Annotated in this window: 46 protein-coding genes, 1 tRNA gene and 1 pseudogene (1 of these 48 only partly in view); 34 read left to right on the top strand and 14 right to left on the bottom strand. The window is 39.8% G+C overall.

Translation table 11 applies throughout. The annotated features are described in order from the left end of the window. Positions 1–276 precede the first annotated feature (276 nt). The 13 genes from V6W77_RS05570 to V6W77_RS05510 all read left to right on the top strand — a co-directional run bounded on the left by V6W77_RS05570 (position 277) and on the right by V6W77_RS05510 (position 13,675). The gene (locus V6W77_RS05570) at positions 277–630 is read left to right on the top strand and encodes a DUF2513 domain-containing protein (RefSeq protein ID WP_334229166.1); all 354 of its coding nucleotides are present in this window, start codon (positions 277–279) and stop codon (positions 628–630) included. A 91-nt stretch (positions 631–721) separates the two neighbouring features. Continuing rightward, entirely contained in the window at positions 722–1,219 is a 498-nt protein-coding gene (locus V6W77_RS05565; RefSeq protein WP_334254038.1) for a hypothetical protein, read from the top strand. A 317-nt stretch (positions 1,220–1,536) separates the two neighbouring features. Further along, positions 1,537–2,205, top strand: a complete 669-nt coding sequence (locus V6W77_RS05560; RefSeq protein ID WP_334254037.1) for a P22AR C-terminal domain-containing protein — start codon at positions 1,537–1,539, stop codon at positions 2,203–2,205. A 254-nt stretch (positions 2,206–2,459) separates the two neighbouring features. Beyond that, a complete protein-coding gene (locus V6W77_RS05555; RefSeq protein ID WP_334254036.1) occupies positions 2,460–2,642 on the top strand; it encodes a helix-turn-helix transcriptional regulator in 183 nt (60 codons plus the stop codon). An 8-nt stretch (positions 2,643–2,650) separates the two neighbouring features. Continuing rightward, positions 2,651–3,868 (top strand): tyrosine-type recombinase/integrase, encoded by a 1,218-nt coding sequence (locus tag V6W77_RS05550; RefSeq protein ID WP_334254035.1) that lies wholly within the window; start codon positions 2,651–2,653, stop codon positions 3,866–3,868. Between the two features lie 232 nt (positions 3,869–4,100). Then, complete coding sequence (locus V6W77_RS05545) at positions 4,101–6,257, top strand: transglycosylase SLT domain-containing protein (RefSeq protein WP_334254034.1); 2,157 nt, start codon at positions 4,101–4,103, stop codon at positions 6,255–6,257. A 48-nt stretch (positions 6,258–6,305) separates the two neighbouring features. Then, positions 6,306–6,382, top strand: a tRNA-Met gene (locus tag V6W77_RS05540). 229 nt (positions 6,383–6,611) lie between these two features. Continuing rightward, entirely contained in the window at positions 6,612–7,073 is a 462-nt protein-coding gene (gene rimP, locus V6W77_RS05535; RefSeq protein ID WP_025236139.1) for a ribosome maturation factor RimP, read from the top strand. Positions 7,074–7,093: 20 nt separating this feature from the next. Further along, entirely contained in the window at positions 7,094–8,590 is a 1,497-nt protein-coding gene (gene nusA / locus V6W77_RS05530) for a transcription termination factor NusA (protein ID WP_025236138.1), read from the top strand. A gap of 23 nt (positions 8,591–8,613) precedes the next feature. Next, positions 8,614–11,160, top strand: coding sequence for a translation initiation factor IF-2 (gene infB / locus V6W77_RS05525; protein WP_334254033.1), 2,547 nt, complete (start codon positions 8,614–8,616; stop codon positions 11,158–11,160). 110 nt (positions 11,161–11,270) lie between these two features. Next, positions 11,271–11,651: a 30S ribosome-binding factor RbfA gene (gene rbfA, locus V6W77_RS05520; protein ID WP_025247616.1), complete on the top strand. Its 381-nt coding sequence runs from the start codon at positions 11,271–11,273 to the stop codon at positions 11,649–11,651. Positions 11,652–11,653: 2 nt separating this feature from the next. Continuing rightward, positions 11,654–12,577 (top strand): tRNA pseudouridine(55) synthase TruB, encoded by a 924-nt coding sequence (truB, locus tag V6W77_RS05515; RefSeq protein ID WP_334247831.1) that lies wholly within the window; start codon positions 11,654–11,656, stop codon positions 12,575–12,577. A gap of 3 nt (positions 12,578–12,580) precedes the next feature. Next, complete coding sequence (locus V6W77_RS05510) at positions 12,581–13,675, top strand: lytic murein transglycosylase (protein WP_334254032.1); 1,095 nt, start codon at positions 12,581–12,583, stop codon at positions 13,673–13,675. 39 nt (positions 13,676–13,714) lie between these two features. Here V6W77_RS05510 and tadA read toward each other — a convergent pair whose 3' ends face one another. From tadA to pnp, 4 genes are all read right to left on the bottom strand, one after another. Then, the gene (tadA, locus tag V6W77_RS05505; protein ID WP_051411627.1) at positions 13,715–14,233 is read right to left on the bottom strand and encodes a tRNA adenosine(34) deaminase TadA; all 519 of its coding nucleotides are present in this window, start codon (positions 14,231–14,233) and stop codon (positions 13,715–13,717) included. An 83-nt stretch (positions 14,234–14,316) separates the two neighbouring features. Then, entirely contained in the window at positions 14,317–16,131 is a 1,815-nt protein-coding gene (locus V6W77_RS05500) for a DEAD/DEAH box helicase (RefSeq protein ID WP_025236133.1), read from the bottom strand. Positions 16,132–16,329: 198 nt separating this feature from the next. After that, a complete protein-coding gene (gene nlpI / locus V6W77_RS05495) occupies positions 16,330–17,247 on the bottom strand; it encodes a lipoprotein NlpI (RefSeq protein ID WP_334247828.1) in 918 nt (305 codons plus the stop codon). 82 nt (positions 17,248–17,329) lie between these two features. Beyond that, on the bottom strand, positions 17,330–19,480 hold the full coding sequence (gene pnp / locus V6W77_RS05490; RefSeq protein ID WP_176671279.1) for a polyribonucleotide nucleotidyltransferase: 2,151 nt from the start codon (positions 19,478–19,480) through the stop codon (positions 17,330–17,332). Between the two features lie 303 nt (positions 19,481–19,783). Here pnp and parC point away from each other — a divergent pair, with 303 nt between their 5' ends. Then, complete coding sequence (parC, locus tag V6W77_RS05485; protein WP_334254031.1) at positions 19,784–22,030, top strand: DNA topoisomerase IV subunit A; 2,247 nt, start codon at positions 19,784–19,786, stop codon at positions 22,028–22,030. Positions 22,031–22,131: 101 nt separating this feature from the next. Here parC and V6W77_RS05480 read toward each other — a convergent pair whose 3' ends face one another. The 6 genes from V6W77_RS05480 to araC form a co-directional block, all read right to left on the bottom strand. Beyond that, complete coding sequence (locus tag V6W77_RS05480) at positions 22,132–23,727, bottom strand: FGGY-family carbohydrate kinase (RefSeq protein ID WP_334254030.1); 1,596 nt, start codon at positions 23,725–23,727, stop codon at positions 22,132–22,134. A 12-nt stretch (positions 23,728–23,739) separates the two neighbouring features. Then, positions 23,740–24,573 (bottom strand): ABC transporter permease, encoded by an 834-nt coding sequence (locus V6W77_RS05475; protein ID WP_346433284.1) that lies wholly within the window; start codon positions 24,571–24,573, stop codon positions 23,740–23,742. A gap of 119 nt (positions 24,574–24,692) precedes the next feature. Next, positions 24,693–25,652 carry an ABC transporter permease gene (locus tag V6W77_RS05470; RefSeq protein WP_025236127.1) on the bottom strand — a complete coding sequence of 320 codons (960 nt, stop codon included), beginning with the start codon at positions 25,650–25,652 and terminating at the stop codon, positions 24,693–24,695. After that, positions 25,639–27,126, bottom strand: a complete 1,488-nt coding sequence (locus tag V6W77_RS05465) for a sugar ABC transporter ATP-binding protein (protein WP_334254028.1) — start codon at positions 27,124–27,126, stop codon at positions 25,639–25,641. The genes V6W77_RS05470 and V6W77_RS05465 overlap by 14 nt, the downstream gene beginning before the upstream one ends. Positions 27,127–27,178: 52 nt before the next feature. After that, entirely contained in the window at positions 27,179–28,153 is a 975-nt protein-coding gene (locus V6W77_RS05460; RefSeq protein ID WP_334254027.1) for a substrate-binding domain-containing protein, read from the bottom strand. Between the two features lie 188 nt (positions 28,154–28,341). Further along, entirely contained in the window at positions 28,342–29,199 is an 858-nt protein-coding gene (araC, locus tag V6W77_RS05455; protein ID WP_334254026.1) for an arabinose operon transcriptional regulator AraC, read from the bottom strand. Between the two features lie 235 nt (positions 29,200–29,434). On the opposite strand from araC, the gene mukF reads away from it, so the two are divergent. From mukF to V6W77_RS05435, 4 genes are all read left to right on the top strand, one after another. Next, entirely contained in the window at positions 29,435–30,778 is a 1,344-nt protein-coding gene (mukF, locus tag V6W77_RS05450; RefSeq protein ID WP_334254025.1) for a chromosome partition protein MukF, read from the top strand. A 60-nt stretch (positions 30,779–30,838) separates the two neighbouring features. Beyond that, positions 30,839–31,561, top strand: coding sequence for a chromosome partition protein MukE (gene mukE, locus V6W77_RS05445; RefSeq protein ID WP_334237606.1), 723 nt, complete (start codon positions 30,839–30,841; stop codon positions 31,559–31,561). A 39-nt stretch (positions 31,562–31,600) separates the two neighbouring features. Beyond that, on the top strand, positions 31,601–36,046 hold the full coding sequence (mukB, locus tag V6W77_RS05440) for a chromosome partition protein MukB (RefSeq protein ID WP_334254160.1): 4,446 nt from the start codon (positions 31,601–31,603) through the stop codon (positions 36,044–36,046). Positions 36,047–36,126: 80 nt separating this feature from the next. After that, entirely contained in the window at positions 36,127–37,305 is a 1,179-nt protein-coding gene (locus V6W77_RS05435; RefSeq protein WP_334254024.1) for a sugar transporter, read from the top strand. A 71-nt stretch (positions 37,306–37,376) separates the two neighbouring features. On the opposite strand, the gene V6W77_RS05430 is transcribed toward V6W77_RS05435, so the two are convergent. Next, positions 37,377–39,113 carry a DUF3413 domain-containing protein gene (locus V6W77_RS05430; RefSeq protein ID WP_025236118.1) on the bottom strand — a complete coding sequence of 579 codons (1,737 nt, stop codon included), beginning with the start codon at positions 39,111–39,113 and terminating at the stop codon, positions 37,377–37,379. Between the two features lie 5 nt (positions 39,114–39,118). Beyond that, positions 39,119–39,340, bottom strand: a complete 222-nt coding sequence (locus V6W77_RS05425) for a YejL family protein (RefSeq protein WP_025236117.1) — start codon at positions 39,338–39,340, stop codon at positions 39,119–39,121. Positions 39,341–39,578: 238 nt separating this feature from the next. On the opposite strand from V6W77_RS05425, the gene V6W77_RS05420 reads away from it, so the two are divergent. The 9 genes and pseudogenes from V6W77_RS05420 (at position 39,579) to V6W77_RS05380 (ending at position 49,540) form a co-directional block, all read left to right on the top strand. After that, entirely contained in the window at positions 39,579–40,151 is a 573-nt protein-coding gene (locus V6W77_RS05420; RefSeq protein ID WP_334254023.1) for a TetR/AcrR family transcriptional regulator, read from the top strand. Positions 40,152–40,181: 30 nt separating this feature from the next. Next, a complete protein-coding gene (locus V6W77_RS05415) occupies positions 40,182–41,387 on the top strand; it encodes an efflux RND transporter periplasmic adaptor subunit (protein ID WP_025236115.1) in 1,206 nt (401 codons plus the stop codon). Positions 41,388–41,398: 11 nt separating this feature from the next. Next, positions 41,399–44,567 (top strand): annotated as a pseudogene (locus tag V6W77_RS05410) (efflux RND transporter permease subunit). 230 nt (positions 44,568–44,797) lie between these two features. Continuing rightward, the gene (gene guaB / locus V6W77_RS05405; RefSeq protein ID WP_283385800.1) at positions 44,798–46,261 is read left to right on the top strand and encodes an IMP dehydrogenase; all 1,464 of its coding nucleotides are present in this window, start codon (positions 44,798–44,800) and stop codon (positions 46,259–46,261) included. A 79-nt stretch (positions 46,262–46,340) separates the two neighbouring features. Next, positions 46,341–47,000, top strand: a complete 660-nt coding sequence (locus V6W77_RS05400; protein WP_334254022.1) for an HAD family hydrolase — start codon at positions 46,341–46,343, stop codon at positions 46,998–47,000. A 39-nt stretch (positions 47,001–47,039) separates the two neighbouring features. After that, complete coding sequence (locus V6W77_RS05395) at positions 47,040–47,219, top strand: hypothetical protein (RefSeq protein WP_025342666.1); 180 nt, start codon at positions 47,040–47,042, stop codon at positions 47,217–47,219. A gap of 90 nt (positions 47,220–47,309) precedes the next feature. After that, complete coding sequence (gene guaA / locus V6W77_RS05390) at positions 47,310–48,881, top strand: glutamine-hydrolyzing GMP synthase (RefSeq protein ID WP_334254021.1); 1,572 nt, start codon at positions 47,310–47,312, stop codon at positions 48,879–48,881. A gap of 120 nt (positions 48,882–49,001) precedes the next feature. Further along, positions 49,002–49,256, top strand: coding sequence for a type II toxin-antitoxin system Phd/YefM family antitoxin (locus V6W77_RS05385; protein WP_283385804.1), 255 nt, complete (start codon positions 49,002–49,004; stop codon positions 49,254–49,256). Next, entirely contained in the window at positions 49,253–49,540 is a 288-nt protein-coding gene (locus tag V6W77_RS05380) for a type II toxin-antitoxin system RelE family toxin (RefSeq protein WP_283385805.1), read from the top strand. Before V6W77_RS05385 ends, V6W77_RS05380 begins: the two co-directional genes overlap by 4 nt. A 36-nt stretch (positions 49,541–49,576) precedes the next feature. Here the strand turns inward: V6W77_RS05380 and V6W77_RS05375 are convergent, their stop codons facing one another. Then, complete coding sequence (locus tag V6W77_RS05375) at positions 49,577–49,810, bottom strand: helix-turn-helix domain-containing protein (RefSeq protein WP_283385806.1); 234 nt, start codon at positions 49,808–49,810, stop codon at positions 49,577–49,579. 110 nt (positions 49,811–49,920) lie between these two features. Here V6W77_RS05375 and V6W77_RS05370 point away from each other — a divergent pair, with 110 nt between their 5' ends. Both V6W77_RS05370 and V6W77_RS05365 read left to right on the top strand, forming a co-directional pair. Then, positions 49,921–50,208: a hypothetical protein gene (locus V6W77_RS05370; protein WP_334254020.1), complete on the top strand. Its 288-nt coding sequence runs from the start codon at positions 49,921–49,923 to the stop codon at positions 50,206–50,208. 13 nt (positions 50,209–50,221) lie between these two features. Beyond that, complete coding sequence (locus V6W77_RS05365; RefSeq protein ID WP_334254019.1) at positions 50,222–50,443, top strand: hypothetical protein; 222 nt, start codon at positions 50,222–50,224, stop codon at positions 50,441–50,443. 63 nt (positions 50,444–50,506) lie between these two features. On the opposite strand, the gene glmU is transcribed toward V6W77_RS05365, so the two are convergent. Further along, positions 50,507–51,871, bottom strand: a complete 1,365-nt coding sequence (gene glmU, locus V6W77_RS05360) for a bifunctional UDP-N-acetylglucosamine diphosphorylase/glucosamine-1-phosphate N-acetyltransferase GlmU (protein WP_334254018.1) — start codon at positions 51,869–51,871, stop codon at positions 50,507–50,509. A 278-nt stretch (positions 51,872–52,149) separates the two neighbouring features. Here glmU and V6W77_RS05355 point away from each other — a divergent pair, with 278 nt between their 5' ends. The 5 genes from V6W77_RS05355 to aroA all read left to right on the top strand — a co-directional run. Next, the gene (locus tag V6W77_RS05355; RefSeq protein WP_283385809.1) at positions 52,150–53,238 is read left to right on the top strand and encodes a calcium:cation antiporter; all 1,089 of its coding nucleotides are present in this window, start codon (positions 52,150–52,152) and stop codon (positions 53,236–53,238) included. Positions 53,239–53,351: 113 nt separating this feature from the next. Further along, positions 53,352–53,978 (top strand): 23S rRNA (uridine(2552)-2'-O)-methyltransferase RlmE, encoded by a 627-nt coding sequence (gene rlmE / locus V6W77_RS05350; RefSeq protein ID WP_025236107.1) that lies wholly within the window; start codon positions 53,352–53,354, stop codon positions 53,976–53,978. 119 nt (positions 53,979–54,097) lie between these two features. After that, entirely contained in the window at positions 54,098–56,041 is a 1,944-nt protein-coding gene (gene ftsH, locus V6W77_RS05345; RefSeq protein ID WP_334254017.1) for an ATP-dependent zinc metalloprotease FtsH, read from the top strand. Between the two features lie 200 nt (positions 56,042–56,241). Beyond that, on the top strand, positions 56,242–57,336 hold the full coding sequence (gene hisC, locus V6W77_RS05340; RefSeq protein ID WP_334254016.1) for a histidinol-phosphate transaminase: 1,095 nt from the start codon (positions 56,242–56,244) through the stop codon (positions 57,334–57,336). Positions 57,337–57,380: 44 nt separating this feature from the next. Then, positions 57,381–57,671, top strand: partial view of a 3-phosphoshikimate 1-carboxyvinyltransferase gene (aroA, locus tag V6W77_RS05335; protein ID WP_334254015.1) — the start only. Its footprint extends 1,008 nt past the window's final position; 291 of the gene's 1,299 nt are visible here — the first part of the coding sequence; it begins with the start codon at positions 57,381–57,383; the stop codon falls past the right edge of the window.

Raw genomic sequence — 57,671 nt, 5'->3', positions numbered from 1 at the left:
TCTCTGATTAATATTGATTTAGATAGATATTAGGGTAGCTCAAGTCCTAGGGGAAACTCAATCAATTTTCTCATTAATAAATAGTTTTGTTGTAATAACAACCCTTTTTCAAATATTCAAAGATGTTTTTGTTTATACATGTCGTTTATTTAAGGAGGTGTCTATGAAGAATGTGTTAAATTTATTGATTATGACGATTGGGCTACCCTAATATCTATTATCACAATATGCCACTTATCGAGTGGCTTTTTTTATATCTAAAATTTGGAGAGTAAGATGAAACGCAACTGGGATTTAATCCGCAAAATACTACTCAAACTGGAAGAAAAAGCAGACAGCACCAGTTGGCTAGAATCTACTGATATTAAGGGCTATGATGCAAAAACGGTTGCCTATCATTATAAATTACTAAGTAATGCTGGGCTGATTGAGGCAATAGATGTTTCTTCTTTGGAAGAGGAAGATTTTTCTGCAACTAGCCTGACTTGGCAAGGACACGAATTTTTAGACAAAATCCGCAATGACAGCGTATGGAATAAAGTAAAATCCACTGTCCAAAGTAAAAGCCTTGATTTGAGCTTTGATGTAATCAAAACGGTTGCAACAAAAATTATTGCGGCAATGATTTGACAACCGCCACTAAATTCATTTAGACTAAATCCACTTTCAAGCCGTCCATAAACGGCTTTTTTTGTATGTAAAATTCAAATAGGAGAACGAAATGACAACTCTTACCTATCAAGATTTATGTAAACAGTATTCCCAATATACGAATAAACTTTCTCAACGTAGAGCTCTAGTACGGGAACAAATTCGCCAACTTCAAATTGCACTTGCTACAGATCTTGGTCTGCTTGAAAAGCTTTATCGGAAACAGTTAAATCAAGAACCGACAGAGCCATATGTAAGATTACTTGATGAAAATAATGTACCTATCGAATTCCATCAACTAAAAGCCCAATTTAGCACCCTAGGCGAACCTAATATCACATTCAAATTGGCTCTTGCTCTGGAAGAAAACGAAAACAGCTATCCTAAAACACTTACAAGTCTTGTCATTACTGCTTACTACATAAGCGATACATTGATTAATTTTGTTTTCCAAGATGTAAAAGAAAATTTTGCATTTCCAACAAATTTGGAAGATGAAAAGCCATTTGCACCGCTTATTCAAGCCTATAAAGAATTGGTGTTAAAAACATACGAATTGAAAAATTAATTGACATTCCAACCGCTCTTTCGATAAGATAACCGCACTTTCAACAGAAAGTCGGGAATTGGCGTTCCTGAATGAGTGGTGCGGAAATAATGATAGTCGCACAAAGCGGCTTTTTTTATAGCCGAAATCAGAAAATCAAACCTTTCAAAGGTAGGTTCAAATTGAACCACCCTTTAAAGTTGTCAATGATGGACTGGTTGAGGGATCGAAAGATCGCCGTGACACCGCTCTACGGTACGCCAACCTTGATCAGTTCATCACCAGTAATTGGCGTTGCTTGTGATGAGTTTTATAAACTTATTTGAGCGGAGTCTTAAATGACAACTTTAACTTTTCAAAATACTGCTATCGCAGTAATCAATCGTAACAACAAAACTTTCTTTTCAGCAACTGATTTAGGCTTAGCATTATCCTATACAGATCCTGTTCGTGCAGTTAAACAAATCTACGACCGCAACGCAGACGAATTTACCCCCGAAATGACCGCCCTGATCGAAATGCAGACCAACGGCGGCAAACAACAAGTGCGGATTTTCTCACTGCGTGGTGCTCACCTTATCGCAATGTTCGCAAGAACCAAAGTCGCCAAAGAGTTCCGCAAATGGGTGCTGGATATTCTCGATAAAGAGGTTTTGCAAAATTCAACGGAAATTAGACCGCTTGCATCACCAAAACCCGTCGAGAAAATCTTTAATCACAACATCATCAACCACGAAGCAGTCGATTTAGCGTGGTTATGGTTCGAGGCTAATCATATGGCTGGTTTCATTAAAGAGATTACGCCGGCATTAGAAGCTCTAGGCAGTTCATACGCTCCAAAAGCTCATTCCATCGCCTACGAATACGGCAGACACCTACACGACATCGGCAAGTTGGTTTATCGCCTCAGTGCTGAAGCAGACTTCGGGCATAACCCAAGACCAATGCGTGAACTCGAAAGCCATTTTGCTAAACCGACAAAATCAGTGCGTATAGCTAAATTCTAATTAGTAAAACATTCACAAAACCGACCGCTTGTGAAACATCAAGCGGCGGGTTTCCACATCCAAATTTTGAGGATTAGACGATGAAATACGCAAAAATTATTCTATTTTTAACTGCTTTTGCAGTTGCCGCAGACTATTTAGATCTGCAAAATGACTGCGATGGCAAAATTTGTATGGCTCAACGCTAACAGTAAATTTTTAAACAAAATCGACCGCTTGTAACCAAGCGGTTTTTTATTATCTGGGAGAAAACAATGGAAACCGAATATATCAGAAGAATAGATCTTGCTAAGAAAATTGGAGTTCACCCAATAAGTTTGGATAGATGGGGTAATCCTAAAAGTAAGCAGTATGATCCCAATTTTCCTGCACCAATCAAAATTGGAGGAAGGGTATTTTATAACATTTCCAAAGTCGAGAAATATTTAGGTAATTAGAGGTTATTATGGCTATTATTATCAAACCGCTTACGATGCAGCAGATCAAAATCGCAACCGAAAATGATAGCCCTCTACGTGATGGCGATGGGCTTTATATGAAAATTACCGCCAATAATAAAATTTGGCGGTTAGATTATAAAAAGCCGTTTACCGGTAAGCGAACAAGTGTCAGATTAGGCATATATCCCCAATTATCCTTAGTTGAGGCGAGAAAAAAACGTGCTGAGTATCGAGCTTTGCTCGAACAAAACATTGATCCGATAGCGTATTTAGCCGAACAAAAACGGCAACAAGAGGATATTCAAGCAAATACCTTTAAGAACATTGCAGAACGATGGAAACAATCGTTTAAGTCTAAAATCGTAATGGAAAATACAATGCTTGAGGATTGGCGGCGATTGGAGAACCATATATTCCCTATTTTAGGGGATGTGCCGGTAAGTGAAATTAATTCTAAACGCCTGATCTCCGTTGTGCAGCCTATGTATGACAGAGGTCATTCTAATGCCCTTGCCAAAACGTTACGATTGGTGGTTGAAATAATGGATTTTGCGGAGAATACCGGCATTATTGAATTTCACAACTGCCATAAAGCTCACAAAGCATTTCACTTTGCTGCTGCAAAAAATAATCCGACTATTCCACCAAAACAAGTGCCAAAATTGATTCAAGATATTTATGAGTCTAAAACTCATATTAAAACAAAATTACTGATTTTCTGGAGCTTATTAACAGCGGTAAGACCGGCAGAGGTCGTAAGTGCGGAGTGGAGTGAAATTGACTGGCAAAATAAGACGTGGACAATTCCAAAAGAAAAAATGAAAGGTCGCCGGGCAGAAAAACGGACGCATATTGTGCCGTTATCATCACAGGCTATAGCAGTGTTGAATAGAATAAGGCAATTCACAGGGGACTGCCGATTTGTCTTTCCTCATTTCAAAACAAATGGGAAGCCAATGTCGAGCGAAACGGTAAATATGGCATTAAAAAGAAATGGATACAAAGGGATCTTGACATCTCACGGTATTCGCTCGATTATACGCACATACTTAGCGGATCAAGGAATAGAGAAGAATACTGCCGAAACGGTACTTGCTCACAAGATAAAAGATGAGCTAGAGCAAACCTACAACCGCCACGACTACCTCAACCAAAGAACGCCTGTAATGCAATTATGGGGTGATTACCTTTCCCAATGTGGATTTGACATCACAAAATTGTGATAAAAACGCCAGTAAAACCACCATTTCAAAATGGTAGTTGAAATGGTAGTTACTAGGCGAAGTTTAAAATTCACTCCTTTCAAAATCAATTAGTTAAGCACTAAAAACGGAGGCGGGACACGCCTCCATTAAAACTCATCATTTTTACTTTAATTCAATATTTTCTTAGAATAATCCAGTTGAACTTTATTGCCCTTTTTCTGCCAAAAGCTAACGACTAAGGAGAAAAACTATGTGGAAGAAAACATTGCTTGCTGTATTTTTAGCAAGCCAATATACATTTGCGGCAGGAGCCGAGAAAGAGCCATTAAAAAGTTACACTGAAACAGAATTAAAACAATTAAAAAATGATTGGTTGGCTATTTACCAGAAAGAGTTACAGCACGCAGAAAATTTACGTTTAAAGCAGAGAGAAAATTTCCAGCAAATTAATTATTTGGTCGATGTGGCAGTCAGCCAAAAGAATTTATCAGTCGCAACAGTACAGGTTATTCAGCGTTTATTAGCAACTTTATCGGGCTATCCGTTAGAAATGGACGCAGAATGGAAGTTGTTAAATGCTAAAATGACTTTGAAACAAGCCACAGTAAGCGAAGTTAAAGCATTTATTTTAAAATATCCGGATTCTTTGTATCAAAAACAGTTGCAGAACTTTATGTTTGAACAGCTCTATCGTGAGCAAAAATTTAAAGAATTAGTAGAGTATGCAATAGTTGTGAAGCCAACACAGTTAGCGGATCAATGCCGTCTGTTTTCAGCACGTTATGAAATAGCCGCAACTAACGCTCAGATTAATCCTGCGGTAGAACAAAAAGTGGAAAATGCAGAATTATCGGCACTAGTGAAAGAGTTTGAGGCTTTTTGGCTTGCTAATTCTAAATTAACCTCTGATTGTGCGAATTTAGAAAGTTATTGGCGGGATCAGGGTTTCAAGACAGATGAGAAAGTGCGTCTGAAAGCGGTCGAATTAGTCAAACAAAATGCAAATGCGGAGATTACAAATTTAGCAATTAATGCAACGGATGAAAATTTGAAAACGTGGCTCAGTTCAGTTGAAAAAGTTGTGAGTAATCCGAAAGAATTGCAAAATTTTATTGAAAATCAACCGCTTGAGTCATCGTTTAATGCAGAAAATAAAGCAATTATTGTGGAATTATTGCCAAAATATATCCGCACCCAGCCAGAGAAACTGGATAATCCAACATTTGAACAATATCAACTATGGGCGGAGAAATATCAATTTAGTGAAGATGAACTTAAAGCGTTAAAAGTTGCTTTTATTAGCCGACATTTTGATAATGAAGAGCCAACATTCCAACTCTGGCGTGATGAACAGATTAAAGCCTTAGGGACTGATAATTTATTAGAACGCAGATTGCGTATGGCTATCTGGCAAAAAACGGATTTAAATGAGTGGTTGCAATCACTCTCTCAAGAGGCTAAAGGGAAAACAGAATGGCGTTACTGGACGGCTAAAATCGAAAAAAATGAAGCTAAGCGTAAAACGATATTTGAAGAGCTAATCAAAGAGCGTGGATTTTATCCAATGTTGGCTGCTCAACAATTAGGGGTTGCTTATCAATTTCCTATTATTGAAGTGGCAGATCTAACGCAGGCTCAGCGTGAATTGTATGAAAATCAATTTGAGCGTATTCAAGAGTTGCGAGAACTCGGGCAAATTGATCAGGCTAAGCGAGTTTGGATTAATTTGATCAATAATGTAAAAGTTGAAACAGGAGAGAGTTCGCCTGCCAAAGCTCAACTTGCGGTGATCAAATATGCGAAAGAGCAAAATTGGTATGATTTAGCGGTCGAGGGTACAATCCAGATAAAAGCTTTTGATAATATTGATTTACGCTTGCCTAATGCTTATTCAGATTGGTTTGAGTTGAATTTACAGGATAAGAAAATCAGTAAATCATTTGCACAAGCCATTGCACGCCAAGAAAGTGCTTGGAATCCACAAGCTCAATCACACGCGAATGCGAGAGGGTTAATGCAGATGTTGCCGGCAACAGCAGAAAAAACAGCTAAAGATAATAATTTATCTTTCAAGGGCGAGCGGGATCTATTCAGACCGTTCAATAATATTATGCTTGGCACAACACATTTAATGGAGCTAAATGAAAAATATCCAAACAACCGCATTTTGATATCATCAGCGTATAATGCAGGTGTTGGGCGTGTAGAGCAGTGGCTTGGTCGGAGTAAAGGTACTTTAGCAATGGACGAATTCATTGCCAGTATTCCATTTTATGAAACCAGAGGCTATGTGCAAAATGTGCTGGCTTATGACTATTATTACCAAATGCTCTATGGTAATGTAAGTGAAAAATCAAAAAATGGATTAAAAATGTTCTATCAAGAGGAATTAGGGCGAAAATATTAAAAAGTGCTTGCATTCTTAGCTTAAAAGTCTATAATGCACCACATCAGACGCGGGGTGGAGCAGCTTGGTAGCTCGTCGGGCTCATAACCCGAAGGTCGTTGGTTCAAATCCAGCCCCCGCAACCAGTTTTAAGCTCACAGCTTTGGTTAAAGTTGTGAGTTTTGTTTTATATGGTGTTTTAATTAATTTTGCAAAAAATTAGCAAAAAAAGACCGCTTGTTGTCGCTGCATCATAAAAAAACAAACCGCTTAAAGCCCCACGGTTTCCCGTCTGGGGTTTTTTTACGGAAATTGGTACAGAAATTAACGTATCAAAGCTGGTTTATCCGGCTTTTTTTATATTTGGAGATTGATTTGGCAACCTTAGAACAAAAATTAGAAGAGCTTGTGCTGGATTCTATTGAAGCATTAGGCTTTGAATTAGTCGGCATTGAATGCCAACGTGCGGGACGTTTTTTAACGGTTCGCTTATATATTGATAAAGAGGGCGGTGTAACCATTGATGATTGTAGCGATGTGAGTCGTCAAGTCAGTGCGATTTTTGATGTGGAAGACCCGATTGCAGATAAATATAACTTAGAAGTTTCTTCGCCGGGGTTAGATAGACCGCTATTTACTATTGCTCATTATGAACGTTTTATTGGGCGTGATGTAGTTATTCATTTGCGTATTCCAATGTTCGACCGCCGTAAATGGCAAGGTCAAATCAAAGCAGTTGAAGGCGATTTTATTACCCTAACCGTAGATAACGAAGATCGTCAATTCGCATTTGGCAACATTCAAAAAGCAAATTTAGTTCCCGTTTTTAATTTTTAAGATGAAGGCAAACTGACAAAATGAGTAAAGAGATTTTATTAGCTGCAGAAGCAGTATCAAACGAAAAGCAATTACCAAAAGAAGCGATTTTTGAAGCATTAGAAACGGCTTTAACCATTGCAACGAAGAAAAGCCGTGATTTAGACATTGATGTGCGTGTAGTAGTTGATCGCAAAACCGGCGATTTCCAAACTTTCCGCCGTTGGGCAGTTGTGGAAAACGTGAGTAATATGACGCGTGAAATCAGCTTAGAAGCTGCACAATTTGAAGATCCAAATGTACAACTAGGCGATTTTATTGAAGATGAAGTAGAGTCTATCGAATTTGGTCGTGTAGCAATTCAAACTTTCGGTCAAGTAGTGAAAACGAAAATCCGTGAAGCTGAAAAAACTAAAATTATTGACGAATTCCGCTCAGATTTAGGCAAAATTATTATTGCAACCGTGAAAAAAGTAACCCGTGATAATATTTTCCTTGAATTAGCCGGTAAAACGGAAGACATCAAAGGCGAAGCGGTGATTGTGCGTGAAGATATGCTCCCTCGTGAAAACTTCCGTCCGGGCGACCGTGTGCGTGGTGTATTATATGAGATCAAACCTGAGTCAAAAGGTCCTCAACTGTTTGTTACCCGTGCAAAACCTGTGATGCTTGAAGAGTTATTTAAGCTTGAAGTGCCTGAAATTGGCGAAGGTGTGATTGAGATTAAAGGTTCAGCTCGTGATGCAGGTTCTCGTGCAAAAATTGCAGTGAAAACACACGATAAACGTATTGACCCGGTAGGTGCTTGCGTAGGTATGCGTGGTGCTCGCGTTCAAGCTATTAGTAATGAACTCGGTGGCGAGCGTGTTGATATCGTGCTTTGGGATGAAAACCCAGCCCAGTTCGTGATTAATGCAATGGCACCGGCTGATGTAAGTTCTATTGTAATTAACGATGAAGCTCACTCAATGGATATTGCAGTTGAATCAAAAAACTTAGCTCAAGCAATTGGTCGTAATGGTCAAAACGTACGCTTAGCAACCCAATTAACAGGCTGGGCGTTAAATGTAATGACAAACGAAGAATTAACGCAAAAGAGTGCAGAAGAGGACGGTAAAGTAATTGATTTATTAACTTCAGCATTGGAAATTGATGAAGAATTTGCTCAAGTATTAATTGAAGAAGGTTTTACTTCATTAGAAGCAATCGCGTATGTACCGGTTGATACCTTAATGGCAATTGATGGCTTAGAAGACGAGGATTTAGTCGAAGAGCTTCAATCTCGAGCTAAAAATGCGATTACCAAAAAAGCGTTAGAAGAAGAGCAATTATTAAAATCAGCTCAAATTGAAGATAAATTATTAACGCTCGAAGGTATGGATCGTCATATTGCATTCAAATTAGCGGAAAAACAAATTACAACTCTTGAAGAACTTGCAGAGCAAGGTGTTGATGATTTAGCTGATATTGAAGAGCTCTCAGAAGAGAAAGCAGGCGAGTTAATTATGGCAGCTCGTCAAATTTGTTGGTTCAACTAAGCTAAGCAAAGAGGATAAAAAAGATGACTGAAGAGAAAAAAACACTTTCGCTTGGCGGTGCCCGCAAAGCGAGTAAAGTGAATGCTACAACTACAAGCGGTAAAGTAAAAGCGGTTGAAGTAAAAGAGAAAAAACCAAAAATTGATGCGAAAGCATTACAAGAGAAAGCCGCAAAAGAAGCAGCTGCTGCAAAGGCAAAAGCTGAAAAAGAAGCCGCTGAAAAGTTAGCTCGTGAAAAAGCAGAAGCGGAAGCCAAAGAAAAAGCGGCTAAAGAAGCAGCTGCAAAAAAAGCGGCAGAACAGACCGCTAGTAAAATACCTTCTGCTCCTGTAATGCCAAATAGCAAAGCAAAAGAAGAAAAACCAAAAGCACAAACTCAAGTTAAGCAAGAAAAAGCCGTCGATCCGGAAAAAGAAGCGAAGCGTAAAGAAGAAGCAGAATTACGCCGTAAGCAAGAAGAGTTAGCTCAGCAAAAAGCAGAAATGGAAGCGAAACGTGCTGCGGAAAATGCTCGTCGTTTAGCAGAAATTGAACTCGAAGAATCAAACAACAATAGTAGCAATGAAGACTTTGATGATGATCGTTTTACTTCTACTTACGCACGTGAAGCAGATCGTGATAACGACCGTCGTAGCGAAGCCAACCGTGGGCGTGGTAAAGCGAGTGTGGCAAAAGCGAAAAAAGGCGGTCGTGAAGATGATAAAAACGAACGCAGTGCCGATCGCCGTAACCAAAAAGAAGTGAAAGGCAAAGGTAAACACGGTAAGAAAGGTGCAGCATTACAGCAAGCCTTTACCAAGCCTGTGCAGGTTGTAAAAGCGGATGTTGTGATTGGTGAAACCATTACTGTTGCGGAACTTGCTAATAAAATGGCAGTAAAAGCGACTGAAATCATCAAAATGATGATGAAAATGGGAGAAATGGTTACAATTAACCAAGTTATTGACCAAGAAACCGCTCAATTAGTGGCGGAAGAGCTGGGTCATAAAGTCATTCTGCGTAAAGAAAATGAGTTAGAAGAAGCGGTTTTAGAAGATCGTGATACTGATGCAGAAAAAGTAACTCGAGCACCTGTTGTAACCATTATGGGACACGTTGACCACGGTAAAACGTCATTACTTGACTATATTCGTAAAGCAAAAGTTGCCGCAGGCGAAGCGGGTGGTATTACCCAGCACATCGGTGCTTACCACGTTGAAACTGATGACGGTAAAATGATCACCTTCTTAGATACCCCGGGACACGCAGCATTTACCTCAATGCGTGCACGTGGTGCAAAAGCGACCGATATCGTAGTGCTTGTAGTTGCGGCTGATGACGGTGTGATGCCTCAAACTATCGAAGCTATCCAGCACGCTAAAGCAGCGGGCGCTCCGATTGTAGTTGCAGTGAACAAAATTGATAAACCGGAAGCTAATCCGGAGCGTGTAGAGCAAGAATTATTACAACACGAAGTGATCTCTGAAAAATTTGGTGGTGATGTACAATTCGTGCCTGTTTCTGCGAAGAAAGGAATGGGGATTGATGAGCTTTTAGAAGCAATCTTACTTCAATCTGAAGTGTTAGAATTGACCGCTGTGAAAGAAGGTATGGCAAGTGGTGTAGTAATCGAGTCATACTTAGATAAAGGTCGTGGTCCGGTTGCAACCATTTTAGTTCAATCAGGTACATTAAACAAAGGCGATATCGTACTTTGTGGCTTTGAATACGGTCGTGTTCGTGCAATGCGTGATGAAAACGGTAAAGACATTGAAAGTGCCGGTCCATCAATTCCGGTTGAGGTATTAGGTCTTTCAGGCGTACCTGCAGCAGGTGATGAAGCGACAGTTGTGCGTGATGAGAAAAAAGCCCGTGAAGTTGCACTTTACCGTCAAGGTAAATTCCGTGATGTGAAATTAGCTCGTCAGCAAAAAGCAAAATTAGAAAATATGTTCAGCAATATGACTGCAGGCGATGTGGCAGAGTTGAACATCATTGTGAAAGCCGATGTACAAGGATCGGTAGAAGCTATCAGCCAGTCGTTAATGGATCTTTCAACTGCAGAAGTGAAAGTGAAGATTGTTGGTTCTGGCGTGGGTGGTATTACTGAAACGGATGCAACTTTAGCCGCAGCCTCAAATGCGATTATGGTCGGCTTTAACGTTCGTGCAGATGCTTCAGCTCGTCGTGTGATTGAATCGGAAAACATCGACTTACGTTACTACTCAATTATTTATGAATTATTAAATGATGTGAAAGCGGCAATGAGCGGTATGTTACAGCCTGAGTTCAAACAAGAAATCATCGGCTTAGCAGAAGTGCGTGATGTGTTCCGCCACCCGAAATTTGGTGCTATCGCAGGTTGTATGGTAACGGAAGGTGTGGTTAAACGTAACAACCCAATCCGTGTTTTACGTGATAACGTAGTAATCTTTGAAGGTGAGCTAGAATCTCTCCGTCGTTTCAAAGATGACGTAGGTGAAGTCCGTAACGGTATGGAATGTGGTATCGGCGTGAAAAACTACAACGATGTAAAAGTCGGCGACCAAATCGAAGTGTTTGAAATCGTTGAGATTAAGCGTTCGATCTAATCATCAACAAGCGGTCTGATTTTGCAAAAAATTTGTAAAAATTGACCGCTTACATAATAACGGCACGCGTGTTGGCACGGGTGCCTTTCCGCTATTATAGGAAATAGAAAATGTCCAGAGAATTTAAACGTAGCGACCGTGTAGCCCAAGAGTTACAAAAAGAGGTTGCAGTTATTTTACAACGCGAAGTGAAAGACCCTCGTATCGGTATGGTAACGGTTTCAGATGTAGAAGTGTCCAGAGATTTAGCTTATGCAAAAATCTTTGTTACCTTCTTATTTGATAATGATCGTGAAGCGATTGTACAAGGAATGAAAGGCTTAGAAAAAGCCAGCCCTTATATTCGCACGCTATTAGGGAAAGCAATGCGTTTGCGTATCGTGCCTGAATTACGTTTTATCTATGATGAATCATTAGTAGAAGGTATGCGTATGTCTAACCTTGTGTCTAGTGTGATCAAAAATGATGAAGAAAAGCATAAAGAGGACTAATTGTGTCTAGACCTCGTAAGCGTGGTCGTGATATTCACGGCGTTTTTTTATTAGATAAACCGCAGGGAATGTCGTCAAACGATGTTCTGCAAAAGGTAAAACGGATTTTCCAAGCCAACAAAGCGGGGCATACCGGGGCGTTAGATCCTTTGGCAACAGGTATGCTTCCGATTTGTTTGGGCGAAGCAACTAAGTTTTCTCAGTTTTTATTAGACTCTGATAAACGTTATCTTGTTACCGCTAAATTAGGCGAAAGAACAGATACTTCCGATGCAGAAGGGGAAATCGTTGAAACCAGAGAAGTAAATGTAACAAAATCGGATATTTTAGCAACTTTAGGGCAATTTAGAGGCGATATTCTGCAAGTGCCGACAATGTTTTCTGCCTTAAAACATAATGGGAAACCGCTTTATGAATATGCAAGAGCAGGGATTACTATTGAGCGTGAAGCACGCCCGATTACGATTTTTGAGCTGAATTTTATTGAGTACAATGCACCGTTTTTAACGTTAGAAGTGCACTGCTCAAAAGGCACTTACATTCGTACCCTTATTGATGATCTAGGCGAAGTGCTTGGTTGTGGGGCTCACGTTACTATGCTACGCCGAACCTCTGTAGCGAATTATCCGATTGATAAAATGATAAGCTATGCAGATTTGCAAAAGTTAGCGGAAAATCAACCGCTTGCAGAGTTGGATTGCCATTTATTACCAATGGATACAGCGGTATCAAACCTCACTAAAATAAATTTAACTGAACAACAAACTAAAGCTGTTGGTTTTGGTCAAAGAGTTAGGTTTGACAATCCTAATCAAATTTATGGTTTGGTGCGTCTATATTCCGATAATGCACAATTTTTAGGTGTGGCGGAGGTTACTTGTGATAATGTAATTCGTCCTAACCGAATGATTAACTTAACAGAATAGCAGATGAAATCGACACTTTTTACTTTACCCTTAGCTATTATCACCTTAGCCCTTGTGGGGTGCTCAAGTGATAATTCCAAGCAGTATTCACGTTTAGACTTAGATGAAAAATACACGAAATCACGTTCAGTCAGCAATTTTAATGACTATGTGCATTTCTTAAAGCAGAAAGCAGCAGGTGCCGGCGTTTCTGCAAAAACATTAAATGAGCAGAAATTTATTAATTATAATGCGAGAGCAGTTCAGTTAGATCAGCAGCAAGCTGCTCGTAAACGTGATCCAAATTTACCGCCCCCACCGCCAAATCCAAATGGCGTAACGAATTACTTGAATAAAGTATTAAATCAAACCAAAGTAAATCAAGCGGTTGAACGTTGGTATGAATATAATGCAGATTTAACTCGAGCCAGCCAAAAATATGGTGTACAAAAAGAGTATATTCTGGCACTTTGGGGAATGGAGAGCAGCTTCGGGCGTAATCAAGGCGATTTTGATGTGCTTTCGGTATTAGCTACTCTTGCTTTTGATGGTCGCCGTGAAAAGCTCTTCACACAAGAGTTCGTAAATGCAATGAAAATGCTTAATGATGGTACGATTAAACGCTATGAATTGCTTGGTTCTTGGGCCGGTGCAATGGGACAAACCCAATTTATGCCAACTTCCTATTTAACCTATGCGGCTGATGGCAACAATGATGGCAAAAAAGATATTTGGGAGAATGAGGCCGATGCTTTTGCTTCTATTGCAAATTATCTTTCAACTGTTGGCTGGGATGACCAATTACCTTGGGGAGTGGAAGTGAATTTATCTGCTCCAATGGATTTAAGTTTTTCAGGCATTGAAGCCAATAAGGCAAGAACCTTAGCTGAATGGCAGTCATTAGGTGTGTATCTTGCGTACCCTAATGATCAAGAAGTGGCAAAAATGGCTCGCTTAAATGGTAAAAAAGTCTGGTTAATCCGCCCGGATAAAGAGGCAGGCAGAGCATTTTTGGTGTCTAGTAATTTCCGTACCTTAATGGATTGGAACAAATCGAATAATTTTGGTATTAGTATCGGTAAATTTGCAGATAGAATTTTAGCATCAGTTGGTCAATAGTACATTTAGAGGGCATAGCACATTTTTTACTATGCCTTTTTACTTATGATTATGCTTTTTTTCTTCTCGCCTTCTCTTAAAAAAATCGCTTATCTTTTGGCTACATTCCTTCCCTAGCACGTTGCCTTGTATTTCTAAAAAATGGTTCATTTTATAATCTTCAAATAGATGATAACGTGAGCCTACTGCACCTGTTTTATAATCACTTGCACCAAACACCAACCGACCAATTCTGCTATGTAAAATCGCCCCTGCACACATTGGACAGGGTTCAAGTGTTACATAGAGCGTACAATCCAATAGTCGATAATTACCAATCATTTGCCCTGCTTGGCGGATAGCTTGCATTTCAGCGTGAGCGGAGGGATCAGATAATTGAATCGTTTGATTCCAACCTTTTCCAATGATATTTTGATTTTTATCGACTAATACCGCCCCTACTGGTATTTCGCCTTTTGCTTCAGCTAAATCAGCTAAATCTAAAGCGTATTGCATAAAGGCAATATCTTGTTCGGAAATTTCTGTTGAACAAGAAATTTGATTAGGTTTTATAAACATAGTTGCAAAAAAATATAGAAAAAAGACCGCTTGTAAAATAGTGTAATATGAAAAATGCCCTATTGACTAGGGCATTTTGTTAATTAATCACGGCGACCACGCTTTTCGCTAAAGCGTTTTTCTTTAAAGCCACCTTTACGGTCTTTACTAAAACCGCCATCACGGCGACCACCTCTATCATTGCGATCACGACGCTCACCTTTGCCACGACCACCATCAAACGGGCTAGCATTGCTTGCACTGTTTGCCGGTCCTAATAAGCTCATTTGCATTGGTTTACTTAACACACGGGCTTTACTAGCAAAGTGTTGCACTAAATTTTTTGGCATACCTTGTGGTAATTCAATAGTCGAGTAGGTATCGTGTAACTTGATATGCCCGATATAACGGCTGCTGATATCGCCTTCATTTGCAATCGCACCTACGATATGGCGTACTTCCACTCCATCTTCACGACCAAGTTCGATACGATATAAATCCATTGCCATACCGCTACCTTGACGTTCCTCACGACCAGTTCTACGATCGTTTCTGTCATTACGATCACGTCCACGTTCTGAGCGAGCGGCACGAACGACAGGGTCCGGTGGAAGAATGAGTTTTTGTTTTTCTTGCAATAACATCATCATTGCAGCTGCTAATTCTTCGTGATCTTGGTCTGCTGTGAATAAATCTTCCAGTAACTCACGATATTTTTCTAAATCGTGATGTTCTAATTGTTTAGAAATACGGGCTTTGAATTTCTCACGGCGTTTTTCCATTAATACTTCGTGGTTTGGAATTGCCACTTCATTAATTGGTTTTTTGATTAGGTTTTCAATGTTGCGTAATAAACGACGTTCACGAGGCTCAACAAATAATAATGCACGACCTGAACGACCGGCACGACCGGTACGACCGATACGGTGAACGTAAGACTCTTCTTCAAGTGGAATATCGTAGTTGATAACCAAACTAATGCGTTCAATATCAATACCACGAGCAGCAACATCAGTTGCAACTAAAATGTCTAAACGACCTGAACGAAGTTTTTCTAAAGTTTGCTCACGGGCTTGTTGAGTCATATCGCCGTTTAAGGCAGCGGTACGGTAGCCGTTGCGTTCACATAATTCGGTAATGTCGATAGTGCCTGTTTTGGTACGAGTAAAGATAATTGCCGCATCAAACTCTTCCACTTCTAAGAAACGTAATAACGCATCATTTTTGCGGAAACCGTTTACTAACCAGTAACTTTGCTCGATATCCGGAGCAGAGCGTTCAGTCGCTTTAATTTTGACCTCTTGCGGATCTTTCATAAAGCGGCGGGTAATACGACGAATCGGCTCTGGCATTGTAGCTGAGAATAGGGCAGTTTGATGATCTTCCGGTAATTCAGCCATTATGGTTTCAACATCGTCAATAAAGCCCATACGGAGCATTTCATCCGCTTCGTCTAATACGATAAATTTCAATTCAGATAAATCTAATGTGCCACGACGAATATGATCAAGAATACGCCCAGGTGTTCCTACAACAACTTGTGAGCCTTGTTTTAATGCACGAAGTTGAATGTCGTAACGTTGTCCACCATAAATAGTAACTACACGAGTACCTTTGAGATTTTTCGCAAATTGTTCACAGGCATCAGCCACTTGGATTGCTAATTCACGAGTAGGTGCCATCACTAACATTTGTGGATGGCGTTGTGTTGGATCGATTTGAGCTAATAGAGGTAAAGAGAACGCTGCTGTTTTTCCACTTCCGGTTTGTGCCATTCCAAGCACATCTCGACCGGCTAATAAATGAGGGATACATTCTTGTTGGATTGGTGAAGGGTTTACAAAGCCCATATCGTTCACAGCATCAAGAATAGATTGAGGTAAGCCTAAGTCGGCAAAAGTTAAAGATTCAGTTGTCATAAAAAACCATTTAGTTGGGAATGGCAGAGAACAGAAAATAAAGGCTATTTCCTGTTGCCGCATTCAATAAAAAAATTATATTGTTGAGATTAGGAAGAAACGAAATAACAAAGCGTAATGCTCTAAAAATCCCCTGAGTATAAGCGGTTATTTTTGTAAGTTTTTTTGCAAAATTAACCGCTTGTCTGTCCTATTTCCCTATTCAACAATGGGAGATGTTTGAGTCATACCACGAATTTGTGATAGTTCAAACAGGGCAAAACGATACTCAACGAAGTTAAACACTTGATTTGCTAAAGCAAGGCGGAAAAGGCTGATTGCCTCATCTTTATGATCTAATTTGAGTTGTTGTTTTGCTAAATAGAAATACGTTTCTGTCAGTATTTCTGCATATTGTGAGCTATTTTCTTTAGCTTCACTATCCATTATAGCACGAAGTTGAGCTAAATTTAGCTTGCCTAAAAAATAATTTACAATATTTGTCCCCCAATAATCAGGAGAAAGGGCATTAGCTCTTTTTTGTAAATTATTTTTAGCCTCTGTTGGCGTAAGTTCCAGCTCATTAAAATAGAGCCATAACACGCGATAAGGGTCTTTTTTATCTTCTTCGTAAAAACGTAATAAATCACGCTGAGATTCGGAGTAGCGACCACTATAGTAGAATGCCAATCCACGGTTTAGATAAGTATAACTATATTCGTTATCTAACTCTAATACGGCATTAAAGGCATCAATTGAGCTGTCGTAATCGCCTTCAAGTAGAAGGTATAATCCCATATAGTTATAAGCTGCTGCCATTCGTTGATTAATCGAAATCGCTTGAGCAAAATCATAACGGGCTAGAGACCACAATCCCAAACTATCGTAAATAACCCCTCTTTCAAAATAGAGGTCTGCTTGTTCAGAGGGCGTTAATGGAGCTTCTTCCAATACTTGGCTGAGCCTTACCATCATTGCTTCTTGTTCAAAACGAAGTTGGGGATTAAGTTCTGCTAATGCTAAGTTCTTTATTGAGACTAAATCAGAATAACGACCAGTGCAACCTGTTAGCACGAGAACAGAAACTAAATTAAGTAAAAAGAAACGGATTCGAAACAACTTAAACAGTTGTACCATCACTGCCTATCCTTATTAAGGAACACTAAAAAACTGAATAACGGATAGTATTGTATCCGTTATTCGCCTTTATAATCCAGAACTAGATATTTTCTTGTTCTGTTGCTACAACCTCTTCAGATACAGTTTCTTCTGCATTCACTTCTGAATTTGTGTTGTTAAGATCTTTCATTGTTAAGCGGATGCGTCCTTGACGGTCGATCTCTACCACCTTCACTTGTACTTCTTGACCAACTTGCAGGTAATCCGCTACACGCTCTACACGCTCGTTAGTAATTTGTGAAATGTGAACTAAACCCTCTTTACCGCCTAAGATTGACACAAATGCACCGAAATCAACAACACGGGTTACTTTACCGTTGTAGATTTGGTTTACTTCCACTTCTGCTACAATTTCTTCGATACGAGCCATTACTGCTTTCGCTGCGTTGCCGTCAGTTGCGGCAATTTTCACTGTACCGTCATCATCAATATCAATTGAAGTATTGGTTTCTTCGGTTAATGCACGGATAGTTGCACCACCTTTACCAATCACATCTTTGATTTTCTTCGGATCGATCTTCATCGTGTGAATACGTGGAGCGTAGTCAGAAATATCTGAACGTGGAGCAGGAATTGCTTGTTCCATTACGCTTAAAATGTGCATACGAGCACCTTTTGCTTGGTTTAACGCAATTTGCATAATTTCAGGCGTGATACCTTCAATTTTAATATCCATTTGTAGTGCCGTAACACCATTGCGAGTACCGGCTACTTTAAAGTCCATATCGCCTAAGTGGTCTTCATCACCTAAGATATCTGAAAGAACCACGAATTTATCATCTTCTTTCACTAAGCCCATTGCGATACCTGCAACAGCTGCTTTAATTGGCACGCCGGCATCCATTAACGCAAGAGATGCACCACATACAGAAGCCATTGAAGATGAACCGTTAGATTCAGTGATTTCAGACACCACACGTACTACATACGGGAACTCTTCAGCGGTTGGCATTACGGCTAACACCCCACGTTTTGCTAAACGACCGTGCCCGATTTCACGGCGTTTTGGTGAGCCGATACGACCTGTTTCGCCCACAGAGTATGGAGGGAAGTTGTAGTGGAATAAGAAACGGTCAGATTTTTCGCCCGTTAATTCATCAATAATTTGAGCATCACGTTCTGTACCTAAAGTTGCCACTGCTAACGCTTGGGTTTCGCCACGAGTGAAAATCGCAGAACCGTGGGTGCGAGGTAACACGCCGGTGCAAATATCTAATGCACGAACAGTATCCACAGTACGACCGTCAATACGAGGCTCACCTGCGATGATACGGCTACGAACGATTGAGCTTTCTAGCGAAGTAATAATATCAACGATTGCACCCTCAGATACGGTTTCATCTTCTGCTGTTAGGGTTGCGATCACTTCTGCTTTAATCGCATCAATTTGCTCATAACGAGCTTGTTTTTCAGTAATGCGGTAAGCATCACCGATACGAGCTTCAGCTAAGGCTTTCACTTTGTTGATCAAATCAGTATTTGGAGCCGGTGCAGTCCAATCCCAACGTGGTTTGCCCGCTTCTTTTACGAACTCTTTGATGTTCTCAATCACCACTTGTTGTTGCTGATGACCGAATACTACCGCAGAAAGCATTTGCTCTTCAGTTAAAATATCTGCTTCAGATTCCACCATTAATACGGCTTTATCTGTACCTGCAACCACTAAATCTAGACGGCTGATTTTTTGCTCGCTGGTGGTTGGGTTTAATACGAATTGATCATTGATGAAACCAACACGAGCTGCACCGATAGGACCGTTGAACGGCACTCCTGATAATGATAATGCTGCTGATGCACCAATCATTGCCACTAAGTCCGGGCTGATTTGTGGGTTTACCGATACCACAGTTGCAATTACTTGGATTTCATTGAAGAAACCTTCCGGGAATAGTGGGCGAACAGGGCGGTCGATTAAACGAGCAACTAAAGTTTCGCCTTCAGATGGACGACCTTCACGTTTGAAGAAACCACCCGGGATGCGACCTGCCGCGTAAGTACGCTCTTGGTAATCTACTGTTAATGGGAAGAAATCTTGACCTTCTTTCACATCTTTTTTTGCCACAACGGTAACAAATACGGTTGTATCGTCCATACTTGCCATTACTGCCGCCGTTGCTTGGCGTGCGATAGCACCTGTTTCTAATGTTACGGTATGCTGACCGTATTTAAATTGTTTAACAATTGGAGTCATTCTGTTTTCCTTTTTAAGAATTTACTATTATTTTCGTTTTATTTTTCTAAATTGCGACTAGCAAAAAAACTCTCAAACACTAAAAGAATTTTTGATAGCCGCCTCTCAATATAAAAAATAAAACTTGTCTATTGTACAGAAGTTTTCATAAAAAATCGCCTATTTTTTGCTTATGCAAGCGGTTATTTTTTGATGATTTTTTGCAAAATGATAAACAAAAATGACCGCTTGCGTTTCAAGCTAGACTAAAATCGTTAAATCGTAGAAAATAACGCTCATTTTTCCAATAAGAATAAATCAGAAATGACGACTGAAATCAATTACGAAGGCATTGAGCAGATGCCGATTAAGCGTTTTACCGAAGACGCTTACCTCAATTATTCAATGTATGTAATTATGGACAGGGCATTGCCGTTTATCGGTGATGGCTTAAAACCTGTGCAACGCCGTATCATCTATGCAATGTCGGAATTAGGCTTAAACGCCTCGGCAAAATATAAAAAATCCGCTAGAACGGTGGGGGATGTGTTAGGTAAATTCCACCCACACGGCGACAGTGCTTGTTATGAGGCAATGGTGTTAATGGCTCAGCCATTCTCTTACCGCTATCCATTGGTTGATGGACAAGGGAACTGGGGAGCACCGGACGACCCGAAATCCTTCGCCGCAATGCGTTATACCGAATCCAAACTCTCTAAAATCGCAGAAGTATTGTTAGGCGAATTGGGGCAAGGCACGGTTGATTATCAGCCGAATTTTGATGGCTCAATTGAAGAGCCAAAATATTTACCCGCCCGTTTGCCACATATTTTGCTTAACGGTACGATGGGGATTGCGGTGGGAATGGCAACGGATATTCCGCCACATAATATCAACGAACTTGCTGATGCAAGCGTAATGCTATTGGATAATCCGAAAGCCACATTAGACGACATTCTGACTGTGGTACAAGGACCGGATTACCCAACTGAGGCGGAAATTATCACGCCAAAAGCAGAAATTGCGAAAATGTATGAGCAAGGTCGTGGCTCAATTAAAATGCGTGCAGTGTGGAAAAAAGAAGAGGGCGAAATTGTAATTTCATCGCTCCCACACCAAGCCTCGCCATCTAAAATTATTGAGCAAATCGCCACTCAAATGCGGAATAAAAAATTACCGATGGTGGATGATATTCGTGATGAATCTGACCACGAAAACCCGATTCGTATTGTGATTGTACCACGCTCAAATCGCATTGATTTTGATGCCTTAATGGATCATCTTTTTGCAACAACCGATCTGGAAAAAAGCTATCGAGTCAATATGAATATGATTGGCTTAGACGGCAAGCCGGCAGTAAAAAATTTACTGACGATTTTAACGGAATGGCTTACATTCCGCCGCACAACGGTAACTCGTCGCTTAAATTATCGTTTGGATAAAATTTTAAGCCGTTTGCATATTTTAGACGGTTTGATGATCGCTTTTTTGAATATTGATGAGGTGATTGAGATTATCCGTAACGAAGATGAACCGAAAGCGGAATTAATGGCACGCTTTAATTTAACCGATATTCAAGCCGAAGCGATTTTAAACCTCCGCTTACGCCATTTGGCAAAATTGGAAGAACACCAATTACAAGCGGAAAAATCAGAGCTTGAAAAAGAGCGTGATGAGCTGCAACTGATTTTAGGCTCGGAACGCCGTTTAAACAACTTAATCAAAAAAGAGATTCTGGCAGATGCGAAAACCTTTGCCAGCCCTCGCCGTTCGCCATTGGTGGAACGTGCGGAATCGAAAGCGATTGCCGAAAGCGATTTAACCCCAACTGAAGATGTAACAGTAATCCTCTCGGAAAAAGGCTGGGTACGTTGTGCCAAAGGACACGATATTGAGGTCGAAGGCTTAAGCTACCGTGCCGGTGATGGCTATCTCGCCCACGCACGAGGCAGAAGTAATCAACCAGTAGTCTTTTTAGACAGCACAGGGCGAGCTTATGCGTTAGATCCGACTTCATTACCATCGGCACGCTCACAAGGCGAACCGCTGACAGGCAAAATTACCTTACCTGAAGGGGCAACCATTCAGCAAGTGCTAATGGCAAATTCAGACACTAAAGTGCTGATGGCATCAGATTCAGGTTACGGCTTTATCTGTACTTTTGAAGATCTGGTTTCTCGCAACAAAGCGGGGAAAGCGGTCATTTCTTTAACAGAAAATGCAAAAGTGCTGCCGCCGCAATTATTGGAAAACGATGAAAATTTATCGCTTGTGGCGATGAGTAATGTCGGCAGAATGTTGGTGTTCCCAGTGAGCGAATTACCTGAATTATCGAAAGGCAAAGGCAATAAAATCATCAATATTTCCGCAGCAGCGGCAAAATCAGGCGATGAATACCTAGCTCGTTTATTGGTCATTAAGCCGACACAATCTCTCGTGTTTGTGTCCGGTAAACGCAAAATTACGCTCAAACCAAGCGATATTGATAACTACCGCGGCGAACGTGCAAGAAAAGGATCGCAATTAGTGCGAGGTTTAAGCACAAATTCCACTGTGGAAATTGTCGATTAAGCAACAAGCGGTTGTTTTTTTGAGAAAATTTGCAATAGCTTGTATAAATAAAAAACCGTTTGGATAGTTTATTCAAACGGTTTTTATATTTGGGGTAAATACTAAGGTATATTTAGATAGAGTGCTTTCTCCACTACAGAAATCCCTCTTTTATATCGTTGCATAAACTGTTCATATCCTTCGCTCATCGTTTTATCAGGTTGAATGAGATTGAGTTGAGTGGTATTGAATATACACTTATCCAAATATTGCTCTAATGTTTGTTTGTCAGAGTATGTTAAGAAATTAGCCAACAATGCAATCCCCCAAGCTCCTCCGTTTGATGCTGTGCTGGCTGTTGCAAGTGGTATATTGAGTGCTGAAGCTAGAATTTTCTGTGCAACTCCCTCTGTTTTAAAAATACCACCGTGTCCTAATATACGGGAAATTTCTACTTTTTCTTGGTTAATGAGAATATCCATCCCCAATTTCATCGCCCCAAAAGCAGTGTAAAGGTGGGCTCTCATAAAATTAGCTAAGTTAAAATTGGCTTTCGTTGGGTGTAGGAACATAGGGCAACCTTCAGATAAACCGACATTATGTTCCCCAGAGTGAAAACCATAGGAAAGTAGCCCACCGCAATCGGCATCACCTTGTAGCGAATGTAAGAACAGTATTTCATATAATTCTTCTGTACACACATGGATTCCAAATGTATCCAAACACTCCCCGAATAAATTAACCCAAGCATTAATATCAGATGTACAGTTATTGGCGTGTGCCATTGCGACTAATTTTCCTGCTGGTGTAGTCACGATATCTAATTCTGGATAAACTTTTGACAGCATTTTTTCTAGCACAATCATTGCAAATGCAGACGTTCCTGCTGAAATATTTCCCGTTTTTTCTTTAATACAATTAGTTGCAATCATACCTGTACCCGCATCTCCCTCAGGAGGACATAGCGGGATTCCTGCTTGTAAATTACCACTTGGATCAAGTAATTTTGCACCTTGTTCAGTTAATCTGCCTGCTGATTCACCGGCAACCAACACTTTTGGTAAGATTGTATTCAGCTGCCAAGGCATATTAAATTGAGAAATGTATTGTGCAAATTGGGCAAGCATCTTTTTGTTGTAGGAGTGAGAATCTGTATCAATCGGAAACATTCCTGAAGCATCGCCAATTCCCAAGACTTTTTCTCCAGTGAGTTGCCAGTGAACATAACCAGATAATGTCGTGATATGATCAACCTCCTTTAAATGTGGTTCATTGTTTAATAGGGCTTGATACAAATGAGCAATACTCCAACGCTGGGGAATCGGATATTGGAAAAGCTCTGTTAATTTTTCAGATGCTTCTAAGGTAATATTATTTCGCCAAGTTCTAAATGGAACGAGCTGTTTTCCTTGTTTATCAAAAGGCAAATAACCATGCATCATTGCACTAATGCCTAACCCTTTCGCTGAACGAATAATTGCATGGTATTTTTCTTTTACGGTTTTAGCTAAATCACTATATGCTGCTTGGAGTTTCTCCCAAACTTCATCTTGATGATATGTCCAAATGCCATCAATCAGTCTGTTTTCCCAGTCGGCTCCTCCGGTAGCGAGTATTGTTCCTTCGGTACTAATTAATACCGCTTTTATACGGGTTGAGCCTAATTCAATACCAATGACTATATTGCCTTGTTCAATTAGTTGTTTCTCATTTTGCATAATTTACTCCTGTTAACGTTTTAATAGGAAAATATGATTTTTTTGTAAGAAGATAAATAGTAACAATAAACTGCCCCACAAGATCATTGTGATGTAACTACTAATACCAAGCATATTTAAGCCACTTTCAATGACTTGAAGTAAGACAAGAGCTAACATAATACCTATTAATTTCCCTTTACCACCATCTGGATTTATTCCGCCTAGTACAGTAGCAAGAATAGAGATTAGTAAGTAAGAATCGCCGTAAGAGGCTTTGGCTGAATTAAGTTTTGACATCATTAAAATAGCAGCGAATACACAAAGTACAGATGAGATTATATAGACCCAAATGAGTACTTTTTTCGTATTAATACCTGAGTAATAGGTCGCTTTTTCATTATTACCAATGAAATAGATTGTCTTGCCAATAGATGTTTTTTCTAGGAAGAACCATATCCCCCCTGCAAGCGATAAGAATATTAAAATAGGAGTAGGAATCCATAAAAATGTAGATGCACTAATATTTAAAATACTGTCAGAGAAGTTTGCAATTGTAGATCCATTTGTTACTAATATATTAATACCATTGATTAATGTCATTGTCCCTAATGTAGCGAGAATCGGAGAAACTCGAATAATGGCGATAAGTGTTCCATTGAGCAAACCGATCACTAATGCACAGAAGAGGCTCAATATAATCGACATAAATAGCCAAGAAATACCGGTGTACTGAGTAATAAAATAAGCGATAATGAGTGAGCAAGCATTCATACTGGCAATAATAGAAAGATTTATTCCACCTGTTAGCATCGGTAATGCCATTGCAAGCGTTAAAATTCCTAAGACGGGAATTTGAGATGCCATTGACTGAAAATTACTGATAGACCAAAAGATATCCGGAATTAAAAGACTAAAAGCAATCACAGCAATAGCAAAAAGAGCCAATAGATAAAAAATAGTATGATCAATTTTTCTTTTCATCGTTATACTCCTTGTTTTTTAAATTGCCCTAATGCAGTAGCACTAATACTTAATATAATAATGATACCGGTAATGATTGTTTGCCAATAAGAAGAAACATTCATTAAATTTAAGCCATTTTGAATGATTGCTAGCAGCATTACTCCCATAACTGTTCCTAATAATGTTCCTTTACCTCCAGATAAGCTAGCTCCACCTAAAACGACAGCTGCAAGTACGGTTAACTCATAACCGAGTAGCGAATCAGGAGCAACGGATTGTACGGTATAAGATTGTACAACTCCTGCTATTCCAGCCATAAACCCCATATAACCATAAGCAAATAAATGCAGAGATAGAATATTAAACCCAATTCGAGATGTAGCATCTTGATTCCCACCAAGTGCATAAATTTTTCTACCGATAGTTAATTTACGGGTAATTAACCACGTCAATAATACAGATGAAATAGCCATAATTGCTTGGAATGAGATACCGAACTCAAATCCATCTTGAGAGGTTTGTTTGAAAAATAGGCGTTCTTGTATAAACCATTCAGGATAGTCGTATAACCATACTCCTTTCGTGAAATAGAGTAGCCCCCCATAAAAGATATTCAATGTTGAAATTGTAATAATAATGGAAGGTACACTCAGCTTATTAACAAACAGGGCATTAACAAAACCTAACAGAATCCCAATGAAAGATGAGATAGCGAACACACCTAAAAAGCCAATATCATATTTTCCTATTATTGTTACCATAACATATTGCGAAATAATAGTTATGGCAGGAAAAGAAATATCAATACCTCCTGAAATAAGGACAACAAATAACCCACAAGCTAAAATCATTAGCATTGAGTAATTATTGACCACATCATAGATGTTTTCTATGGTCGCAAAGTCATTGGTAAAAAGTGTAAGCAAAACGACTAAAGCGAATATAGTTGCAGAAAGGATATAATTATTAGTGATTTTCATAGATGACCTCCGCAATCAATTTTTCTGTTGCATTAATAGGTAGAATTTCGTCCAATATCTTGCCTTTTTTCATTACAAGAACCCTATGACTGTTGTAATATGCCTCTTCTACTTCATCGGTAACAAAAATAACTGCAATACCTTTCTGTGCTAATGATTTAATGATATTGAATATACCTTCTTTATTAGCAATATCTACGCCAATAGTTGGGGCATCTAAAATAATAATTTTAGGATCAATCGCTAACCATTTAGCAATGGAAACCCGTTGAGCATTACCCCCTGAAAGGGTATTTACTGGCAAATCTGAATCAGCTACTTTAATTTTTAGTGAGTCAATGAGCTCTTGACTATGTTGATACGCCGTTGAAGATTTAATAATATTAAGTCCACCACAGATCTTATGAAAAATAGTAGATATGATATTGTGATGAATGGACTCTGCCATAATTAATCCGGTTGTCATTCTATCTTCTGACACATAAGCAATCCCATTTTTGATAGCATCACGATTTGTTTTAAAAATGACTTTTTTTCCATTTAATAATATTTCGCCGGATTTAGGCTGAGTAATCCCGAATAAGCTAAGGCATAATTCCGTACGTCCTGAACCCAGTAAACCGGTTAAAGCAATAATTTCCCCTTCTCGTAATGCAAAATTTATATTTTCATATTGACGAGGTAATGTTAAGTTACGTACTTCTAGTACTGTTTTTCTTTGCGAAAAATCGGGCAAATCTAACCGCTTGTATTCGATTTCTAATCCGGTCATTAAGAATCCTAAACGTTTCTCATCCATTTCACTGATAGGATATTGACCAACTATATTGCCATTTTTAAGTACTAAAACGGTATCAGAGACACTCATTACTTCTTGTAATTTATGACTGACAAAAATAATACTAATGCCTTTACTTTTTAACTTTAGTACAACTTTTAGCAGATCTTGTACTTCTTTCGCCGTAAGAGATGCTGTTGGCTCATCCATAATCAATAGGCGAGCGTTTTGTGCCAATGCACGACATATAGCAACTAATTGTTGCTGTGCAATGGGTAAATCTTCTAAAACTGCATTAAGATCTAAATCAGCATTAATACTCTGAACCGCATTTAAAGCGACCTTTTGAATCTCTTCCTGACTTACCCAGCTAAACTTGCGGTGTAAATTTATCGCTATATTTTCTGCGACTGTTAAATTAGGAAATAGAGCCAGATCTTGATAGATAACTTGAATCCCTTTTTCAATAGATTCTTGGGGAGTTAATTTAGAATATGTGGTCGCACCGATTTGGATTTTAGCTCCTTTATCAGGTTGATAAACACCTGATAGGATTTTGATTAGCGTGGATTTTCCACAACCGTTTTGACCGGCAAGGCAGAGAGCTTCTCCATAGTCTAAAGAGAGGTTTACTTGATTTAATGCCTTTATACCGTGGAATGTCTTACTGATATTCTGCATGGAAATAAATGCCATAATGCCTCCTCAGAGAAATATGGGTTCATAAAGAACCCATATTTATCGTAGATTAATATAAGTTGTCGATATTATCTTTAGTCACTTTAAGTACATTGTGGAATTGGAGTAATTTTTTCTCTGCATCCACTTTAGCTTTACCAACATTAGGGATTTCTAAGCCGTCTTCAATTTTTTCACCTTTTAACACTTTTGCTGCAATAGCGGCAAGGGCATAACCTGCATTAGCTGGGTCATAAGTGATTCCCATTGTAATATCACCACTTTTAATTAAATTAGCAGCTTGAGATGGGATCATCATACCGAAAACATTCAATTTATTTTTCAAGCGTTTTTCTTTGACAGCTAAACCTGCACCAATAGGACCTTGAGAACCGAAAGATACTACTGCTTTTAAATCAGAGTGAGCTTTTACTAAGTCAATCGTTGTACGGCGAGCATCATTGATATTTTCTGCAACCGGCATTCTACTGGTAACTTCAAACATATCTGGATAATATTCTTTTTGGTATTTCACAAATAAATCTGCCCATAAATTATGTTGAGGTACGGTTAAACCACCTACATAAATCACATATCCGCCTTTACCGCCCATTGCTTTGGCAACTTCTTCAACATAATCTGCCGCAAACTGAGCATTATCAATAATTTCAATATCCCAATCTGCACTTGGTTGACCTACAGATTCATTTGTTAAAACGACAATGCCATTTTGTTTTGCTTTTTTCAGCACCGGTTCTAAGGCATTTGCATCATTTGGAACGATAGAGATTGCACTCACTTTTTTGGCAATTAAGTCTTCAATTAATTTCACTTGCTGTGGAGCATCCGTATTTGACGGACCAACTTGGTAGGCGTTAATGTTATTGTCTTTACCTGCTTGAACGACGCCTTCAGCCATACGGTTAAACCAAGGCATACCATCAATTTTAGAAATATTGACCATATCATTCGCTAGAGCTGAACTATAGCAGCTTAATGCTAAGATTCCGGAAAATAATGCGTGTTTTAATGTTGGTTTTTTCATTGTTCTTCCCTCATAAATTAAGAAGTCATTACGTTGTACACCTGCTCCAATAGCAGGTTATCTTTACTTTAATAGAAACAGCACTATTAAAGCTGTCTTAATCTTATGCTTTAAGTGGAGGAGAGAACAGGTAAATTTTTGTTATTGATATGGAAAATTCTGCTACGAAAAGCGAAGTGAGATCTAGATCACACTTCGTTATCTTTACGTCTTTCGATAGTTCTAAATTCAGAAGGGGATAATCCGGTGTGCTTTTTGAAGATTTTAGAAAAATACAACGGGTCTTCATAGCCCAATGATTTAGCGATATTTAATATTGAAACGTTAGAGAAATATAATAGTTTTTTTGATTCTGCAATACGCTGTAGTTCTCTCCATTGAACTAAACTAATGCCTAGAGATGCTTTAAATAAGTGAGATAGTCGAGAAGGAGATAAAAATACCTTTTCTGCTATGTATTCTACACTGTCATTCCGGGATAAATTAGACAAGATTAAATCACAAACATTAAGAATACGTTGATCTATGACAGGTATAACCTCAATTTTCTCTGCAGAAATACATTTCATCAATAAATATTCCAACAGAGTAGTTGCTACATCTTCTTTAAAAAAATGGCTAGATTTTAATTCAAGATCAATTTTAGAGAAAAGCTGGCTGATTTCTTGGAAATATCGATTGTCATTAATTTTTATCCGACCAATTCCTGCTTCTTTATTAGACCAATTTAACCATTTATTCCATTTAGGATTTGGTAAAAAATAGATCCATTTATAGTGCCAATATAGGGACTCAGAATGACGTTGGTAATTTTGAATCACATTTGGAGAAAAGAGAAGAAGTTGTCCTCGACTCACATTAAACGTATTTTTTCCGTCATAAATTGTGCCACTACCAAAAGTTGTCAGCTGTAACATATAGCCATTCATACCTTGTTTATTGACAACAGAATCAAGATAATTTCCTTTTTCGCATTGAGTCAATCCGACAGCTAGCTCAAAGTCAAAGGAGGTATTTGGCGAAAGTAGAGAGAGGTTTTTGTACATAGTTTTGAGGTTAAAATACTTTAAAATAGCGATAGATAATTTTACGCTGTAATAAAAGAAAATTGAATATTCTATAATAATTAGTAAATAAGAGAATGTTTAAAATTCATCAGTTAGTCAGTAGTTTATAAAAAACTAGCTAAAACCAAGGCTTGTATTTTACACATTCCCATTTTGCTTTCATTCAGTTACAATAACTACTATTTTTATATAAACAAATAACAGATTAAGCCGTATGCAGAACGAATTGGCACAGACTATTCCAGAACTCATTTCGTGGACGAAGGATCGTGAATTTTCTCTTTCACTCTCTTCCGACCGCCTCGCTTTCTTACTTGCGATTTCTATTTACAATCAAGAACAGACCGATGGTGAATTATTAGAAAGTGATCTTATCGATCTTTTCCGCTATGTATCTAATGCGTTTGAGCAGTCGGATTCCACCTTTACCCAACGTGCCAATAATGCGATTAACGACTTGGTAAGACAGCGTTTATTAAACCGTTTTACCAGCGAATTTACTGAAGGATTGGCGATTTATCGGGTAACACCACTTGGGGTGGGGATTTCTGATTATTACGTTCGTCAGCGTGAATTTTCCAATTTACGTCTTTCCATTCAACTTTCGATTGTGGCGGATGAAATCCAACGTGCCTCGGTTGCCGCAGAAGAGGGGACGGCAGAAGCCAAAGATGAACGCTTTTGGCGGAATAATGTGTTTGCTCCGTTGAAATATTCGGTGGCGGAAATTTTTGACAGTATCGATCTTTCCCAACGCATTATGGATGAAAACCAACACCAAATTCGTGAGCGAATTGCGGAATTGTTACGTCAAAACTGGCACGAGGCGATTATGAGCTGTGAGCAGTTGTTAGATGAAACGTCGGGCAATTTACGTGAATTGCAAGATACGTTAAATGCTGCTGGCGATAAATTACAAGCCCAATTATTGCGTATTCAAAGCTGTTTAATTGCCCGTGATGATTTAGATTTTATCGACCAGCTGATCGTGAATCTGCAAAATAAGCTTGACCGCATTATCAGTTGGGGGCAACAGGCGATTGATCTTTGGATCGGCTACGACCGCCACGTGCATAAATTTATCCGTACCGCCATTGATATGGACAAAAACCGTGTGTTCGGTCAGCGTTTACGCCAATCTATTCAAGATTACTATAATGCCCCTTGGCTGCTTTACATTGCAAAAGCAGAGTCTTTATTAGATCTGCGTGATGATGAAGCAATGTTGAATGAAGCTGAATCTGTCGGCGAGTTGCCAAGTGAATTGGAATATGAATCGCTGTCTGATGTGCAAGAACAAATTATTGCGACAATGCAAGCTCATCTTGCACCTTATCGTGCGGAAGGCAAGCCGATTGATTTAGGGGCAATTTTGCGTGATCAGTTAGCGATGTTCCCGGAATCCCGCCATTTTGATGTGGCAAGAATTATTGTGGATCAAGCCGTGAAATTGGGTATGGCAAGCCAAGACAACCAAGCAATTTATCCGCAATGGCAAGCCATTAATGAACGCGGTGCCGAAGTGCAGGCAAATGTGATCGATCAATATAACAAATAGCCCAATACAATCAGTAACAAGCGGTCGTTTTTAGAGAAAATTTAGCAAAGAGAACACAAAATGACAGACAATATCCAAGACGTTATTTCCCCGAAATTGGCGGTGGCGATTGCCAACCCAATTTTCCCACAGCTTGACAGCCAACTGCGTGCCGGTCGTCACATCAACACCGAATCCCTTGATGAACACGCATTTTTGATGGATTTCCAAACAGAGCTGGAAGAGTTTTACCGCCGTTACCACGTGGAATTAATTCGTGCACCGGAAGGCTTTTTCTATTTACGTCCGAAGGCATCAACGCTCATTAACCGTGCGGCAATGTCTGAAATGGAAATGTTGGTCGGTAAAGTGTTATGCTATCTCTATTTAAGCCCGGAACGCTTGGCTCAGCAAGGTATTTTCAGTTACGACGATGTGTATGAAGAATTACTGAATTTAGCCGATGAAAGCAAATTATTAAAAGCGGTGAACCCACGTTCAACCGGTTCAGATTTAGACCGTACTAAATTAGCGGAAAAAGTCGGTGGTGCATTACGCCGTTTATCTCGCATCGGCATCATTACCCGCATTGGCGAGCAAAACAGCAAAAAATTTGTGATTGCAGAAGCAGTGTTCCGCTTTGGTGCAGATGTGCGTACCGGCGATGATCCACGCGAGGCACAATTACGCTTAATTCGTGATGGTGAGGCTACAACGCCTTCACTTTTAGCTGAACAAGCGGTTGAATTAGATGAAAATCTTGCAAATGGTTTAGATGATACAGAAGTGGCTGATGAGGAATAATCAAGAATGGAAAACATTGAATTATTAGACGAAAACCCAATGGAACAAGCAGCTACTCTTGCACCTGTTATGCCTCGCCACGAAGGGGTGAAACGAGGAAAATTCCAATCTTTAACCTTAATCAACTGGAACGGTTTTTTTGCCCGTACTTTTGATTTAGACGAATTAGTTACTACGCTTTCGGGCGGTAACGGTGCGGGTAAATCCACCACAATGGCGGGTTTTGTGACGGCGTTAATTCCGGATTTAACTTTGCTTAACTTCCGTAATACCACCGAAGCCGGCTCGACTTCCGGTTCTCGTGATAAAGGTTTATACGGTAAATTAAAAGCCGGTGTCTGTTATGCCGTGTTGGAATCGCTTAACTCTCGTGGCCAGCGAATCATTACCGGTGTGCGTTTACAGCAAATTGTAGGGCGTGATAAAAAAGTGGATATCCGCTCGTTCTCGGTGCAAAACATTCCAGCAGATCAAAGCATTATCAGCCTTTTAACCGAACAACTGGGCGAAAAAGCCCGTGTGCTGCCGTTAAATGAATTAAAAGATAAATTTGAAGGCACAGAGGTTCAATTTAAGCAATATCATTCCATTACCGATTACCACAGCTTTATGTTCGACTTGGGCGTGATTCCAAAACGCTTACGTTCAGCTGCTGACCGTAGCAAATTCTACAAATTAATCGAAGCATCACTTTACGGCGGTATTTCCAGCGTGATTACCAAATCGCTGCGTGATTACTTATTACCGGAAAATACAGGCGTTCGCCAAGCGTTCCAAGATATGGAATCGGCATTGCGTGAAAATCGTATGACGTTAGAGGCGATCAAAGTTACCCAGTCTGATCGTGATATGTTCAAACGCTTGATTACCGAATCGACCAATTATGTATCGGCAGATTATATGCGTAATGCCAACGAACGCCGTGGCAATGTGTTACAAGCGTTAGAGCAACGCAAAGAGTGGTATGCAGCAAAATCAAAAATTTTGCTTGAGCAGCAACGTTTTGTGGAATTTAGCCGTGAAACCGCTGATATTGCCGAAACCGAAAATGCGTTAGAGGCGGAATATAATAGTGCGAACGATCATCTTAATTTAGTGATGAACGCACTACGCCATCAAGAAAAAATCGAACGCTATCAAGATGAAGTGGAAGAGCTGAATATCAAGCTTGAAGAACAGCAAGAAGCGTTGGAAGAAATTGCGGAAGTGGCGGAAAACGCCCAAGTGAGAGCTGATCAGGCAGACGATCACGTTGAAGAACTTCGCTCGCAAATGGCGGATTACCAACAAGCCTTAGATGCTCAACAAACCCGAGCCTTACAGTATCAACAAGCGATTAATGCGTTAGAAAAAGCGAAACAATTAACCGGCTTGGCAAATTTAGACTTGAATAACATTGAAGATTATCACGCCGAATTTGAAGCTCAAGCAGAGGATCTGACCGATAAAGTATTCGATCTTGAACAGCGTTTAGCCGTATCGGATATGGCGAAAACGCAGTTTGAGAAAGCCTACGAGCTAGTTTGCAAAATTTCAGGGGAAATTGACCGCTCTCAAGCGTGGGAAGAGGCTCGTTCGTTACTTTCTGCTTTCCCTGAACAAAAAATGCAAGCTCAACAAGCGGTGGCATTACGCCAAAAACTCAATGAATTAGAGCATCGCTTACATCAACAACAAAATGCCGAACGTTTGTTGGCGGAATTTAATCAAAAAGCCCAACTTTCTTTAGATTCAGGCGAAGAGCTTGAGCAATATTTTGAAGAGCAACAAGCACGTTTAGAAGATTTAGAGGCGGAATTATCTGATTTCGTTGAGCAGCGTTCAACCCAGCGCCAACAACGTGAGCAACTGAATCAACAATATCAGCAATTAGCGAAAAATGCGCCGGCGTGGCACACCGCACAATCGGCATTGGCTCGTTTGGAAGAACAATGCGGCGAGAAATTTGATGCTAGCCAAGCGGTAATGCAGTTTATGCAAAATATGCTGAGCAAAGAGCGTGAGGCAACCCTTGAGCGTGATGAACTCGCCCGTAAAGAGCAGCGTTTAGAGGCAAAAATTACCCGTTTAAGCCAACCGGACGGCTCGGAAGATGCTCGCTTAAACCAATTAGCCGAGCGTTTTGGCGGCGTATTGCTGTCTGAATTATACGATGATGTGTCGATTGAAGATGCACCTTATTTCTCCGCCTTATATGGCGAGGCTCGCCACGCTATTGTGGTGCGTGATTTAGAGGCGGTAAAAGCCCAATTAGATAAATTAGATGATTGCCCGAGCGATCTCTATTTAATTGAAGGCGACCCATCTGCCTTTGACGATGCGGTATTCAGTGCCGAAGAGTTAAGCGAAGGGGTTGTGGTTAAAGTTTCAGAGCGTCAATGGCGTTACTCGAAATTCCCTGAAGTACCGTTATTCGGCCGAGCTGCTCGTGAAAAACATTTAGAAACCTTAAAAGCTGAGCGTGATGCGATTGCCGAAAAACACGCAGAGCGTGCTTTTGATGTGCAAAAATGCCAACGTTTGCATCAACATTTGAGCCAATTTGTCGGCACACATTTGAATTTAGCGTTCCAAGAGAATCCGGAAATGGTAATGCAAGAGATTGCTGCCGAGCGTGCGGAAATTGAACGTGAATTGGCACAATCCAGCGGGAACGAACAGCAACTTCGTCATCAGCTAGAGAGCGTAAAAGCGCAGTTGCAAATTTTAAATAAAATTCTACCGCTTGCATCACTGTTAGCGGACGAAACTCTAACTGAAAGAGCGGAAGCTTGTCGTGAACAGCTAGAAACAGCAGAAGAAGATGAGATCTTTATTCGCCAATTCGGTTCTGCTTTAACCCAATTAGAGCCAATTGCCGCTGCCCTTAAGAGCGATCCGGCTCTATTTGAGCAACTTGAGGCAGATTACAGCCGTTCGATTGCAGAGCAAAAAGTGTTACAACAAAAAGTGTTTAGCTTAGCGGATGTGATGAATCGCCGTTTACACTTTAGTTATGAAGAAACGGTTGGCACAGAAGGCTCTGCATTAACTGAGCAACTTCGCCAACGTTTGGAAAATGCTCAACGTGAACGTGAACAGGCTCGTGATCAGCTACGCCAAGCTCAGGCTCAGTTATCGCAATACAACCAAGTTCTTACCGGCTTGCGTAGCTCTTACGATGCGAAAAACCAGATGTTGCAAGAGCTGATTCGTGAAATTGACGATTTAGGCGTGCGTGGTGATAGTGGAGCGGAAGAGCGTGCAAGATCTCGCCGTGATGAATTGCAACAACGCCTAAGCCAACAACGTTCCCGCAAAGGATATTTGGATAAACAAATCGCTGTGATTGAGGCGGAAATGGACAACCTCAACCGTACTTTACGCAAAGCCGAGCGTGACTATAAAGCACAACGTGAATTAGTGGTACAGGCGAAAGCAAGTTGGTGTATTGTTCAGCGTTTATCTCGCAACAGCGATGTGGAAAAACGCCTCAACCGCCGTGAATTAGCTTATCAATCAGCGGAAGAGTTACGTTCTATTTCGGATAAAGCCTTAGGTGCATTGCGTACAGCGGTGGCGGATAATGAATACTTGCGTGACAGCCTGCGAGCATCGGAAGATAGCCGTAAGCCGGAAAACAAAGTGGCATTCTTTATTGCGGTTTATCAACATCTACGTGAGCGTATTCGTCAGGATATTATCAAAACAGACGACCCGATTGATGCGATTGAGCAGATGGAAATTGAGTTATCTCGCTTAACCAATGAATTAACCAGCCGTGAGAAAAAATTGGCGATTAGTGCGGAAAGTGTGGCAAACATCTTACGCAAAACGATTCAGCGTGAGCAGCAACGTATTCTCCAACTCAACCAAGGCTTACAAAATATTGCTTTCGGTCAGGTGAAAGGGGTGCGTTTAGTAGTAAATATTCGTGATACGCACGCTATTTTACTCAATGCGTTATCGAATGATCGTGATGAACATAAAGATTTATTCGACAGCCAAAAACTCAGTTTCTCTGAAGCATTAGCAATGCTCTATAAACGTGTAAACCCACATATTGAGATGGGGCAACGTACGCCGCAAACTATAGGTGAAGAGTTATTGGATTACCGCAACTACTTAGATTTAGAAGTGGAAACCTTCCGTGGGGCAGACGGCTGGATGCGTGCAGAAAGTAGTGCATTATCAACAGGGGAAGCAATTGGTACGGGTATGTCAATTCTCTTAATGGTAGTACAAAGTTGGGAAGAAGAAGCTCGCCGTATGCGTGCGAAAGATATTCTGCCGGCTCGCTTGCTCTTCTTAGATGAGGCGGCTCGTTTAGATGCGACTTCAATCAATACACTCTTTGAATTGTGTGAGCGTTTGGATATGCAGCTCTTAATTGCCGCTCCTGAAAACATCAGTCCTGAACGTGGTACAACTTATAAATTAGTACGTAAGATCGCTAATAACCAAGAGTATGTTCACGTGGTGGGCTTAAAAGGTTTCGCTAAGTAAAACTTAGAAAGCGATTCTTATTGTTCATATACCCAAAAGCTCTTTCGGCTTTTGGGTTTTTACTTTTCTCGGATTTTTATATGAAACGTGCTCGAAAAGCTCAGCGGAAATTGTCTTTCCTAAGAGTATTTAGCCTTGCCTTTGCGGCATTTATTGTTATTACAACAGAATTTATTCCTATTGCCTTACTGTCAGATATCGCTGCGAGTTTTCAAATGGAAACCTCTAGCACAGGTATTATGATTACGGTATATGCTTGGGTGGTATTTGGATTATCGTTGCCATTGATGTTGCTGACAGCAAAGATGGAAAGAAAAAAATTACTTATCCTGCTTTTTATCCTCTTTACTCTTAGCCATATTTTGTCGGTTATTGCGTGGAATTTCTGGGTGTTATTAATTTCTCGTATCATTATTGCAGTGTCTCACGCCATTTTTTGGTCGATTACCGCCTCATTGGTTATTCGTGTTGCCCCGAAAGACAAAAAAAGACAAGCACTCGGTATGCTGGCACTAGGAAGTCCACTAGCGATGATTTTAGGTTTACCTCTTGGGCGAATGATTGGGCAAGCATTAGGCTGGCGAGCAACTTTTAGCATTATTGGCGTTATTGCTTTTATTGTAGTAATAATGCTCTGGCGATTGTTGCCTTATTTACCAAGTAAAAATGCAGGCTCAATGAAAAGTTTGCCGATTTTATTTAAACGTCCATTTCTGGTAGGCATTTTCTTACTCGTCATACTGATTGTTTCAGGGCATTTTACGGCTTACAGCTATATTGAGCCATTTATGGTTCAAATCAGTGCTATTAGCCCGAAAACGACCACATTGATTTTATTAGTCTTTGGCTTAGCGGGTATTACAGCCAGTTTCTTATTTGGCAAACTGTACGGTAAAGCCCCGAATAAATTTATTTTAGGTGGCATTGGCATTATTATGCTAAGCCAGTTAAGTTTATTACTACTAAGCGGTTCTACGATGGCAATGTTCGCATTAGCATTTGTATGGGGCATTGGTATTACAGGGATGAGTATTGCACTACAAATGAAAGTGCTTGAACTTGCCCCTGATGCCACAGATGTTGCGGCTGCGATCTTTTCCGGAACTTATAATTTAGGCATTGGGGCAGGAGCGTTGCTGGGTGGAATTACTATCAATCAGCTAGGGTTGCCTAACATAGGATTTGTCGGCGGTGGCTTAGCTTTTATTGCTATTTTATGGTTTATCTTTATTACGTTAAGATATAGAACGGCTAGATAATAAAGCAACAAGCGGTCATATTTTCTTTAATTTTTGCAAATTTTTCGGAAAATATGACCGCTTGTTTATTTTTATTTCTCAATAAACTGATTGCTTTGCTGAATCATTTGTAAGAACAAAGCAAGCGGTGGGCGAGTGTCTTTCTCTATTTCTCCATTTGCATTGAAATGTTTGAAATTCCCTTTGCGATCAATATGGTATTGCTCGCCATTCGGCATTACTGCCACATTCCATTTATGGTTAGAGCTAGAGACCCACAGGCGTTGGCTCTGGGTACTTAAATCAATACCTTGTGCATAATCGCTAAGCGGATTTTGCACTTTAAAGAAGCCACTTAATAACGTTGGCATAATATCTAAATGGCTTGAGAGGAAATTGTACTCTTTACTTTCGCCTTGCCAATAAAATAGCATTGGAACTTGAATGTGTTTCTTCGCAAACGGATTTTCATCGGTTGAGTCATTGTTGGTAGTATCAGAAGTAATCATAACCAACGTATTACCTAATAATGCATTTTGCGTTAAGTGTTGCCAAATTTCAGCGAATTGCAGATCGAATAGTTTTTGTTGATCTTGACTAGATGCTGCTGATGGCACACTTAAATCCAAATAACTAAAAAACGGATTATCCAGCGAACGACTGCTAATCCAACTTTTCCATTGTGAAATTGCCCCAACATTGCTATGTGCCGTAGGTAATAAAATACCAGAGAAAATAGCTTGATGATAAATCGGATCAGCAAATCCGTTATGGGAGAAAAGCCCTAGCTGATAATTCGATTTTTTGAAAACTTGAATTAATGGTGAAACGGTTTTATCTGCCAATACAGAATCTAAATATTTCCCACTTAAACTATAAAATAACCCTAACGCACCTGCTGAATGGTTATCGCCACTACTATAGTGGTTCATAAAGCGGTAAGAGTGCTGACTGACTTCGGAGAGATAAGGCATATTTTCAGCATTAATCATCTCTTTAGCCAAACCTGAGAGATTAATTAATAAAATATTTGTATTTGATTGCTGAGTTGGGACTAAAGAAGCCTTAGGATAATTTAAGAAAAAGGTATCTAAACGCCCGCTTTCTTCAATTTCTTGATCTAATTCCGCTCTATCAATAAATCCGTGTTTTTCTAAAAAGTTACGAGCGGTCATCGGGTGAGACAACGGATAATTCGCTTTTTGGGCGGTAATCGGGCGATAAGCATTCATATCAGCCCACGCATAGATTAAATGGGTGGCAGTAAAGCTTACTAAGAAAAATAACGCAACATATTTTCCCCATTTTTGGCGACTGAAGCTACGCAGCTTCTGCCAACACCAACGAGAGTAAATCATTTCTGCTAATAAAATCAGTGGCATTGGCACAAATAATAGTTGCCATTTTCGGGTAAGTTCACCTTCTTCGGGATTGACTAATAAATCCCATACAAGCGGTGATAAATGCAAAGAAAATTGCTTAAAGACTTCAGTATCAACTAATAAAACAGTTTGCCCGATTGTGGCAAGAATAACCGAAAGCCCTCGATAGGTACGGTCATTTTTAATGATGAAACTGAGTGGAAACAAAATTAGTAGAAAAGCCGCAAAAACGACAAAACTGAAATGCCCAAATAAGCTGACAAAAAAGTAAAGTTTGCCGACAAGAGTATTTGGCCAGTCTGCATTGAATGCATAACGAGACGAAATGAGTAACGCTAACACAATATTAAATAGTGCAAACCAGTGTCCCCACGTTATTTTCTGTGAGGTGGCATCCCGATATTGGCGGGAGTTTGCCGGCAATAAAGCGTGTAGGCGTTTAAACATAATTGTTATTTAGCTTTTAATGATTGTTTTAGTGCGTCTGCAAAAGCTTCTGCGAGAGCTTCACGCTGTGAGGGATTTTGAATATTTTCGCTTAAAATATTCGTTACCATATTACCTAATGCCATTAAAGATAAATCAACGGGAGCTTTGTGCTTTTCAATAGTTACAATAAGATCGGCTAATAATGCATCAAATTGCTTTGTATGATATTTAGATTTTGTTGCCATAAATAGATAAAAGATATATTAAAGATATATTTCAATAGTAGCATAAAAATAGGCAGAAAGTAGCATTCAGACTTATTGTTTGGCTGATTTTTGCAAAGTTTTGACGAAATCCGACCGCTTGTTCAAAAAAATTTAATTTTTTCAATGAATTTATTCATCATTTTTATAATTTTTCTGCTTTCTTTTTTCCTAAAAATGGCTAAAATGAACGACCGTTCATTATAGGCTAGGAGATCAAATGTCTAGGCGGATCGAGCCAAAAGAAGAGATGGTAAATCGTATCTTATCAGCCACTGAAAAGCTAATCGTAGATGAGGGTTTACAAAACCTTTCAATGCGTAATATTGCCAAAGAAGCGGGTATTGCTTCGGGTACATTGTATCTTTACTTTAAAACAAAAGATGATTTATTGCACGGGTTAGCAACTCAATTGCTTGAATGTTATAACAATTACTTGTCTTTTGGGTTTATCTCTGAAATGGACTTGTTTCAGCAATATCAAGCATTGATGCAAAAGAAATGGCAGTTTTTAACAGAACGATTGGAGTTGGTAAAACAATTTCAGGCAGTTGTTGGAATTGATGAGCTAATTCGGGAAACCATTGCAGATGAAAATTCATTTTGGAATAAGTTAATTTTTGAAGGTAAGAAGCAAAAAATAATTGTAGATTTACCAAATGAATTACTCTATGCGTTAAGTATTGGTACATTGGTAGATATTAAGTATCTACAAAAGCTCAATCAAGACAGTAATTTTGAAGCATATCTTGATGAGATTATTTTACGCACTTGGAAAGCAATTACTTTTTAGGTTTATTTTTTATTTATTTACGGAGAATGTATGACAACGGAAACGCAGAAGCCGGGCAAAGGCAGAAAGTTTTTAATTGTACTCACATTGTTAATTGTATTGATTGTATTTGCTGCAATCGTAGGATTACAAAAAATCGGGGCGATGAAAAAAACAGAAGCTGCGGCAAATATGCCTGAATCTGTTAGTGAAGTAACGGCAATGCAGGTTACTACACAAGAATGGACACCCACAATTTCAGCAGTTGGTTATATTCGCCCAAATCAAGGGGCGATGTTGAGTGCTGAAACTTCAGGTGTGGTAAGCCGTGTGCTGGTTACATCAGGTCAGCGTGTGAAAAAAGGTGATCTTTTAGTTGAATTTGACAGTAGCGTCGAACTTGCTAATTTAAGAGCTTCAGAAGCCCAGCTTTCAACAGCTAAAGCCAATTTTGAACGTTATCGCAATTTGATTGCATCGAACAGTGCTTCAAAAGCAGAATTTGATAATGCTCAATCAACCTATAACCAACTATTGGCGAATATTGAGTCATTACGTTCAATTATCAAACGCCGTCAAATCTATGCCCCATTTAGTGGTGTGGCGGGTATTGTGAATGTAAACGTAGGACAATACATCACAATGGGAACTGAAATTGTGCGTGTTGAAGATCAATCTTCTATGAAAGTACGTTTTACTCTTCCACAAACTAATGTTGAGCAAGTTTCGGTTGGTCAAAAAGTAACAGCAGAGATTGATGCGTTACCTGCACAAACTTTCCCTGCTCGTATTGTGGCAATTGATCCTGCCGTTGATCGTTTAACAGGTTTAATGAATGTTGAAGCGGTGATTGAGGAAGGGCAAGAAAAATTGCTTTCAGGTATGTTTGCACGTTTAAATGTAGCGTTACCAACTCAAACAGAGCAGGTTGTTGTGCCACAAATTGCGGTAGCTTATACAATGTATGGTGAAACGGTTTATGTGTTGCAGCCTTTATCTGAGGAAGATAAAGAGAAGGTTAATAAAATGGCAGCACAGAATCCAAGTTTAGATGTAAACAAAATGTATCGTGCAAAACAAGCGGAAGTGAAAACCGCTGACCGCAGAGGTAATTATTCGCAATTAGTGAAAGGCGTGAAAGCCGGTGATTTAATTGTAACGGGTGGATTACAACGTTTGAGTAATAACTCGTTAGTAAAAGTGTCTGATATTGAAGCCGTTGGTATTAGCACACCAGCAAAAAACAGCAAACTTTAATGGAGTAGTAAGTGAAATTTACTGACATCTTTATTAAACGCCCTGTTTTAGCCGTTTGTATTAGCTTACTCATTACGATTTTAGGCTTACAATCGATTGAAAAATTGCAGGTGCGTGAATATCCGGAGATGACTGTTTCTATTGTAACGGTAAGCGTGAACTATTCAGGTGCTGATGCCGGTTTAATGCAAGCTCTTGTTACCTCACAGTTAGAAGAGGCGGTCGCTCAAGCGGATAATATCGACTATATGACTTCATCAAGCTCGCCAAGTACGACAACAGTTACCGCGAAAATGAAGTTAAATACCGATCCGAATGCAGCACTTTCAGACATTTCGGCAAAAGTGAATGCGGTACGTTCTAATTTACCGAGAGGTATTGATGACCCGTCTATCAGAGTTTCGACCGGTTCTAATGATGCGTTAATGTATATTCGATTTGTGTCTGATGAATTAAATACGGCACAAGTAACCGATTACCTGAACCGTGTGGTTAAACCGCAATTCTTTACCGTAAATGGTGTTTCAAGCGTAGATGTGTATGGTTCAACTTTTGGTTTACGCATTTGGTTAGATCCGGATAAAATGGCGAGCAATAAGCTATCGGGCTCAGCGGTTTTATCGGCATTAAGTGCTAATAACTTACAAACTGCAGCCGGTAATGCTAACGGTTATTATACGGTATATAAAAACAAAGTTTTATCAACAACTCCTTCCGTTCAAGAGTTAGAACAAGTTACCGTTTCAACGACACCGGATGGTAGAACAATTAAACTCAAAGATATTGCCACCGTAGAATTAGATAAAGCTAGTGATGCTGCTCGTGCAACAGTAAGTGGCAAAGAAGCGGTGGTTTTAGCGGTTTCAGTTGCAGCTACAGCTAACTCATTGACTGTAGCAAAAGATATTTACCCAATGTTTGATCAGGTCGTGAGAAACTTACCGGATAGCATTCAAGGGGATATCGTTTATGATAAAACCATTGCGATTGATAGCTCAATCAATGAAGTTATCCGTACTATTTTAGAAGCAACCGTTATTGTATTAGTTGTGATTATCCTATTCTTAGGTTCGCTCCGTGCAATGATTGTACCCGTTATTACCATTCCGATTTCACTTATCGGGGCATTGTTCCTGCTTCAAATGTTTGGCTTCTCAATCAATCTTCTAACCTTACTTGCGTTAGTATTAGCGATTGGTTTAGTAGTAGATGATGCGATCGTAGTACTTGAAAACGTAGAACGCCACGTTAAAGAAGGTAAAACGCCATTTGATGCAGCAATTATTGGTACGCGTGAAATTGCCTTACCGGTAATTTCAATGACAATCACATTAGCAGCAGTATATTCCCCAATGGCCATTAATGACAGGGGTAACAGGCACACTTTTCAAAGAGTTTGCTTTAACTCTTGCCGGTGCGGTATTTATTTCAGGAATTGCAGCTCTTACGCTTTCACCAATGATGTCTAGTCGAGTGTTAAAAGAGCATAAAGAAGGTGAAGAATCTCGTTTTGCACGCTTTGTTCATCGCTCGCTAGATAAAATGACAAGCTGCTACACCAATATGCTAAGTGCGGTAATGGCAGTTCGTGGTTTTATGCTGTTTTTTGCGGTATTGATTTTTGCAAGCCTACCGTTCTTATTTACCTCACTTTCAAGTGAAGTTGCTCCAACAGAAGATCGCGGTTTCGTTGTAGGGATTTCGAATGGTCCATCTAACACAAATTTAGATTATACAGAAGCAGCCTTAGCTCCGTTTACTGAGGAAGTATCTAAAGTCTCTGAAGTTTCATCGGTTATGACGATCTCAGGGTTCAATGGTGGTAATAGTGCATTATCGATTATCGCATTAAAAGATTGGAATGATCGTACTCGTGAGCGTGCAGAAATTTCAAACGAAATTGCAGCTCTAGGGAAAAAAGTAGTTGCAATGGACGTAAATGCGATTGCTTTCCCTGAGATCTCAACAGGCGAAAACGGCTTACCGTTCTCACTTGTGATTACAACAGCAGACAGCTATGAAAAATTAGCAGTGGTGGCTTCCGAGTTCTTGAAAAAAGCACAGGCATCTGGGCAGTTCTTCTTTGCGAACCTAGACCTAAAATTTGACACGGCAACGATGAATATGAAATTCGACCGTGAAAAAATGGGGGCTTATGGCGTAACGATGCAGCAAGTAAGTGGCACATTAGGGGCATTCTTATCGGGTGCAATTATTACCCGTGTCGATATTGACTCTCGTGCTTATCCAATTGTATCGCAAGCAGTACGTAACGACCGTTTAAATCCTGAAGATTTAATGAACTACTATGTTACGACTGCAACTGGAGAGTCTATTCCGCTAGGTTCATTTGTTACAATGGAATTAACTACCTCACCATCCTCATTACCTCGTATGAGCCAGTTAAACTCTGCGACAATTGGCGGTGTAGTATCCGGTTCTATCGGTGATGCCGTAAATTGGGCGAAAGCAGAATTAGATCGCACTTTACCTACTGGTTATCAGTACGATTTTAGAGGTGAGTCTCGTCAATTTATTCAAGAAGGTAATGCAATGGCAATGACATTTGCACTTGCGGTTGTGATTATCTATATCGTACTGGCAATTCAGTTTGAGTCTTGGCGTGATCCACTAGTAATCTTAGTTTCTGTTCCATTGGCAGTAAGTGGAGCATTACTGGTTATGAACATTCCATCAGCAATGAAAGGACTGTTTATGGGAATTGCCGCCGGCACAGGCTCTAAAGATATGATGGCATTTGCCAATAGTATTTGGACGGCAGGCTACACGCTCAACATCTACTCGCAAGTAGGCTTGATTACGCTTGTTGGTTTAATCACCAAACACGGTATCTTGATGTGTGAAGTGGCAAAAGAAGAGCAATTAAATCACGGCAAATCTCGCTATGATGCTATTGTTTATGCGGCAACCATTCGTTTACGTCCGATTATGATGACCACCGCAGCGATGATTGCAGGCTTAATTCCGCTCTTATTTGCGGTAGGTGCCGGTGCGATCGCCCGTTTCAGTATGGGAATGGTCATTGTGGCAGGTCTTGCGATTGGAACACTATTTACCCTGTTTGTACTGCCTGTGATTTACACCTTCTTAGGTCAGGAGCACAAACCTTTACGTGAATTTGATGAGGAAAAATATTTTCCAACCACAAAAGAAGCGTAAAACTTAATACAAAGGAAGGACGTAGCAATATGTCCTTTTGGTTACAAGCGGTTAGATTTCCTCATTTTTTTGCAAAAAATAAGAGAAATCTAACCGCTTGTTTATTTTATTTACAAATAACGAAAACGTTTGCCTAGAAAGTTTACAACTTACATTTTTATCTGTATAATCCGCTCGCAATTTTCCAATACAGTTTTTTCATTTTAATCACTTTTTAAGGAATTATTGCAATGTTACGTATCAAACAAGAAGCACTCACTTTTGATGATGTTCTTCTCGTCCCAGCACACTCCACAGTGCTTCCAAACACAGCCGATCTTTCAACTCAATTAACTAAAACCATTCGCTTAAACATTCCAATGTTATCTGCTGCGATGGATACAGTAACCGAAACCAAATTAGCGATCTCGTTAGCCCAAGAAGGCGGCATTGGTTTTATTCATAAAAATATGTCGATTGAACGCCAGGCTGATCGAGTGCGTAAAGTGAAAAAATTTGAAAGCGGTATCGTCTCTGAGCCGGTAACCGTTTCACCTGATATTACTCTTGCTGAATTAGCGAATATCGTGAAACAAAACGGTTTTGCAGGCTATCCTGTGGTGGATGAAAACCAAAATTTAGTGGGAATTATCACCGGGCGTGATACTCGCTTTGTGAGCGATTTAAGCAAAACCGTGCGTGAATTTATGACGCCAAAAGAGCGTTTAGTTACGGTAAAAGAAGGTGCAAGCCGTGATGAAATTTTTCATTTAATGCACGAACACCGTGTTGAAAAAGTATTAGTGGTGAGTGATGACTTCAAATTAAAAGGGATGATCACCTTAAAAGATTACCAAAAAGCCGAAAGCAAACCGAATGCGTGTAAAGACGAATTAGGACGTTTGCGTGTTGGGGCAGCAGTCGGTGCCGGCCCAGGCAATGAAGAGCGTATTGATGCCTTAGTGAAAGCAGGTGTAGATGTGTTGTTAATTGACTCTTCACACGGTCATTCAGAAGGTGTTTTACAACGTGTGCGAGAAACCCGTGCAAAATATCCAGATCTCCCGATTGTGGCAGGTAACGTAGCAACGGCTGAAGGAGCAATTGCGTTAGCGGATGCCGGTGCAAGTGCAGTGAAAGTGGGGATTGGTCCGGGTTCAATTTGTACTACTCGTATCGTAACAGGCGTGGGCGTGCCACAAATTACTGCGATTGCCGATGCGGCAGCTGCATTAAAAGAGCGTGGAATTCCTGTAATTGCAGACGGTGGTATTCGTTACTCAGGCGATATTTCTAAAGCGATTGCAGCCGGTGCAAGCTGTGTTATGGTTGGCTCTATGTTCGCCGGTACGGAAGAAGCACCGGGCGAAATCGAACTTTACCAAGGCAGAGCATTCAAGTCTTACCGTGGAATGGGCTCTTTAGGGGCAATGAGCAAAGGCTCAAGCGACCGTTATTTCCAATCAGATAATGCAGCAGATAAATTAGTGCCGGAAGGCATTGAAGGCCGTATTCCATACAAAGGCTTATTAAAAGAAATTATCCACCAACAAATGGGTGGATTACGTTCTTGCATGGGCTTAACCGGCTGTGCGACGATTGAAGAATTACGTACTAAAGCTCAATTTGTACGCATCAGCGGTGCAGGTATTAAAGAATCACACGTTCACGATGTGACAATTACCAAAGAAGCTCCAAACTACCGTATGGGCTAATGGTGTAGGGGCGAATCATTATTCGCCCCTACAATTGTAATATTTTGCGAAAAATTAACCGCTTGTAAAGAGAGGCTCTATGCTCCAAGCTATCATTTTTGATATGGACGGCGTGATTGTCGATACCGAATATCTTGAGTTTTCACTGCAAAAGCAGTTTATCGAAGATCTTAAAGAACACAACCGCCCGATTACCTTGGAGCAGCAATCCGAAGTCGTAGGGAAATGTTTAAAAGAAATTCCGGTAATTGTGCAAAAATTAAGTGAATCCAGCTTGCCGATTGAAGAAATTCGCAGCCGCTACTATGCCTTTTTCCAAAATTTATTTAGTACGGTCGATTTCCGCACCATTTTCCGAGCCGATATTCAAAAGATCATTGATTTCGCCAAGCAAAACAATATCAAATTAGCGGTGGCGTCTTCATCAGCAAAATCGCATATTGACAATATTTTGACCGTATGCGGCATTAAAGATGAATTTGATTTTATCGTCAGCGGCGAACAATTTGAACACAGCAAACCAGATCCAACTATTTACCGCTACACCTGCGAAAAATTAGGTGTGCAGCCTGAAAATGCGGTAGCGATTGAAGATTCCTACTACGGAATGAAATCTGCTAAAACCGCAGGCTTAACCGTAGTTGGCTATGAAGAAAAACGAATGCTGATCGACCAAAGTTTAGCGGATTATATGGGGAAGGATATGAATGAGATTTTGGGCATTTTGCAAAAAATTTGAGATAATTAACCGCTTGACTACTAACCAAAAGGAAAAATAATGAACGCAGCAGAATTAAATGAGGCATTATTGCCTGCTGAAAATGCTTTGGCTCAATTAAGCCAATCCGAATTAGAAACTTTATTAAAAGAAATCGGTTATAGTTCAAATGCGATTGATGTGTTGGTGCAATACCAAACATTGACCAAAGCATTCCGTGAAAAAATGGGATTGATGTAAAGAAAAGCAACAAACGATATCGAATAGCTAGGGGCAACAAGTTGCCCCTACGGATTAAGCAAAAATTTAATTAAGTAAAGAGAAATTCAAATGACAAATATCCACCACCATAAAATCTTAATCCTCGACTTCGGTTCACAATATACCCAACTGATCGCCCGTCGTGTGCGTGAAATTGGCGTGTACTGCGAGCTTTGGGCTTGGGACGTAACGGAAGAACAGATCCGTGAATTTAATCCAACGGGGATTATTCTTTCAGGAGGACCTGAGAGTACCACTGAAGAAAACAGCCCTCGTGCCCCTGAATATGTATTCAATGCAGGTGTGCCTGTGCTTGGTATATGCTACGGAATGCAGACGATGGCGATGCAATTAGGTGGCTTAACCGAAACCTCCGATCACCGTGAGTTTGGTTATGCATCTGTGGCATTACAAGCAACCGATAACCTATTTGCAAAATTAAACGATGATTTAACCGCTAGTGAGCCAAAATTAGATGTTTGGATGAGCCACGGTGATAAAGTAACGCGTTTACCTGCAGGTTTCCAAGTAATTGGTGTCACACCAACTTGCCCGATTGCGGCAATGTCGGACGAAAGTCGCCGTTTCTATGGCGTGCAGTTCCACCCTGAAGTAACACACACAAAAAGTGGTTTAGAACTTCTAACCAACTTTGTGGTAGGCATTTGTGGCTGTGAGCGTAACTGGACACCGGAAAACATTATCGAAGATGCCGTTGCTCGTATTAAAGAGCAAGTGGGCGATGATGAGGTAATTTTAGGTTTATCAGGTGGAGTAGATTCGTCTGTAACGGCATTATTATTACACCGTGCTATCGGCAAAAACTTACACTGCGTATTCGTGGATAACGGCTTGCTCCGTTTAAACGAAGGCGATCAAGTAATGGAAATGTTCGGCGATAAATTTGGTTTAAACATTGTGCGAGTAAATGCAGAAGATCGCTTCTTAGATGCGTTAAAAGGTATTGACGAACCGGAAGCAAAACGTAAAACGATCGGTAAAGTTTTCGTGGACGTGTTCGATGATGAATCGAAAAAATTAACCTCAGTAAAATGGTTAGCACAAGGCACAATCTACCCTGATGTAATCGAATCCGCCGCAAGTAAAACAGGTAAAGCACACGTGATTAAATCGCACCACAATGTGGGCGGTTTGCCGGATTATATGAAACTGGGTTTAGTTGAACCATTGCGTGAATTATTTAAAGATGAAGTACGTAAAATCGGCTTGGCACTCGGCTTACCGGCTGAAATGCTGAACCGCCACCCATTCCCAGGACCGGGCTTAGGCGTGCGTGTACTTGGTGAAATCAAGAAAGAGTACTGTGATTTACTGCGTAAAGCCGATGCTATTTTTATCGAAGAGTTATACAACTCAGGCTGGTATTACAAAGTTAGCCAAGCCTTTACTGTATTCCTGCCGGTGAAATCGGTCGGAGTAATGGGGGATGGACGTAAATACGACTGGGTTGTGAGCTTACGAGCTGTTGAAACCATCGACTTTATGACCGCACATTGGGCTCACTTGCCTTATGATTTATTAGGTAAAATCTCCAACCGTATCATCAACGAAGTGAACGGCATTTCCCGCGTAGTGTATGACGTTTCAGGTAAACCACCCGCAACGATTGAGTGGGAGTAGATTTTCAAATCTGAAAAAAGCCTTACTAATCTATGATTTTAGTGAGGCTTTTTTGTTTATATTATCTTGACAAAACCGATAAAAGGAGCGATAAATAGCTCTAAATAAGGAGTTTTATTTATGCCTAATATTATATTAACAAATACAGTTGCAAGTATTACTGAGCTGAAAACAAACCCGATGGCAACAATGAGAGCTGCTGCAGGCGAACCTATTGCAATCCTCAATCGTAATGAACCCGCTTTTTATTGTGTTCCACCACATATCTATGAATATTTAATGGAATTAGCTGATGATGCAGAGCTTGCTAAAATTGTTGAAGAACGACAATTTGAAGAAAGTTATGAGATTGAATTAGCAGATTTATTGAAATGAAATATACGATTGAATTTATTAAATCTTCGGAAAAAGAGTTCCGTAAATTAGATTTAGCATTAAGAAAGCAGTTTGTGGAAAAACTGAAAGAGAGAGCTGAAAATCCTCGTGTGGAAAGTGCAAAATTACGAGGAATGAAGGATTGTTATAAAATCAAGTTACGTAATTCAGGTTATCGCTTAGTCTATCAAGTTATTGATGATAGGGTCGTAGTGAAAGTGATAGCTGTCGGAAAACGAGAGCGTAATGATGTTTATCAAAAAGCATCAATGCGTTTATCTTAATATTTAAAGCCTCTAAAGTAAGATACTTTAGGGGCTTTATAATTCCTTTAACTGTTGTTCTGTTCTTTCCATTAATTCTGTTGATGTACAGCCTAGTCCTTTAGCTAATTTAAAGATGGTTGTGATGCTAGGTTGTTGTTGTCCAAGCTCTAATTTACTCACATAAATGCGTTGCAAATCCGCCTCAAATCCAAGTTCTTCTTGTGATAAATTTTTCTGTTTTCTTAATTGGCGAATAGCTCTACCAAATGCAATAGCAATTTTTTCCAAAACTCATACCTTTATGGTTCCTATAATTGTATGAATTTCAGCAATATGTTATATTTTAGTCTTCATATAGAAGTATGAAATTTCAAATAAATATCCTTAGGAGCTATTAAATGAAAACTAAGCTATATCTCTCCGTTTTAATGTGTTTTGGTTTAAGTAGTTGTCAAGTAGTTACTGAAACACTTTCCAGCGTTAATGGAGTATTGAGTTCTGTGAACTCTGCACTTTCCGGTACTGCTGTAACTTCTGCTGCTCAATCTTCGGTTGATAGTGCAGTGAATAGAGCTAAAGCTAGTCAAGATGCTAAAATTTTATTTAATCAAGCAAAACCAGCAATTTCTAAATATGTGGCTCTGATAGCGTGTAATACCCCCGACAAAGCAATTAGCAGTATATAGTGATCCTGATAGTATGGAACCTAACGGTTTAGGTATGCCACAGCATAATATGGCATACCATAAATCAGGGTGCTTAAACGTATTACGCATTGAGCGTATTAAAAAATTAGCCGCGAATACGATTGAATTTCAAGCGGTTTACGTCTCTCCACAAAGTGAAGAGGTTGTTAGAAAAATGCATCACGCAATTAAACAGCCGAGTGGAGATTGGTTATTTGACTTCTGGGGGCTTTAATTAACAAAAAGCCTCTGTTTTCACAGAGGCTTTTGCAAAAAATCAGCAGAATTTGACCGCTTGTTATTTCTTTTTGGTTGGGCGTTGCCAGCCTTGAATATGGCGTTGTGGCACACGGCTAATCACTAGCTCGTTTTCAGCCACATCTTTAGTAACTGTTGCACCGGCTCCGATGGTTGAGCCGCTTGCAATGGTAATAGGTGCAACTAATTGGCTGTCTGAACCAACAAATACATTATCACCGATAATGGTTTTGAATTTGTTCGCTCCATCGTAGTTACAGGTGATTACACCGGCACCGATATTACAATCTTTACCTACTTCCGCATCACCCACATAGGTTAAATGATTGACTTTAGAACCTTTGCCGATAGTCGCTTTTTTGATTTCAACGAAGTTGCCGATATGGGTTTCTTCCGCTAATTCCGCACCCGGGCGTAGGCGAGAGAATGGACCGATAGCGGATTTCGCACCTACTACTGAATCTTCAAGCACAGAATAAGGTTTGATTTCCACATTATCGCCAATTTCACAATTTTTCAGTACGCAGCCGGCACCGATTTTCACGTTATTGCCTAGTTTGATTTCGCCTTCTAAAATGACATTCACATCAATAGAGACATCTTTACCGTGAGTTACTGTACCGCGAATATCAAAGCGAGTCGGGTCGATAATCGTAACACCGGCAAGCAATAATTTTTCTGCCTCGCGTTTTTGGTAGAAGCGTTCTAATGCGGCAAGTTGTAAACGGTTATTTGCTCCTTCTACTTCCATAAATTCAGTGGCTTGAACCGCTTGTACTTTGAAGCCGTCTTGGTTTGCCATTGCGATCACATCAGTAATGTAATATTCGCCCTGTGCGTTGTTATTATTGAGGTTTTTCAACCATTTTTTGAAACTTGCACCACTTGCTACCATTACACCGGTGTTTACTTCTTTCACTTTAAGTTGTTCTTCGTTTGCATCTTTTTGTTCAACAATAGCAACTACTGAGCCGTTTTCACGAATAATACGTCCGTATCCGGTCGGATTTTCCAATTCAACAGTTAATAGTGCAATACCGTTTTCAGGTTTAGCTGCAATTAAACGTTCTAAGGTAGCTTTGGTAATCAATGGAGCATCGCCATAGAGCATCACAATATTTTCATCATCAGCAAAAAATGGGGCAGCTTGTTGCATTGCGTGCCCTGTGCCTAATTGCTCGGCTTGGAATACCCAGTTTACAGGCTCTTCACTTAAGCGTGTTTTTAATAAATCCGCACCGTGTCCGTAAATTAAATGAATTTGTTTGGCATCCAACTGTTTTGCAGTATCAATAACGTGTTTTACCATCGGTTTACCGGCAACCGGGTGCAACACTTTTGGTAAATCTGAATACATACGAGTGCCTTTACCCGCTGCTAAAATTACAACGCTCAGTTGAGTCATAAAAGATCCTTATTTAATTAATGTGTTACTTTAGCAAGATATTTAAATGATATGCCAAAGCGTGATTTTTGCGATATTTTACTCTTTTTATTCAATAATTTCATTTATTGGAGTAAAAAAGTTCCGTTTGGGCTGAGTTTTATGATTTTTTAAGAGAAGCTTTAGCGGATTGTGGAATAAATAGGTATTACTTATTTCTTATATTTCTCTACAACTAAAAATCTTTTTGATAGAATGACAAAATGGAGTACGTAACTAATTAATATTAAGGAGAATTTATGCCAACAGTACAAAAAGGTCATCAGCCTTTGCCTATTTGGTCGCTTTTATTACCTATTGCAGCTTGGATTATCTATTTTGTCGGCATAAAAGAAAGCCTGGTTTTGCAATTAGTCGCAGGTGCTTTTCTGATTGGGAGTGTTTTATCAGCGGTTCATCACGCAGAGGTTGTAGCACATAAAGTAGGCGAGCCTTTTGGTACTATTATTCTTGCATTAGCCATTACCGTGCTTGAGGTGTCGCTTATTGTATCATTGATGGTTGCTGGTGGAGATAACACTGCTTATTTAGCCCGTGATACCGTTTTTGCGGCAATAATGCTCATTCTAAACGGTATTTTAGGTGGTTGTTTATTAATTGGTGGATTAAAGCACCGTGAGCAATTTTTCAGTCAAAAATCAGCCAGCACGGCATTAGTAACTTTAGTTGTTATTTTAGTGATCACTTTAGTATTACCGAACTTTACCACAAGTACAGAAGGTGCAACTTATAGCTCATCTCAATTAATTTTTGTCGCAATTGCCTCTATTGTGCTTTATGCATCATTTATTTTAATTCAGACGGTTCGCCACCGTGATTATTTCTTAGTTGAAGATGATGACAACCCATCGCATCACGCAGAACCACCTTCAATGAAAGTAGCACTAACAAGTTTATTATTTTTAATTATTTGCTTAGGTATTGTTGTATTTCTAGCGAAGGCTCTCTCGCCATCTATTGAGCAAATGGTGCTAGGTGCAGGGGCTCCGGTGGCTTTAGTTGGGGTAATTATTGCAGCAGTGGTATTATTACCGGAAGGATTAGCCGCATTAACAGCAGCACGCCGCAACCGTTTACAAACCAGCATAAACCTTGCACTAGGTTCTGCGGTAGCAAGTATCGGCTTGACTATTCCGGCAGTAGCTATTGTTTGCGTATTATATGACATCAATATGGTGTTAGGGTTAGACTGGAAATCAATGGTCTTACTTTCACTTTCATCTTTTGTGGCAATGCTTTCGCTTAATCACGGTCAAACCAATATACTTTATGGTATTGTGTTACTCATAATTTTAGCGACTTATGTATTTACCGTAATTGTTCCTTAAGAACAATAAATATTAATATTCAAGAGCTGACGAAGATTAATTTTTCGTTATCTCTTGAATTCGTTAATTTAAACCTTATTATTAATTCTTGGATTAACTAAACAAAAAGAAAAATGGGTAGAAAACGTAGTGCAAGTTCCTCTCGCTGGCTTGCGGAACATTTTAAAGATCAATTTGTACAAAAAGCACATAAACAAAAATTACGTTCACGTGCATATTTCAAATTAGATGAAATTCAACAAACTGACCGTTTATTTAAACCGGGTATGACAGTTGTGGATTTAGGAGCGGCACCAGGCGGTTGGTCGCAATATGTGGTTACACAAATTGGCAGTAAAGGCAGAGTTATTGCTTGCGATATTTTAGATATGAACCCGATTGTCGGGGTTGATTTTTTACAAGGCGATTTCCGTGAAGAATCTGTTCTGAACGCGTTATTAGAACGTGTTGGGGAAGAAAAAGTTGATGTGGTAATGTCTGATATGGCACCTAATTTTAGCGGTATGCCTTCTGTTGATATTCCTCGTGCAATGTATCTGGTGGAATTAGCATTAGATATGTGCCGTCAAGTATTAGCACCCAAAGGTAGTTTTGTGGTAAAAGTGTTTCAAGGCGAAGGATTTGATGAATATCTCAGAGAAATTCGTTCGCTATTTAGTGTAGTAAAAGTCAGAAAACCGGAAGCTTCACGAGATCGTTCTCGAGAAGTTTATATAGTTGCAACAGGCTATAAAGGTTAGAAACCACACAAGCGGTTGTTTTTTGCTAAAATTTTGCAAAAAAGTTAAGAAATTTAACCGCTTTTATAGTAACCTTAAACAGTTTTTATTAAGAAGATAGGGGATTAACCTTGAACGATATGGTTAAAAATATTTTGCTTTGGGTGGTGGTTGCCATTGTAATGATGACTGCCTACGAAGGCTTCAATTCTAATTTTGGTGGAGCTTCAAACACTGTGCCATATTCGACTTTTTTGAGTGATATTAAAGAAAATCGCTTAAAAGGGGTCGATTTCAAACAGAATGACGACACTATTGTGGTTACCAAGAACGATGGTGCAACTTACCAAACCGTAATGCCAATGTATGATGAATATCTGATGGCGGACTTGGCTAAAACCAATGCGGTGATTACAGGGCAACCGGCAGAGCGTCGTGGTTTGTTATCGCAAATCTTGATTTCGTGGTTCCCAATGTTGCTATTGATCGGCTTCTACATCTTCTATATGCGACAAATGCAAGGCGGGGGTGGTCGAGGTGCAATGGGCTTTGGTAAAAGCAAAGCGAAAATGCTGACAGCAGATGAAGTCAAAACCCGTTTCTCTGATGTTGCCGGTTGCGATGAAGCGAAAGAAGAAGTAGGTGAAGTCGTTGAATTCTTGCGTGATCCAAGCAAATTCCAAAAACTAGGCGGACGTATCCCAAAAGGGATCTTAATGGTTGGACCTCCGGGAACTGGTAAAACCTTATTGGCAAAAGCAATTGCCGGTGAAGCTCGCGTGCCGTTCTTTACGATGGCTGGTTCGGATTTCGTTGAAATGTTCGTTGGTGTAGGTGCTTCGCGTGTGCGTGATTTATTTGACCAGGCGAAGAAAAATGCCCCTTGTATCATTTTCATTGATGAGATTGACGCAGTAGGTCGCAAACGTGGTGGAGCAGGCTTTAGTGGCGGACACGATGAGCGAGAGCAAACGCTTAACCAAATGCTAGTAGAAATGGACGGTTTTGAAGGTTCGGAAGGTGTGATTATTATCGCCGCAACTAACCGTGCTGATGTGCTTGATGATGCTTTAACCCGTCCGGGACGTTTTGACCGCCAAGTAACGGTTGATTTGCCGAATGTAAAAGGTCGTGAGCAGATCTTGAGAGTTCACTTGAAAAAAGTACCGCTTGCAGAAGGTGTTGATCCAATGCAAATTGCTCGTGGTACACCGGGTTATTCAGGTGCTCAATTAGCAAACTTAGTGAATGAAGCAGCCTTGTTCGCAGCACGTAAAAATAAGCGTGTAGTAACGATGGAAGATTTTGAAGAAGCTCGCGATAAAATTAATATGGGTCCGGAACGTCGTTCAAATACGATGACGGAAAAAGAGATTATCAACACAGCTTACCACGAAGCGGGACACGTTATTGTCGGTTATTTAATGCCGGAACACGATCCATTAAATAAAGTAACGATTGTACCTCGCGGTCAAGCACTCGGTTTTGCACAGTTCTTGCCGGAAGGCGACCGTGTAAGTGAGACCTTCACCAAATTAGAAAGTCAGCTTTCAACTTTATTTGCAGGTCGTATCGCTGAAGGTTTGATTTTCGGGGAAGATAAAATCACCACTGGGGCATCTTCTGATATCCATCGTGCAACTCAAATTGCACGAGCAATGGTAACGCAATGGGGTTTCTCGAAGGAGCTTGGTCCGATCTTCTATCAAAATGAAGACGGAATGGGGGCGATTAAAGGGGTATCGGAAGAGTCGCAAAAGCTTATTGATACCGAAATGCGTAAGATCATTGATAGAAACTATCAGCGTGCGAAGCAAACGTTAGAAGAAAATATGGATATCTTACACGCAATGAAAGATGCCTTATTGAAATACGAAACCTTAGATAGTAAACAAATTGATGACTTAATGGCTCGTCGCCCGGTTGGAGAACCATCAGGTTGGAGTGATACACCAACCAAAGATGACAATGCAACGCCACCAAGTGGTGAGCAAGCAGCAGATACTACTTCTATCATAGATGATAAGCCAACTAAGGATAACAATATTGGTGATTCCCTTGCTGATACTAAAGCGGAACACTAATAGATAAGTTAAAAAAACCGAGAGCAACTTGTTCTCGGTTTTTTGTTTACAAGCGGTCGTTTTTCATTAATTTTTTACCAATAAGGTAAAGCATTAATCTGTACTTATTTCTTTCCAGTTGTAACAAAACTTTTACTGGTAAAATAATCCTTTCTCTACTAAAATCACGTGATATTTTAATAAGAAAAACAGAGGTTATTATGCAATTTTTCAACATCGCCAATGAAGGGGTGAAATCGCTTTCGCCTTATCAAGCAGGAAAGCCTATTGAGGAATTAGAACGTGAATTGGGCATTCAAAATATCATCAAACTGGCTTCAAATGAAAATCCGTTTGGTTTCCCTGAAAGTGCTAAACAGGCGATTATCAACCAACTTGATGATTTAACGCGTTACCCTGATTCAAACGGGTTTGAGCTTAAATCGACTATCGCAAAAAAATTCAACCTACAGCCAAATCAAATTACTTTAGGTAATGGTTCAAATGATTTATTAGAACTATTTGCTCATACCTTTGCCAGCGATAAAGATGAAATTATCTATTCACAATACGCGTTTATTGTTTACCCACTGGTTACAAAAGCTATCAATGCCGTTGCTCGTGAAATTCCTGCTAAAAATTGGGGGCACGATTTAGAGGGATTTTTAGCGGCGATCAACGAAAAAACCAAGCTAATTTTTATTGCCAATCCAAATAATCCAACAGGTAACTTCTTAACGCAAGCTGAAATTGAGACTTTCTTAGCAAAAGTGCCAAGCAATGTTATTGTGGTGCTAGATGAGGCTTATACTGAATTTACGGCTGTAGAAGAAAGAATTGATTCTTTCGGCTTATCAGCAAAATATCCGAATTTAATTGTTTCTCGCTCACTTTCTAAAGCCTACGGCTTAGCTGGACTTCGTATTGGTTATGCGGTGTCCAATCCTGAAATTGCGGATTTATTAAATCGTGTTCGCCAACCGTTTAACTGCAACAGCCTTGCACTAGCTTCTGCGATTGCAGTGATGAATGATGATGCTTTTGTACAAAAAGTAGCAAAAAATAACCGCTTGGAAATGGCTCGTTTTGAGGCATTTTGCCAAGCAAACGGATTAGACTATATTCCGTCTAAGGGCAATTTCATCACTATCGATTTTAAACGCCCAGCAGCCCCAATTTATGAGGCATTATTGCGTGAAGGCGTGATTGTTCGCCCGATTGCAGGCTATGGAATGCCAAATCATTTGCGTGTGAGTATCGGGTTGCCGGCAGAAAATGACAGATTTTTTACTGCTTTGTTGAAAGTGTTGGCTTAACAAGCGGTTTCTTTTTATCAAAATTTTACAAATTATAAAAACAAATGGAAAAATTAACATTAAATCCAATTTCCCGAGTAGAAGGTGAAATCAACTTACCCGGTTCAAAAAGCCTGTCTAACCGTGCATTATTACTGGCAGCATTAGCTAAAGGTACAACTCGAGTTACGAACTTATTAGATAGCGATGATATTCGCCATATGCTTAATGCGTTAAAAGCCTTAGGTGTAAATTATGAGCTTTCAGAAGATAAGACTGTTTGTGAAGTACAAGGTATTGGTGGGGCTTTTCAAGCTCAAAATGGCTTATCGCTCTTTTTAGGGAATGCCGGTACG

Source organism: Mannheimia indoligenes (assembly GCF_036880405.1).
Taxonomy (GTDB): Bacteria; Pseudomonadota; Gammaproteobacteria; order Enterobacterales; family Pasteurellaceae; genus Mannheimia; species Mannheimia indoligenes.
Note: the sequence above shows the minus strand (reverse complement) of the source record. Positions and strands in the feature narration are given on the sequence as shown.

What these genes read in the sequence shown, in the direction of transcription:
- V6W77_RS05545 (WP_334254034.1), top strand. Translation starts at nt 4,101, where the DNA reads ATGTGGAAGAAAACATTGCTTGCTGTATTTTTAGCAAGCCAATATACA.
- mukF (WP_334254025.1), top strand. Translation starts at nt 29,435, where the DNA reads ATGCAGAACGAATTGGCACAGACTATTCCAGAACTCATTTCGTGGACG.
- ftsH (WP_334254017.1), top strand. Translation starts at nt 54,098, where the DNA reads ATGGTTAAAAATATTTTGCTTTGGGTGGTGGTTGCCATTGTAATGATG.
- V6W77_RS05355 (WP_283385809.1), top strand. Translation starts at nt 52,150, where the DNA reads ATGCCAACAGTACAAAAAGGTCATCAGCCTTTGCCTATTTGGTCGCTT.
- V6W77_RS05425 (WP_025236117.1), bottom strand. Translation starts at nt 39,340, where the DNA reads ATGGCAACAAAATCTAAATATCATACAAAGCAATTTGATGCATTATTA.
- parC (WP_334254031.1), top strand. Translation starts at nt 19,784, where the DNA reads ATGACGACTGAAATCAATTACGAAGGCATTGAGCAGATGCCGATTAAG.
- pnp (WP_176671279.1), bottom strand. Translation starts at nt 19,480, where the DNA reads ATGACTCCAATTGTTAAACAATTTAAATACGGTCAGCATACCGTAACA.
- rlmE (WP_025236107.1), top strand. Translation starts at nt 53,352, where the DNA reads ATGGGTAGAAAACGTAGTGCAAGTTCCTCTCGCTGGCTTGCGGAACAT.
- araC (WP_334254026.1), bottom strand. Translation starts at nt 29,199, where the DNA reads ATGTACAAAAACCTCTCTCTACTTTCGCCAAATACCTCCTTTGACTTT.
- V6W77_RS05470 (WP_025236127.1), bottom strand. Translation starts at nt 25,652, where the DNA reads ATGAAAATCACTAATAATTATATCCTTTCTGCAACTATATTCGCTTTA.
- V6W77_RS05460 (WP_334254027.1), bottom strand. Translation starts at nt 28,153, where the DNA reads ATGAAAAAACCAACATTAAAACACGCATTATTTTCCGGAATCTTAGCA.
- V6W77_RS05500 (WP_025236133.1), bottom strand. Translation starts at nt 16,131, where the DNA reads ATGACAACTGAATCTTTAACTTTTGCCGACTTAGGCTTACCTCAATCT.
- V6W77_RS05380 (WP_283385805.1), top strand. Translation starts at nt 49,253, where the DNA reads ATGAAATATACGATTGAATTTATTAAATCTTCGGAAAAAGAGTTCCGT.
- hisC (WP_334254016.1), top strand. Translation starts at nt 56,242, where the DNA reads ATGCAATTTTTCAACATCGCCAATGAAGGGGTGAAATCGCTTTCGCCT.
- V6W77_RS05430 (WP_025236118.1), bottom strand. Translation starts at nt 39,113, where the DNA reads ATGTTTAAACGCCTACACGCTTTATTGCCGGCAAACTCCCGCCAATAT.
- nlpI (WP_334247828.1), bottom strand. Translation starts at nt 17,247, where the DNA reads ATGGTACAACTGTTTAAGTTGTTTCGAATCCGTTTCTTTTTACTTAAT.
- guaA (WP_334254021.1), top strand. Translation starts at nt 47,310, where the DNA reads ATGACAAATATCCACCACCATAAAATCTTAATCCTCGACTTCGGTTCA.
- V6W77_RS05550 (WP_334254035.1), top strand. Translation starts at nt 2,651, where the DNA reads ATGGCTATTATTATCAAACCGCTTACGATGCAGCAGATCAAAATCGCA.
- V6W77_RS05420 (WP_334254023.1), top strand. Translation starts at nt 39,579, where the DNA reads ATGTCTAGGCGGATCGAGCCAAAAGAAGAGATGGTAAATCGTATCTTA.
- V6W77_RS05475 (WP_346433284.1), bottom strand. Translation starts at nt 24,573, where the DNA reads ATGGCATCTCAAATTCCCGTCTTAGGAATTTTAACGCTTGCAATGGCA.
- V6W77_RS05480 (WP_334254030.1), bottom strand. Translation starts at nt 23,727, where the DNA reads ATGCAAAATGAGAAACAACTAATTGAACAAGGCAATATAGTCATTGGT.
- infB (WP_334254033.1), top strand. Translation starts at nt 8,614, where the DNA reads ATGACTGAAGAGAAAAAAACACTTTCGCTTGGCGGTGCCCGCAAAGCG.
- V6W77_RS05510 (WP_334254032.1), top strand. Translation starts at nt 12,581, where the DNA reads ATGAAATCGACACTTTTTACTTTACCCTTAGCTATTATCACCTTAGCC.
- rbfA (WP_025247616.1), top strand. Translation starts at nt 11,271, where the DNA reads ATGTCCAGAGAATTTAAACGTAGCGACCGTGTAGCCCAAGAGTTACAA.
- mukE (WP_334237606.1), top strand. Translation starts at nt 30,839, where the DNA reads ATGACAGACAATATCCAAGACGTTATTTCCCCGAAATTGGCGGTGGCG.
- nusA (WP_025236138.1), top strand. Translation starts at nt 7,094, where the DNA reads ATGAGTAAAGAGATTTTATTAGCTGCAGAAGCAGTATCAAACGAAAAG.
- V6W77_RS05555 (WP_334254036.1), top strand. Translation starts at nt 2,460, where the DNA reads ATGGAAACCGAATATATCAGAAGAATAGATCTTGCTAAGAAAATTGGA.
- glmU (WP_334254018.1), bottom strand. Translation starts at nt 51,871, where the DNA reads ATGACTCAACTGAGCGTTGTAATTTTAGCAGCGGGTAAAGGCACTCGT.
- V6W77_RS05415 (WP_025236115.1), top strand. Translation starts at nt 40,182, where the DNA reads ATGACAACGGAAACGCAGAAGCCGGGCAAAGGCAGAAAGTTTTTAATT.
- V6W77_RS05400 (WP_334254022.1), top strand. Translation starts at nt 46,341, where the DNA reads ATGCTCCAAGCTATCATTTTTGATATGGACGGCGTGATTGTCGATACC.
- V6W77_RS05570 (WP_334229166.1), top strand. Translation starts at nt 277, where the DNA reads ATGAAACGCAACTGGGATTTAATCCGCAAAATACTACTCAAACTGGAA.
- V6W77_RS05385 (WP_283385804.1), top strand. Translation starts at nt 49,002, where the DNA reads ATGCCTAATATTATATTAACAAATACAGTTGCAAGTATTACTGAGCTG.
- V6W77_RS05435 (WP_334254024.1), top strand. Translation starts at nt 36,127, where the DNA reads ATGAAACGTGCTCGAAAAGCTCAGCGGAAATTGTCTTTCCTAAGAGTA.
- V6W77_RS05565 (WP_334254038.1), top strand. Translation starts at nt 722, where the DNA reads ATGACAACTCTTACCTATCAAGATTTATGTAAACAGTATTCCCAATAT.
- V6W77_RS05560 (WP_334254037.1), top strand. Translation starts at nt 1,537, where the DNA reads ATGACAACTTTAACTTTTCAAAATACTGCTATCGCAGTAATCAATCGT.
- guaB (WP_283385800.1), top strand. Translation starts at nt 44,798, where the DNA reads ATGTTACGTATCAAACAAGAAGCACTCACTTTTGATGATGTTCTTCTC.
- V6W77_RS05465 (WP_334254028.1), bottom strand. Translation starts at nt 27,126, where the DNA reads ATGGCATTTATTTCCATGCAGAATATCAGTAAGACATTCCACGGTATA.
- V6W77_RS05365 (WP_334254019.1), top strand. Translation starts at nt 50,222, where the DNA reads ATGGAACCTAACGGTTTAGGTATGCCACAGCATAATATGGCATACCAT.
- mukB (WP_334254160.1), top strand. Translation starts at nt 31,601, where the DNA reads ATGGAACAAGCAGCTACTCTTGCACCTGTTATGCCTCGCCACGAAGGG.
- tadA (WP_051411627.1), bottom strand. Translation starts at nt 14,233, where the DNA reads ATGTTTATAAAACCTAATCAAATTTCTTGTTCAACAGAAATTTCCGAA.
- V6W77_RS05370 (WP_334254020.1), top strand. Translation starts at nt 49,921, where the DNA reads ATGAAAACTAAGCTATATCTCTCCGTTTTAATGTGTTTTGGTTTAAGT.
- V6W77_RS05395 (WP_025342666.1), top strand. Translation starts at nt 47,040, where the DNA reads ATGAACGCAGCAGAATTAAATGAGGCATTATTGCCTGCTGAAAATGCT.